54 protein-coding genes (1 of these 54 running past the window's edge) are annotated in these 57,671 nt (G+C 31.5%); 18 read left to right on the top strand and 36 right to left on the bottom strand.

Going from position 1 to position 57,671, the window contains the following annotated elements; genetic code table 11:
* Both LPB87_RS05665 and clpB read right to left on the bottom strand, forming a co-directional pair.
* Positions 1-751: the 5' portion of a DUF808 domain-containing protein gene (locus tag LPB87_RS05665; protein ID WP_230605235.1), read on the bottom strand. Its footprint begins 131 nt before the window's first position; 751 of the gene's 882 nt are visible here — the first part of the coding sequence; the start codon lies at positions 749-751; the stop codon falls past the left edge of the window.
* Between the two features lie 471 nt (positions 752-1,222).
* Positions 1,223-3,829, bottom strand: a complete 2,607-nt coding sequence (clpB, locus tag LPB87_RS05660) for an ATP-dependent chaperone ClpB (protein ID WP_129538022.1) — start codon at positions 3,827-3,829, stop codon at positions 1,223-1,225.
* A gap of 157 nt (positions 3,830-3,986) precedes the next feature.
* Between clpB and ytxJ the strand changes: the two genes are divergently transcribed.
* Positions 3,987-4,376, top strand: a complete 390-nt coding sequence (gene ytxJ, locus LPB87_RS05655; RefSeq protein WP_129538021.1) for a bacillithiol system redox-active protein YtxJ — start codon at positions 3,987-3,989, stop codon at positions 4,374-4,376.
* 17 nt (positions 4,377-4,393) lie between these two features.
* Positions 4,394-4,936 carry an HD domain-containing protein gene (locus tag LPB87_RS05650; protein ID WP_230605234.1) on the top strand — a complete coding sequence of 181 codons (543 nt, stop codon included), beginning with the start codon at positions 4,394-4,396 and terminating at the stop codon, positions 4,934-4,936.
* Positions 4,937-4,991: 55 nt separating this feature from the next.
* Here the strand turns inward: LPB87_RS05650 and LPB87_RS05645 are convergent, their stop codons facing one another.
* The 14 genes from LPB87_RS05645 to LPB87_RS05580 all read right to left on the bottom strand — a co-directional run bounded on the left by LPB87_RS05645 (position 4,992) and on the right by LPB87_RS05580 (position 22,225).
* Positions 4,992-6,185: a hypothetical protein gene (locus tag LPB87_RS05645; RefSeq protein WP_230605233.1), complete on the bottom strand. Its 1,194-nt coding sequence runs from the start codon at positions 6,183-6,185 to the stop codon at positions 4,992-4,994.
* Positions 6,169-7,167 carry a DUF2157 domain-containing protein gene (locus LPB87_RS05640; protein ID WP_230605232.1) on the bottom strand — a complete coding sequence of 333 codons (999 nt, stop codon included), beginning with the start codon at positions 7,165-7,167 and terminating at the stop codon, positions 6,169-6,171. The genes LPB87_RS05645 and LPB87_RS05640 overlap by 17 nt, the downstream gene beginning before the upstream one ends.
* Positions 7,168-7,288: 121 nt before the next feature.
* Positions 7,289-8,569, bottom strand: coding sequence for an argininosuccinate lyase (gene argH / locus LPB87_RS05635; protein ID WP_230605231.1), 1,281 nt, complete (start codon positions 8,567-8,569; stop codon positions 7,289-7,291).
* 70 nt (positions 8,570-8,639) lie between these two features.
* Complete coding sequence (locus tag LPB87_RS05630; protein ID WP_230605230.1) at positions 8,640-9,635, bottom strand: virulence RhuM family protein; 996 nt, start codon at positions 9,633-9,635, stop codon at positions 8,640-8,642.
* Positions 9,636-9,831: 196 nt separating this feature from the next.
* Positions 9,832-10,902, bottom strand: a complete 1,071-nt coding sequence (locus tag LPB87_RS05625) for a M20 family metallo-hydrolase (RefSeq protein ID WP_230605229.1) — start codon at positions 10,900-10,902, stop codon at positions 9,832-9,834.
* A gap of 87 nt (positions 10,903-10,989) precedes the next feature.
* Positions 10,990-11,766: an acetylglutamate kinase gene (argB, locus tag LPB87_RS05620; RefSeq protein WP_230605228.1), complete on the bottom strand. Its 777-nt coding sequence runs from the start codon at positions 11,764-11,766 to the stop codon at positions 10,990-10,992.
* A 96-nt stretch (positions 11,767-11,862) separates the two neighbouring features.
* On the bottom strand, positions 11,863-12,810 hold the full coding sequence (locus tag LPB87_RS05615) for an N-acetylornithine carbamoyltransferase (protein ID WP_129538016.1): 948 nt from the start codon (positions 12,808-12,810) through the stop codon (positions 11,863-11,865).
* 268 nt (positions 12,811-13,078) lie between these two features.
* A complete protein-coding gene (proB, locus tag LPB87_RS05610) occupies positions 13,079-13,840 on the bottom strand; it encodes a glutamate 5-kinase (protein ID WP_230605227.1) in 762 nt (253 codons plus the stop codon).
* Positions 13,841-14,070: 230 nt separating this feature from the next.
* Positions 14,071-15,267: a glutamate-5-semialdehyde dehydrogenase gene (locus LPB87_RS05605; protein ID WP_230605226.1), complete on the bottom strand. Its 1,197-nt coding sequence runs from the start codon at positions 15,265-15,267 to the stop codon at positions 14,071-14,073.
* A 53-nt stretch (positions 15,268-15,320) separates the two neighbouring features.
* Positions 15,321-16,460 carry an aminotransferase class III-fold pyridoxal phosphate-dependent enzyme gene (locus LPB87_RS05600; protein ID WP_129538013.1) on the bottom strand — a complete coding sequence of 380 codons (1,140 nt, stop codon included), beginning with the start codon at positions 16,458-16,460 and terminating at the stop codon, positions 15,321-15,323.
* A 148-nt stretch (positions 16,461-16,608) separates the two neighbouring features.
* Entirely contained in the window at positions 16,609-17,586 is a 978-nt protein-coding gene (argC, locus tag LPB87_RS05595; protein WP_129538012.1) for an N-acetyl-gamma-glutamyl-phosphate reductase, read from the bottom strand.
* On the bottom strand, positions 17,579-18,772 hold the full coding sequence (locus tag LPB87_RS05590; protein WP_195736327.1) for an argininosuccinate synthase domain-containing protein: 1,194 nt from the start codon (positions 18,770-18,772) through the stop codon (positions 17,579-17,581). The genes argC and LPB87_RS05590 overlap by 8 nt, the downstream gene beginning before the upstream one ends.
* Positions 18,773-18,776: 4 nt before the next feature.
* Positions 18,777-19,394, bottom strand: a complete 618-nt coding sequence (locus LPB87_RS05585) for a GNAT family N-acetyltransferase (RefSeq protein WP_229990998.1) — start codon at positions 19,392-19,394, stop codon at positions 18,777-18,779.
* Between the two features lie 566 nt (positions 19,395-19,960).
* Positions 19,961-22,225 carry a M1 family metallopeptidase gene (locus LPB87_RS05580; RefSeq protein WP_129538011.1) on the bottom strand — a complete coding sequence of 755 codons (2,265 nt, stop codon included), beginning with the start codon at positions 22,223-22,225 and terminating at the stop codon, positions 19,961-19,963.
* A gap of 183 nt (positions 22,226-22,408) precedes the next feature.
* On the opposite strand from LPB87_RS05580, the gene LPB87_RS05575 reads away from it, so the two are divergent.
* The 3 genes from LPB87_RS05575 to LPB87_RS05565 all read left to right on the top strand — a co-directional run bounded on the left by LPB87_RS05575 (position 22,409) and on the right by LPB87_RS05565 (position 24,656).
* A complete protein-coding gene (locus LPB87_RS05575) occupies positions 22,409-23,260 on the top strand; it encodes an aldose 1-epimerase family protein (RefSeq protein ID WP_230605225.1) in 852 nt (283 codons plus the stop codon).
* A 21-nt stretch (positions 23,261-23,281) separates the two neighbouring features.
* Positions 23,282-23,830, top strand: a complete 549-nt coding sequence (locus tag LPB87_RS05570) for a GNAT family N-acetyltransferase (protein WP_129538009.1) — start codon at positions 23,282-23,284, stop codon at positions 23,828-23,830.
* Positions 23,831-24,098: 268 nt separating this feature from the next.
* Positions 24,099-24,656 (top strand): DUF3575 domain-containing protein, encoded by a 558-nt coding sequence (locus tag LPB87_RS05565; protein ID WP_230605224.1) that lies wholly within the window; start codon positions 24,099-24,101, stop codon positions 24,654-24,656.
* A 1-nt stretch (position 24,657) separates the two neighbouring features.
* Here LPB87_RS05565 and LPB87_RS05560 read toward each other — a convergent pair whose 3' ends face one another.
* Positions 24,658-24,885, bottom strand: coding sequence for a VF530 family protein (locus LPB87_RS05560; protein WP_129538008.1), 228 nt, complete (start codon positions 24,883-24,885; stop codon positions 24,658-24,660).
* Between the two features lie 103 nt (positions 24,886-24,988).
* Positions 24,989-25,618: an outer membrane beta-barrel protein gene (locus LPB87_RS05555; RefSeq protein ID WP_230605223.1), complete on the bottom strand. Its 630-nt coding sequence runs from the start codon at positions 25,616-25,618 to the stop codon at positions 24,989-24,991.
* 145 nt (positions 25,619-25,763) lie between these two features.
* Here LPB87_RS05555 and smpB point away from each other — a divergent pair, with 145 nt between their 5' ends.
* The 3 genes from smpB (at position 25,764) to LPB87_RS05540 (ending at position 28,053) form a co-directional block, all read left to right on the top strand.
* Positions 25,764-26,216: an SsrA-binding protein SmpB gene (smpB, locus tag LPB87_RS05550; RefSeq protein WP_230605222.1), complete on the top strand. Its 453-nt coding sequence runs from the start codon at positions 25,764-25,766 to the stop codon at positions 26,214-26,216.
* A gap of 88 nt (positions 26,217-26,304) precedes the next feature.
* The gene (locus LPB87_RS05545; RefSeq protein WP_230605221.1) at positions 26,305-26,934 is read left to right on the top strand and encodes a hypothetical protein; all 630 of its coding nucleotides are present in this window, start codon (positions 26,305-26,307) and stop codon (positions 26,932-26,934) included.
* Positions 26,935-27,045: 111 nt separating this feature from the next.
* Entirely contained in the window at positions 27,046-28,053 is a 1,008-nt protein-coding gene (locus tag LPB87_RS05540; RefSeq protein ID WP_230605220.1) for a helix-turn-helix domain-containing protein, read from the top strand.
* 25 nt (positions 28,054-28,078) lie between these two features.
* Here LPB87_RS05540 and LPB87_RS05535 read toward each other — a convergent pair whose 3' ends face one another.
* The gene (locus LPB87_RS05535) at positions 28,079-28,720 is read right to left on the bottom strand and encodes a protein-L-isoaspartate(D-aspartate) O-methyltransferase (RefSeq protein WP_129538005.1); all 642 of its coding nucleotides are present in this window, start codon (positions 28,718-28,720) and stop codon (positions 28,079-28,081) included.
* A gap of 143 nt (positions 28,721-28,863) precedes the next feature.
* Here LPB87_RS05535 and LPB87_RS05530 point away from each other — a divergent pair, with 143 nt between their 5' ends.
* The 8 genes from LPB87_RS05530 (at position 28,864) to LPB87_RS05495 (ending at position 36,006) form a co-directional block, all read left to right on the top strand.
* Positions 28,864-29,829, top strand: a complete 966-nt coding sequence (locus LPB87_RS05530) for a Gfo/Idh/MocA family oxidoreductase (protein ID WP_129538004.1) — start codon at positions 28,864-28,866, stop codon at positions 29,827-29,829.
* An 86-nt stretch (positions 29,830-29,915) separates the two neighbouring features.
* On the top strand, positions 29,916-30,809 hold the full coding sequence (locus LPB87_RS05525) for a 3-hydroxyacyl-CoA dehydrogenase NAD-binding domain-containing protein (RefSeq protein ID WP_129538003.1): 894 nt from the start codon (positions 29,916-29,918) through the stop codon (positions 30,807-30,809).
* 12 nt (positions 30,810-30,821) lie between these two features.
* Entirely contained in the window at positions 30,822-31,481 is a 660-nt protein-coding gene (locus tag LPB87_RS05520; protein WP_230605219.1) for a YggS family pyridoxal phosphate-dependent enzyme, read from the top strand.
* Between the two features lie 40 nt (positions 31,482-31,521).
* A complete protein-coding gene (locus LPB87_RS05515; RefSeq protein ID WP_230605218.1) occupies positions 31,522-31,779 on the top strand; it encodes a four helix bundle protein in 258 nt (85 codons plus the stop codon).
* Between the two features lie 171 nt (positions 31,780-31,950).
* On the top strand, positions 31,951-33,312 hold the full coding sequence (locus LPB87_RS05510) for an exonuclease domain-containing protein (RefSeq protein WP_230605217.1): 1,362 nt from the start codon (positions 31,951-31,953) through the stop codon (positions 33,310-33,312).
* Between the two features lie 29 nt (positions 33,313-33,341).
* Entirely contained in the window at positions 33,342-34,181 is an 840-nt protein-coding gene (locus LPB87_RS05505) for an ion transporter (RefSeq protein WP_129538000.1), read from the top strand.
* A 154-nt stretch (positions 34,182-34,335) separates the two neighbouring features.
* Positions 34,336-35,256 (top strand): tRNA (adenosine(37)-N6)-dimethylallyltransferase MiaA, encoded by a 921-nt coding sequence (miaA, locus tag LPB87_RS05500; RefSeq protein ID WP_230605216.1) that lies wholly within the window; start codon positions 34,336-34,338, stop codon positions 35,254-35,256.
* Between the two features lie 6 nt (positions 35,257-35,262).
* A complete protein-coding gene (locus tag LPB87_RS05495) occupies positions 35,263-36,006 on the top strand; it encodes an acyl-ACP thioesterase domain-containing protein (protein WP_129537998.1) in 744 nt (247 codons plus the stop codon).
* 252 nt (positions 36,007-36,258) lie between these two features.
* Here the strand turns inward: LPB87_RS05495 and LPB87_RS05490 are convergent, their stop codons facing one another.
* The 12 genes from LPB87_RS05490 to LPB87_RS05435 form a co-directional block, all read right to left on the bottom strand.
* Positions 36,259-36,975, bottom strand: coding sequence for a response regulator transcription factor (locus LPB87_RS05490; protein ID WP_129537997.1), 717 nt, complete (start codon positions 36,973-36,975; stop codon positions 36,259-36,261).
* Positions 36,976-36,978: 3 nt separating this feature from the next.
* Positions 36,979-38,562, bottom strand: coding sequence for a HAMP domain-containing sensor histidine kinase (locus LPB87_RS05485; protein ID WP_129537996.1), 1,584 nt, complete (start codon positions 38,560-38,562; stop codon positions 36,979-36,981).
* A gap of 59 nt (positions 38,563-38,621) precedes the next feature.
* On the bottom strand, positions 38,622-39,218 hold the full coding sequence (coaE, locus tag LPB87_RS05480; RefSeq protein ID WP_129537995.1) for a dephospho-CoA kinase: 597 nt from the start codon (positions 39,216-39,218) through the stop codon (positions 38,622-38,624).
* Position 39,219: 1 nt separating this feature from the next.
* A complete protein-coding gene (locus LPB87_RS05475) occupies positions 39,220-40,218 on the bottom strand; it encodes a glycosyltransferase (RefSeq protein WP_129537994.1) in 999 nt (332 codons plus the stop codon).
* Positions 40,219-40,346: 128 nt separating this feature from the next.
* Positions 40,347-41,537 (bottom strand): enoyl-ACP reductase FabV, encoded by a 1,191-nt coding sequence (gene fabV, locus LPB87_RS05470; protein WP_230605215.1) that lies wholly within the window; start codon positions 41,535-41,537, stop codon positions 40,347-40,349.
* Positions 41,538-41,644: 107 nt separating this feature from the next.
* Positions 41,645-43,297: a DNA repair protein RecN gene (gene recN, locus LPB87_RS05465; RefSeq protein ID WP_230605214.1), complete on the bottom strand. Its 1,653-nt coding sequence runs from the start codon at positions 43,295-43,297 to the stop codon at positions 41,645-41,647.
* 53 nt (positions 43,298-43,350) lie between these two features.
* A complete protein-coding gene (locus tag LPB87_RS05460) occupies positions 43,351-44,235 on the bottom strand; it encodes a DUF4835 family protein (RefSeq protein ID WP_230605213.1) in 885 nt (294 codons plus the stop codon).
* On the bottom strand, positions 44,228-45,439 hold the full coding sequence (gene coaBC / locus LPB87_RS05455; protein ID WP_230605212.1) for a bifunctional phosphopantothenoylcysteine decarboxylase/phosphopantothenate--cysteine ligase CoaBC: 1,212 nt from the start codon (positions 45,437-45,439) through the stop codon (positions 44,228-44,230). The genes LPB87_RS05460 and coaBC overlap by 8 nt, the downstream gene beginning before the upstream one ends.
* A 9-nt stretch (positions 45,440-45,448) precedes the next feature.
* Positions 45,449-45,766 carry a DNA-directed RNA polymerase subunit omega gene (locus LPB87_RS05450; RefSeq protein WP_129537989.1) on the bottom strand — a complete coding sequence of 106 codons (318 nt, stop codon included), beginning with the start codon at positions 45,764-45,766 and terminating at the stop codon, positions 45,449-45,451.
* Between the two features lie 9 nt (positions 45,767-45,775).
* A complete protein-coding gene (bamD, locus tag LPB87_RS05445; protein ID WP_129537988.1) occupies positions 45,776-46,570 on the bottom strand; it encodes an outer membrane protein assembly factor BamD in 795 nt (264 codons plus the stop codon).
* A 136-nt stretch (positions 46,571-46,706) separates the two neighbouring features.
* Positions 46,707-47,588, bottom strand: a complete 882-nt coding sequence (gene dapA, locus LPB87_RS05440; RefSeq protein WP_129537987.1) for a 4-hydroxy-tetrahydrodipicolinate synthase — start codon at positions 47,586-47,588, stop codon at positions 46,707-46,709.
* 1 nt (position 47,589) lies between these two features.
* Positions 47,590-48,114, bottom strand: coding sequence for a hypothetical protein (locus tag LPB87_RS05435; protein WP_230605211.1), 525 nt, complete (start codon positions 48,112-48,114; stop codon positions 47,590-47,592).
* A 47-nt stretch (positions 48,115-48,161) separates the two neighbouring features.
* Between LPB87_RS05435 and LPB87_RS05430 the strand changes: the two genes are divergently transcribed.
* Positions 48,162-48,941: a 5'-nucleotidase gene (locus LPB87_RS05430; protein WP_129537985.1), complete on the top strand. Its 780-nt coding sequence runs from the start codon at positions 48,162-48,164 to the stop codon at positions 48,939-48,941.
* A 62-nt stretch (positions 48,942-49,003) separates the two neighbouring features.
* Positions 49,004-49,915 (top strand): metallophosphatase, encoded by a 912-nt coding sequence (locus LPB87_RS05425; RefSeq protein ID WP_129537984.1) that lies wholly within the window; start codon positions 49,004-49,006, stop codon positions 49,913-49,915.
* On the opposite strand, the gene LPB87_RS05420 is transcribed toward LPB87_RS05425, so the two are convergent.
* The 5 genes from LPB87_RS05420 to LPB87_RS05400 form a co-directional block, all read right to left on the bottom strand.
* Complete coding sequence (locus LPB87_RS05420) at positions 49,912-50,601, bottom strand: lysoplasmalogenase family protein (protein WP_129537983.1); 690 nt, start codon at positions 50,599-50,601, stop codon at positions 49,912-49,914. The genes LPB87_RS05425 and LPB87_RS05420 overlap by 4 nt on opposite strands.
* Positions 50,591-52,594 (bottom strand): NAD-dependent DNA ligase LigA, encoded by a 2,004-nt coding sequence (ligA, locus tag LPB87_RS05415; RefSeq protein WP_230605210.1) that lies wholly within the window; start codon positions 52,592-52,594, stop codon positions 50,591-50,593. Before ligA ends, LPB87_RS05420 begins: the two co-directional genes overlap by 11 nt.
* 127 nt (positions 52,595-52,721) lie before the next feature.
* Complete coding sequence (locus tag LPB87_RS05410) at positions 52,722-54,656, bottom strand: OmpA family protein (RefSeq protein ID WP_230605209.1); 1,935 nt, start codon at positions 54,654-54,656, stop codon at positions 52,722-52,724.
* An 11-nt stretch (positions 54,657-54,667) separates the two neighbouring features.
* Positions 54,668-55,600 carry a type IX secretion system membrane protein PorP/SprF gene (locus LPB87_RS05405; protein ID WP_129537981.1) on the bottom strand — a complete coding sequence of 311 codons (933 nt, stop codon included), beginning with the start codon at positions 55,598-55,600 and terminating at the stop codon, positions 54,668-54,670.
* A 53-nt stretch (positions 55,601-55,653) separates the two neighbouring features.
* A partial coding sequence (locus tag LPB87_RS05400) for a gliding motility-associated C-terminal domain-containing protein (RefSeq protein WP_230605208.1) occupies positions 55,654-57,671 on the bottom strand: 2,018 nt, incomplete at its 5' end.

The raw sequence follows: 57,671 nt of genomic DNA, 5'->3' as shown, positions 1-57,671 counted from the left end.
AAAATTCGATATTATGTACAAATATTCCGCCAGCAACTAATAGCAAAGCTATAGTACCGATTACGGATAAACTCTGAATCACTTTTGGGAGTGCTTGCACTAATAAATTCCCTATAGTTTTTGATAAACTACGTTCTTTTTTACTATATTGAATAAGTTTTAAACCAAATTCATCCATTCTTACAATAAGCGCTACAAGTCCATAGACTCCAATTGTAGCAACTATCGCAATGATAGAAACAACTAGAATTTGTGATAAAATAGGTTTTCCGATTACAGTTCCTAATGCTATAATTACAATTTCTACTGATAATATAAAATCGGTTACAATTGCCGATTTCACTTTTTCTTTTTCAACTGCTAAAGCTTCTTCTTCAGAAAAAGCACCTGCTGTTACTTCAACTTTTTCATGCTTGCGTGGAAAGAAAAACTCAAATATTTTCTCAGCTCCTTCATAAGCTAAAAAAAGACCTCCTAATACTAAGATTACTATGATTGCTACAGGAAAAAAAGCACTGAGTAAAAATGCTATTGGTAAGATGATTAATTTATTAATAAACGAACCTTTACCAATGGCCCATAATACAGGAAGTTCTCTTGAAGAGGCAAAGCCTGAAGCTTTTTCGGCATTAACAGCCAAATCATCTCCTAGGATACCTGCTGTCTTTTTTACTGCAACTTTACTCATTACTGCAACATCGTCCATAATTGCTGCAATATCATCTAATATAACGAAAAAACCTGATGCCATATAATTGTTTTAGAACTGCATTGATTTTTGATACAATCTACCAAATTCAATCAACACACATTTATTATTTCATGCGAATCTAATACTTTTTGTTTGAATTTTTTCTTCTATTTCTTCCGATTTAATCAAATATTTTCAATCAGACTTCTAAAAAATATCTTCAACTGCATTGACCTAAAAGCAACCAGATAATCACAAAAACAAAAACAGTCCCAAAACAGCCACTTCCAAGCTTTTTCGCACCATAACCCGCTATTAATCCTTTAAATATATTGTTCATCCTATTATTTTTTTAAGTTTTTATATACAACTAATCCTAGCTTAGCTTTACCTAAGTAAAGATGAGAACTTAATTAGATTTTTTATTATACTAATTTAAAAAAAAGTTTCATTATTTACTGATTTTCAAACTTATATATAAAAAAAACACCAGCCTCACGACTGGTGTTTTCAAATTAATAAAAATCAAAATTATTGGGCCACTTCTTGTGTTTGGTTTCTAAAAACCAATTTACCATCAAATGCATCTAATAAAATAATACTATCTGTAGTTATTTTACCTGCCAAAATTTCTTTTGACAATTGATTTAACACATCTCTTTGTATAACACGTTTTACTGGTCTTGCACCGAATTGCGGATCAAATCCTTTATCCGATAAATAAGCAATTGCTTCTGGAGTTGCATCCATTGTAATTCCTTGCAAAGCCAACATTTTTGTAACGCTCTTTAATTGTAAACCAACAATATGTTTAATGTTATCAACTGTTAAAGGTGGGAATAACACAATCTCATCAATACGGTTAATAAACTCTGGACGAACCGTTTGTTTCAATAACCCAAGTACTTCTACTTTTGCTGCTTCTGTTGTAGCTTCAATTCCACCTTTTAGGTTTTCAAATTTTTCTTGTATAATCTGACTTCCCATATTAGAAGTCATGATAATAATTGTATTTTTAAAATCGGCCAAACGTCCTTTATTGTCTGTTAATCGACCTTCATCTAATACTTGTAATAAAATATTAAACGTATCTGGGTGCGCTTTTTCAATCTCATCTAACAGAACTACTGAATACGGTTTTCTTCGTACAGCTTCTGTTAATTGTCCACCCTCATCGTATCCTACATATCCTGGAGGCGCACCAACTAATCTACTTACGCTATGTCTTTCTTGATATTCACTCATATCAATTCTGGTCATCGCATTTTCGTCATCAAAAAGATATTCTGCTAATGCTTTAGCTAGCTCTGTTTTACCAACTCCCGTAGTTCCTAAGAAAAGGAATGTACCTACAGGTTTTTTCATATCTTGTAAACCAGCTCTGCTTCGTCTTACAGCATCACTTACTGCTTCAATAGCTTCTTCCTGACCAACAACACGTTTGTGCAATTCATCTTCCAGATGTAAGAGTTTTTCTCTTTCTGTTTGAAGCATTTTTGTAACTGGAACTCCTGTCCATTTTGCAACTACTTCGGCAATATCTTCTCTTGTAACTTCTTCTTTTATCAAAGAGTTACCTGATTGATACTCTTGCAATTGTTTCAATAAAACATCCAGTCTTTCTTGAGCTTCTTTTATTTTTCCGTAACGAATTTCAGCTACTTTACCGTAATCTCCATTACGTTCTGCTCGTTCTGCTTCGTGTTTAAAATCTTCTATTTCTAATTTTACAGCTTGAACTCCATCTACTACATCTTTTTCAGATTTCCATTTGGCGTAGATTTCATTTCGCTCTTCTTTTAGATTAGCCAATTCCATATGCAGCACTTTCAGCTTGCTTTCTTCTTTTTCACGTTTTATGGCCTCAATCTCAATTTCTAACTGCATTATTTTTCGATCCAAAACATCTAATTCCTCTGGTTTTGAATTGATCTCCATACGCAATTTAGAAGCTGCCTCATCCATTAAGTCAATCGCCTTATCTGGTAAGAAACGATTGGTAATATAACGTTGAGAAAGCTCGACAGCCGCAATAATTGCTTCGTCTTTTATCTGAACTTTATGATGCGTTTCATATTTTTCTTTAATTCCACGTAAAATCGAAATAGCACTTTCTGTATCTGGCTCGTCAATTAGAATTTTTTGGAAACGACGTTCCAGCGCTTTGTCTTTCTCAAAATATTTTTGATATTCATCTAAAGTCGTAGCACCAATGGCTCTTAATTCTCCACGCGCCAAAGCTGGTTTTAGGATATTAGCCGCATCCATAGCTCCTTCACCTCCACCTGCTCCTACAAGTGTATGAATCTCATCTATAAATAAAACGATATCACCTTCGGCTGCTGTAACTTCTTTAACTACCGATTTCAATCGTTCTTCAAACTCACCTTTGTATTTTGCACCGGCAATTAAAGCTCCCATATCTAATGAGAAAACAATTTTATCTTTTAGGTTTTCAGGTACGTCACCATCAACAATTCGGTGTGCTAAACCTTCGGCAATAGCTGTTTTACCAACTCCAGGCTCACCAATTAACATTGGATTGTTTTTGGTTCTACGAGTTAAGATCTGTAATACACGTCGGATTTCTTCATCACGACCAATAACAGGGTCTAACTTACCTGTACGTGCTAATTCATTTAAGTTTTTAGCATATTTATTTAATGAGTTATATGTCTCTTCTGCTGATGCTGAAGTTACACGTTCTCCTTTACGTAATTCTTCTATAGCGGCTTTTAAGCCTTTACCTGTTACTCCTTGATCTTTTAAGATCTGAGCAACCTTACTTTTTGAGTCAAAAATTGCAAGAATTAAATGTTCGATTGAAACATATTCATCGTTCATTTTTTGTGCAATAATCTCTGCTTCATTTAATGCTTTATTAGCATCTCTTGAAAGTAATATGTCTCCTCCCGAAACTTTCGGAAAGCTTTGAATTGTACTATCTAGAATTTGAAGAAATAAAGGCACATTAACATTGAGTTTTTTCAAGATAAATGGCGCTACATTTTCATCAACTTCAAAGATAGCCTTGAAGATATGCTCATTCTCAATTTGCTGTTGACCGTTTTGTTGTGCCAACTGCTGAGAAAGCTGAATAGCTTCTTGCGATTTGATTGTAAATTTATTTATGTTCATCTTTATATTGATTTATGATTTATGATTCTATTTTAATAAGTAACTTTGTTTATTATTTCTCAAAATATATTCCACAATAAAAAAACAGACAAAATGACGCTTATAATTTGATTTTTATCATTTTTAAATGTCAAAAAGTCATAAATAACGACAAAATATGAGTTTTCTATCATCATTATTTGGAAATTCTGATCAAAATGAATCATCAGAAACCAAAATAAACTGGATCCCTTTAACAAGTGTAGACCAATTAGACGAAATCGTAACTGAGTCTAAAGATAAGCAAATTCTTATATTTAAACACAGTACAAGATGTAGTATTAGCAGAATGGCCCTAAAACAATTTGAAAAAGAGTTTGATTTAGACAATAAAGTTAAGGCTTATTTTCTTGATTTAATAGCACATCGTGATGTTTCTAATGAAATAGCATCTCGTTTTAATGTCGTTCATCAATCTCCTCAATTATTACTTATTAAAGACGGAAAATCAATATATGATGTTTCTCATAGTGATATTGACGCTGAAACTTTAAAAACTAAAGTGTAATTTTTGAATAAAACTAAATGGATATTCAATCAATTTATCAAAAAACAATAATTTTTGCTGCCCTTAAACATTCAGAAAGCAATCAGCTTATTCCTGATTCTCAACTACCGTATATTGTTCATTTAAGCAATGTGGCAATGGAAATTTTAATTGCCGCAAGTAATACTAAGGAATTTGATTTAAATTTTGCTACTCAGATTGCATTATTACATGACACTTTAGAAGATACAGCTACAACATTTGATGAATTAGAACTTGAATTTGGAATTGAAATAGCCAAAGGTGTTTCTGCCCTCACAAAGAATGGTAATTTACCAAAAGAAGAAAGAATGCTTGATAGTTTGAACCGAATTTCATCTCAAAGAAAAGAAGTTTGGGCTGTAAAATTAGCAGATAGGATAACTAACTTACAGAAACCTCCTAAAACATGGAATAGTCTTAAAAAAAGAAAATACAAAAATGAAGCTGAGTCTATTTTAGAAAAATTAAAAGGAGCAAATCAATATTTGGAAAATCGTTTGCAAGTAAAAATACAAGAATATGAATTTTATATTGATTAAAATATTCCTGCCTTAGCAAGAATATTTTAATCTTCAATTCGGTATTTGCTTTTAATTAAAAACTTCCTCCTGAGCCTCCTCCACTAAAATCTCCTCCTCCAAACTCCATTGGTGATTCCTCAGGCTTAACTTCTGGCTTCATTCCAAATGTGGATGCTATAATTAAAGCTTCGGCATTTAATAATGAATTTGAGTTATCAAATCGGTCCGATTTAAATGTTACTCCTTTTTCATTCTCTCTTATTTTTCTTATTGCAAAGTAAGTAAATGCAAATAGCAATAATCCCCCAAAAGTTAACGCTACTTCTGTCGGTAAAACATGATGATAGGTTCTAAAAGTAAAAATTGAAAAACAAAAGGATAGAAAACCAATCCAAAGCAAAACTCTATCTTTGTTACGTAATCCAAAAAACAAATAAAGTACGGGAACTATAAACGTAAAAATCCAAAAGAACATGCTAAATGGAATTTCCGGACTTATTTCATAATAACCACCAGATAAGCTTGCAGAAAACTCTCTTACAACAAAATAATTCCCCGAAAGATAGAATAATACCTTACTAAAATTTTTCATTAGTAAAATTCCATTATAATAAAAAGGTTCTTTCAAATTTTTAAGAAGCACTTTACTGCTACAATACATTCCAATTGCATAAAGCATAAATACAAATGGCAGAATAACACTCCCCAGCTCAATATAATTAAAGAAGACAAATCCTAATGTTGTAGTTGATGCCAAACAAAAAATCAGTGCAGAAGACAAATGTAAATAACGCAAATACATAAAAAAAGAAACAACCGTTACTGTAATCATACTTGATAATACATCTGCATTACTTATTCGTAATATACTTGTAGTAAAAGTCATTGCCACAGCTATTGCCAAGGTTAATTGTGCTCCCAATACAAAAGCATCATCTAAACCATACCTATAATATTTTTGCTGCGCTAAAAGCTCAGTCCCAACAAACCCAACTATTGCGAAAAGGTAAATTAAAGCAATAAAAAAATCATTCGAAGAAGCACCTATTCCTAATAAAGAAATTGTACCACATATAGATGAATATAAAAAAACTCCTAATAGAAAGAAACCGATACGAATTAATATATTGTCCTGACTTTTAAGCACTGGCAATTCTTTAGAAACAGTATCTAATTGCTCTTTGGTTATAAAATTAGCTTTCTGTAAGTTCTCTGCTTCATTAACCAAAAAAATATTCTTCAATAAATTCTTATCGTATACTATCATTTGCTTTTTGTTTATTGAAATTTTTAATTAATATGATAAATAAAACAATAGATCCTATTATGTAAAAAGGAGTTAAAACCATTATAAATTCAAAGAAATCATCGGCATTTATAAACTCTAAAAATTTAAAAACTATAATATTAATACCAATGTAGGCGTATATAATTGTAAACACAAATAATGAAATTGCTGGAATCTGATAGCTTACTTTGTAGAAATAATAAGCAGAAGCTCCTAAGACAATTGCAAAAATTAACCAATAACCTTGAAATAGGTTATTGATCGCTGCAATACTTATCAAATGCAAAGCATAAGTAAGGTAAATAAAATTGAAATGTATTTTTAAATTAATCTTTGCGCTATAAATAGTCCAAAGGATTAATAATCCTCCTAATATAATTGCCGAATAACTTAAGGTATCTGTTGTATAAAAATCATTGCTAAGTAAGGTTTGCGGACTTACCGAAAGACCTATATAAGCTGCTAAACCTGTTACAGCAATTGTTAATACACTTTTATTATCAAAATAATAAGCACAAAAAAAACTAATAATTGTAGGAACTAATGTTGCCAAACCATAATGAGTCCCGAATAGCTCGTATTGAAATTGAATGTACCCTACAAAAATACAGCTAAGAATTGTAGCCGTAAGGACTAAATATTGTAATACTGGATTTTCAAAACTAGAATCTTCTTTTTGAAATCCTTTTGAATTTTTAAAGCAAAAATAAAAACAGATTACTGTTACAATTAGAAGCAAAGATAAAATAGCGACATGACCTATTGTATCTATATTTTGATAAATCAAGATTCCGATTCCTGTTGTAAATAACAAAACCGATAGGTATAGGAATAACTTTAATTCGTTATGTAGCGAAAAAATCCCTAAACTGCGATAGGCTTTTACCTGCACAAATTGTTCTTCGGTAATTAAGTTCTTCTCAAAAAGTTTTTGAGTTGCCTGTTCATCAAATTGTGTCATACTATTACTTTAAGATAACTATGTATCAAATATATGTATTTAGTATGAATTTTCTGTTTTCAATAAAAAAGGATTTACCAAAAAAAAAATGCGCTATGAAATCATAGCGCATTTTCGTGAATTAATAAGAACTCTTCATCTTATCCTTTATAGCATCTAAACACAAATTATTAATACTTCCTTCGTGTGTATGTTTTGTTTCTTTAGGAGACTTAAATGTACCATTTTCTAATTGCTCAGCAACTTCTTTATATGCATCTCTAAACGGCATTCCTGCTACAACCATTTCATTTAATGTATCTACTGTAAACAAGTAATCGTATTTTTTATCTTCTAAAATATGGTCTTTTACCGCAATGTCTTTTATGGAGAAAATTGCAATGTCTAAACAAGCTTTAAGATTTTGAATTGCTGGAAACAGTCCTTCTTTTAAAAGCTGTAAATCTCTATGATAGCCACTGGGTAAGTTATTTGTAATTAAAGTGATTTCATATGGTAATGCTTGTATTTTGTTACATTTACCACGAATTAATTCAAATACATCAGGGTTCTTTTTATGCGGCATGATGCTCGAACCTGTTGTAAGATGCGATGGTAAGCTGATAAAATCAAAATTCTGACTCATATACAAACAAACGTCCATTGCAAATTTAGACAGTGTTGCTGCAACACTACTCATTGCAAAAGCAACTGTTTTTTCTGCTTTACCACGACTCATTTGCGCAGCTACTGCATTGTACTTTAAAGTTTCGAATCCTAGCTCTTTTGTTGTAAATGTTCTATTTATAGGAAATGAACTTCCATAACCTGCCGCTGATCCTAATGGATTTTGATCTACAATTTTGGCAGTAGCATTAAGCATTGTAATATCATCAATAAGACTCTCTGCATAAGCAGAAAACCACATTCCGAATGATGACGGCATTGCTATTTGTAAATGTGTGTATCCTGGCAATAATACATTTTGATGTTTCTCGGCTGATTCCATCAACAAGTCAAAAAGGCTTTTTACTTGTTCTTTTAATGCTTTTACTTCATCTTTAAGGTATAAATGCACATCAACCAAAACTTGATCGTTACGAGAACGTGCTGTGTGGATTTTCTTCCCTGCATCGCCTAATTTCACTGTTAGTAAATATTCGATTTTGGAATGTACATCTTCAAAACTATCTTCGATTACAAAATTTCCTTTTTCGGCATCGGCAATGATTTCATTTAATGCATCCACTAACGAATTGGTTTCATCTGCAGTTAAAAGCCCTATTTGACCCAACATTTTTGCATGTGCTATTGACCCCAATGCATCGTATTTAGCCAGAACCAAATCAAGCTCTCTATCATTCCCAACAGTAAATTGTTCGATTTGTTTATCAGTTGGTATTCCTTTTTCCCAAAGTTTCATAACTTAGATTTTTTTGATTTATTAGACTAATTAGATAATCAAATCTCCTCAGTTTATATTATTCCTTAAATTATCTGATTTCTTTAATTTTTAAAATTTCTTTATCAAAATCAGAAATATAATCTCGATCTTGAATTATTCTAAATTTATCAAATTCAGATTCTGCCTTTATTTTTGCTTCAAATTGTGAAATTTTTCCATTATCTAATAAAATTGGATAATTTGAAAGTTGAAGAAAATTATTCAAAAATTTACTCCAATCCTCCATATTCATCAATAATTGCCTTTTTGCATTATTCTCGGCTAAATCTAAATAAGCTGAAACAATTCTGTTTAATTCCTGAATATGATTTTCACTCAAATAGTTTTTAGCAATTACAACATCTGTTTTTTGAATTTTACCATCCGGAGCATCTTTCCATGTTGATAAGCCCATATGCATTTTTGTAGCATCTGCTTCTGTGTAAATGATTTCAGCAGCCGTTTTTCCTGAAATTGCCCAATGCAATTTGTTTTGTACTGATGCGAAAAATTTTTTTGTTTCTAAAGCAGTACTTTCATAATCTGCAGAAAGTGCATAAATATCTGTTATTTTTTGATAAAACCTTCTTTCAGAAGACCTTATTTCTCTGATTTTACCTAATAACTCTTCAAAATAATCTTTACCAAATGATGAACCATTTTTTAACATTTCATCATTTAATACAAATCCTTTTATGATAAATTCTTTTAAAGTTTTGGTTGCCCAAATTCTAAATTGAGTTGCTTGTTTTGAATTTACACGATATCCGACAGCGATAATTAAGTCAAGATTATAAAAATCTAGTTCTCGATTTACTTGACGATTCCCTTCTTTTTGAACTACTCTAATTTTTCGAGTAGTTGAAATTTCTTCTAGTTCCTGACTCTTAAAAATTTCCTTTATGTGATAATTTACAGTATTAGATTCTACTCCAAACAATTCAGCAATAGCCTTTTGAGTTAACCAAAAGCTTTCATCAATATAAGTTACTTCAACTTTTATATTGGTGTTTGCAGTTTGGTATAGTAAAATTGGTTTTTGCATATTTATTTTTTTAGTAGCTCGTTATGTTAATCAAATAAAAATTCTTTTATCTATATATTATTTCTAGCCCCGATAGCAGTGAAAATCCTTTTTCTGGTTTCTTTAGCCAGGAAAAGATTGAAACGAATAGCGGGAAAGAGCTCCTAATTATCCTTCGACTCCGCTCTGGATGACAAAAAATAACAAGAAGATAATATTATAATTTAAAGAAATCAGTTAGTATTTTAATATACAATTCGATTCCTTCTTCGATTTCATTGATAAAAATAAATTCGTCTGCCGAGTGTGAACGTAATGTTTCTCCTGGTCCTAACTTTAATGACTGGCAGCTTAAAACGGATTGATCCGAAAGCGTTGGCGAACCATAAGTTGTTCTTCCTAGAGCAATTCCTGCTTGAACCAAAGCATGTGCTACTGGTATTGAGGATGCATTAAGATACATAGAACGCGGTGTTACTTCAGCTTTTACATTGGTTTTTACCACTTCTAAAATCTCGGTATTTGAATAACAATCATTTACACGAATATCTACTACCAAATCACATTCTGATGGCACTACGTTATGCTGTTTTCCTGCATTTATTTGAGTTACAGTCATTTTTACTGGCCCTAAAACATCGGATATTTTATCGTATTTATAGTTTCTAAACCATTCCATTACCGGAATAGCATTATATAATGAATTATCTTCATTTTGATGTGCAGCATGGCTTGCTGTACCTTTTACCTTAACATCTAGCACTAATAATCCTTTTTCGGCTACAGCCAATTGCATCAATGTAGGCTCCCCTACAATTGCGCAATCCAACTCTGGTAAATGTTGTAAAACACTATTTAATCCATTTTTCCCACTGCTCTCTTCTTCTGCAGAAGCTACGATTACCAAATTATATGGTAACTTTTCGTTGTTATAAAAATGTACAAACGTTGCCAATAGCGAAACCAAACAACCTCCTGCGTCATTACTTCCTAATCCAAATAATTTGCCGTCTTTTACAATAGCTTTAAAAGGATCATTAGTATATGCTTGGTTTGGTTTTACTGTATCGTGATGTGAATTAAGTAAAAGTGTTGGTTTCTTTTCATCAAAATACTTGTTGAAAGCCCACACATTATTGTTTTCTCTCTTAAAAGGAATTCCGTTTTGATTGAACCAATTTTCGATTAAAAGTGCCGTTTGATCTTCCTCACTTGAAAAAGAAGGGGTTTCGATTAAACTTTTCAATAATGCTATTGCTTCTTGCTGGAGCGTTTCTATATTTTTCATTTTTAAATAGGTACTGAGGTACTAAGATTCTGTATTTCTAAGATTGCAAAAATCATGGTTTCTTAGAAACTTAGCAACTTTTTTCTTTTATAATTTAATCGTTGTGTGCAATATATTAGAATTTTGCAACATGCTATGGTGTCCAATTTTTATTGTTTGAACTCCTTTAGACAAGCTGTTAAAACAATTATCTAGCTTAGGAATCATCCCGGAATGAATCACCTTTTCGGCTTTTAACTGTGCATATAAAGCTTCGTTTATTTCTGTGATTACCGATGAATCATCTTCTGAATCTGACAAAACACCTTGTTTTTCAAAACAATATGTAAGTGTAACTTCAAAGACTTCAGATAAAGCAATCGCTAATTCACTTGCAATCGTATCAGCATTTGTGTTTAGCAATTGTCCCTTTTTATCATGTGTAATTGCACAAAAAACTGGTACAATTTCATTTTCTAATAATGTAGCCAGTAAATTTGTATTAACTTGTTTTACATCACCCACAAAACCATAATCGATTGTTGGATGATTTCTTTTTGTTGATTGGATTAAATTTCCATCAGCTCCCGAAAATCCAATTGCATTATTATTTTTAGACTGTAATTGCGCTACAATATTTTTATTAATCTGACCTGCGTAAATCATCACCACAACATCTAGCATTGCAGCATCTGTTATACGACGGCCATCAATCATTTGCGGAACCAAACCAATACTTTCTGCCATTTTAGTAGCCGATTTTCCTCCTCCATGAACTAATACTTTCTGACCTTCTATTTTAGAAAAATCAGTTAAAAACTGTTCTAATTCTGATGGATTATCAATTATGTTTCCGCCTATTTTTATTACTGTAACTTTTTTCATGAGGTTCAAAGGTTCAAAGGAACAAAGAAACAAAGCTTAGATTCAGTTTGTAAAATCGCTGAACCTTCCCAACTTTGTGCCTTTGCACCTATAAAATTATAATTTCTTTAGAATCTTCTGTAACACTAATTGTGCTGAATATGTTCTGTTATTTGCTTGCTCGATTACGATTGAATTTTCGCCATCCAAAACTTCGTCACTCACAATTACATTACGACGAACTGGAAGACAATGCATAAATTTTCCGTTGTTTGTTAAAGCCATTTTTTCGGCAGTAACTGTCCACGTTGGATCTAAATTTGTTACTTTACCATAGTCATTAAAGTTACTCCAGTTTTTCACATATACAAAATCAGCATTTTCGAATGCTTTATCTTGATCATATTCAATTTTGCAGTCTTTTGTTATTTCTGGACTTAATTCATATCCTTCTGGATGCGTAATTACAAAGTCCATATTCTTTTGCATTTGCATCATTTCTACAAATGAATTTGCAACTGCCTGAGGTAAAGCCTTAGGATGTGGCGCCCAAGAAAGGACTACTTTTGGTCTATGTTTGGTTTTATACTCTTCCATTGTAATTGCATCTGCCAAAGATTGCATTGGGTGACGAACTGCACTTTCCATATTTACAATAGGTACTGTTGCGTGTTTTATAAATCCTGAAATAACAGTTTCAGCATAATCCTTTTCTTTACTTTCTAAACCTGCAAAGGCACGAATCGCAATTATGTCACAATACTGTGAAACTACTTCTGCAGCTTCTTTTATATGCTCTGAAGCACCAGAATTCATAATTGCTCCATCTTCAAACTCTAATGTCCAACCTTCATTAGTAAAATTCATTACCATGACATTCATCCCTAAGTTTAAAGCTGCTTTTTGAGTACTCAAACGCGTTCTTAAACTCGGATTAAAAAATAACATCCCTAAGGTTTTGTTCTTACCTAAGTGTTGATTTTTTAGTGGCTTTTTCTTGATTTTTAACGCCCCTTTAACCCATTTTGATAATGAGTTGATATCTTGAATTGAAATATAGTTCATAATATATTGTTTAATTGTTATTTGTTTAACTGTTTAACCGAATAGTCGATTAACCGAATCAACATTTTTAAGAATAGTATCTGTTTTTATTTGTGTCTTTACATTAGTAAATCCGCACTATCCGTGTTCTTCTTTTGACAATCATCATAATTTGAATTAAAAATATAGTTTATGTTTTCTTTTTTATTCTCATTTCTAAAAACCTTTATCATCCGTGTTCTTATTCAATAATCATTATTCGAATTAACGATTAACCAAATCAACATCTTTACACAATCTTGGTAAAAGGAATTTCATTTTTTAATGCTTTTAAAATAAAATTATCATCTAATCCATTTACAATCCAGGTTTCAATATTTGCTGCTTTGGCAATTGCTGCAGCTTCAATTTTTGATTGCATTCCTCCTGTTCCGTGTGACGACTTAGATTCTCCAATTTCTTTTTCTAAAAGCTGTAGATCATTCACTAAAGCTATCGTTTCTGGTACTTCATTATGGATAGATGCTTTCGTATAAATTCCGCTTGTATTCGTAGCAATTATCAAAATATCTACATTTAATAAAACAGCCGTTAATGCAGCTAGTTTATCGTTATCTCCAAACTGAATTTCATCGGTTGCTACAGTATCATTTTCATTAATAATAGGAATGTAATTGTTCTCTACTAAAACATTTATTGTATTTACAATATTGATTTTGGATTGTTCTTTTTCAAAATCAGAATAGGACAACAAACATTGTGAGGTCAACAAACCTAAATCGCTAAAGTTCTCATGGAAAATCCGCATTAAATGAGGCTGACCAATCGATGCTAAAGCTTGTTTTACAATAATTTCCTTCCCTTTGCTCTCTAGTTTCACAAATTGTTTCGCTGCGGCAATAGCTCCAGAACTTACAATCACAAATTCGTACTTATCATTTAAAGCAGCAATTTGCATTCCAATATCCTCAATCTTTCCTCTCGAAATATGATTGGTTTCTTTGGTTAACGTATTACTTCCAATTTTTAATAAAATCCTTTTTTTAGTCATTTTTTTTAAGTGGCTAAGGTTCTGAGTTTTTATATTGTAAATTTTCTTTTAACTGTATATTTTTTTAACCGCAATCCCAATAACTATTGGGAGTGCTAGACTCTTTTATATTGTTTGTGTTTACAAACGCTAAGTTCGCAAAGCTATGTCTATTACTAAATTTTAAAATCAAAAATCGTTAATCATCAATCTAAAATTCTAAGATAGTCTAACAATCCAAGAAGTCTAAATTACCTAATTTGCCCTTCTCCATAAATATACCACTTATTGGTAACTAGATGTTGCAATCCGATTGGTCCCCGTTGGTGCAGTTTATCTGTGCTAATAGCTAATTCTCCACCTAAACCAAGTTGCCCTCCATCAGTAAATCGAGTTGATGCATTATGATAAACCGCCGCAACATCAATCGATTCCATAAATTCCTGAGCAACAGCTTTATTTCTTGTAATAATTGCAGCTGAATGCCCTCCACAATATTTATTAATTTTTGCAATGGCCTCCTCTTCTGAAGCGATTGCCCCTAATACAATTTTATAATCCAAAAATTCTTCATACCAGATATCTTCATTTTTCAAAACGCTTGTATTTGCAAAAGATTCTAATGTTTTATCTACAATAATCTCTACTTTTGATTCATCTAGCTCCTCTATTAGAATAGCCAAAAACCCTTCAAAATTTGGCAATCGAGAATCTATTAAGACCTTATCTATTGCATTACAAGCTGAGATTTTAGATGTTTTTGCATTCAAAATTACTTTCAATGCAATGTCTGTATCTGCTTCTTTATGAACGTAAACAAAATTATTGCCACGGCCACTTACAATTACTGGACAAGTAGCATGCGCTTTTACAAATTCAATTAACTTCTCTCCACCACGTGGCACAATTAAATCTACTTTTTGTGTTGGTTTTTCTAAAAAAGCCTGTGTTTCTTGTCTATTAAAATTTAAATACTCAACCCACTCTGTCGAAACATTATTCTCTGCTAAAGCTTTATGCCATAAACTTACAATCTTTAGATTAGATTTTAATGCTTCTTTTCCTCCCTTAAGTAAAATTTTATTTCCTGATTTAAAGGCAATTCCACCAGCTTCAATTGTTACATCGGGTCTTGATTCATAAATAATCAATATCGTACCAAAAGCTGCCGTTTTATTACTGACTTTAATCCCATTTTCATGTATAAAATGAAACCTTTCTACACCAACAGGATCTTCCTGAGATGCTAACTGATTCAATGACAAAATCATTTCATCAATCTTCTTATTATCGACTTTTAAACGTTCTTCCATCGCTAAATCTGTGCCATTGTAAGCGGCTAGATCAGCTTGATTCGTCAGAATTATTTGGTTTCTTTCTTCTTCGACAAGCTTTGCCATCGAGAGCAAAACCAAATTTCGCTTTTCAATTGATAATTGGTGGTTCATAATTTTTATAGTTGGTTGTTTGGTAGTTGTTGTATGTAGTTAGCAATGAAAAACTAATGTCCTAATTCGGCTAAACTTTCTTTCAATGCAACAATAAATACATCTATATCTGATTTTTTTACTGTTAATGAAGGTAAAATTCTTAATAGATTTTTGTTGTTGGCGCTTCCTGTAAAAATATGTTTCTCTACAATTAATTTTTTACGAAGTGCTCCAATTTCAAAATCAAATTCCACACCAAGCATCAATCCTCTTCCTTTTACTTTTATAATTTGAGGCACTTGCTTGATTTGCTCAAAAAAGTAAGCAGAAACTTCATTTACATTATCCTGTAATTTTAATTTTTCCATTACATCCAAAACTGCAATTCCTGCTGCACAAGATAAATGACTTCCTCCAAAAGTAGTTCCTAACAATCCGAAACTAGCTTCAAATTCTGGAGAAATTAAAATTGCTCCAACCGGAAAACCATTCCCCATTCCTTTTGCCACCGAAATAATGTCGGCTTTGATATTATGATGTTGGTATGCAAAAAACTTTCCGCTTCTCCCATACCCTGATTGTACTTCATCTAAAATTAAAACTACACCATGTTTTTTACAAGCTTTTTCTAAAGCCTGAAAAAATTCAGTTGTCCCCTCATCCAAACCACCTACTCCTTGAATTCCTTCAATAATTACACTCGAAACATCTCCTTTTTCAAGTTCTGCTTCTACTAATTCGATATTATTAAGAGGCAAGAAAGTAACTACTTGCTGTGCATTTATTGGAGCTACGATTTTTTTGTTATCTGTAACTGCAACTGCAGCTGAAGTTCTTCCGTGAAAAGAATTATCAAAAGCAACAACTCTTGATTTTCCGTTATGAAAAGAAGCTAATTTCAATGCATTTTCATTTGCTTCTGCTCCTGAACTGCATAAAAACAACTCATAATCTTCTAATCCTGAAAGCTTTCCTAATTTCTCTGCTAATTCTACCTGCAAAGGATTCTGAATTGCATTAGAATAAAAACCTAAATTATCTAATTGATTTTTAAGTTTCGATACATAATCTGGTTGTGTATGACCAATAGAAATTACTCCATGACCACCATATAAATCTAAATACTCTACTCCGTTATCATCTGTAATTGTGCAATCTATTGCTTTTACAGGAGTTATGTCATAAAGTGGGTATACGTTAAATAAATTCATGTCTTCTTTTTGTTTATTTTGTTTCAGGTTTAAAGTTTCAAGTTATATTTAGAACGTGAAACTTCAAACTCGAAACTAGTTTAAGTTTCAGCATTGATATTTCAAGTTATGCACTGAACGCAGAACTTGAATCCTGAAACAAATTTTTCTAAAATCCGCTTGGTTTCAAATGTAAACCTGTCGTTTCTGGTAATCCAAACATTAAATTCATGTTTTGAATTGCTTGCCCAGAAGCTCCTTTGGTTAAGTTGTCGATTATTGAAGTAATCAATATCCGATTTCCTTTTTTAGTTAAACTAATAATACATTTGTTTGTTTGTACAACCTGTTTCATATTGATATTGGTTGTAGTTACTGTTACAAACGGTTCATTTTTATAAAAATCTTCATATTTTGCTACGATTTCATCTAAGCTCTCTTCTGCAGTAGTATATAATGTTGCAAAAATTCCTCTTGCAAAATCTCCTCTATTTGGAATAAAAAGTAACTCATTTGAATAAGTTGCCTGCAGTTGGTTTACACTTTGATTTATCTCTCCTAAATGTTGATGATCAAATGCTTTATAATGCGACATATTATTTGATCTCCAACTAAAATGTGTAGTTTCTGAAGGACTTACGCCTGCTCCAGTACTTCCTGTTGTAGCGTTAATATGTATGTCATTTTCTAAAAGCTGATTTTTTGCCAAGGGTAACAATGCTAATTGAATTGCGGTAGCAAAACAACCTGGATTGGCAATATAATTTGCTTTTTTAATAGCCGTTTTATTCAATTCTGGCAATCCATAAACAAATTGTTTTCCATCAAAAATTGAATCTTTAGTCAATCTAAAATCATTTCCTAAATCAATAATTTTAGTATGACCTGCAAATTTATTTTCTTGTAAAAATGAAATAGACTTTCCATGACCTAAACATAAGAACAATACATTTACATCTGGGTTAATTGCATCGGTAAAATCCATTTCAATATCTCCTAATAAATCGTGATGTGCTACAGATAATGGCTTACCCGCATTAGTGGTACTGTACACAAAATCGATATTCACATTAGGGTGATACATTAATATTCTTATCAATTCCCCAGCTGTATAGCCTGAACCGCCTATTATTCCAACATTAATCATAGTCTAAGTGATTTACGGATGAAAATATATTTTGGGCATTTCCTAAAATCTTAATAAATCCTTTGGCATCATCAGATGTCCAAGCGTTGTTCATTTCTCCGTATTGACCAAATCCTGTATTCATTAAATCATTATCTGATTCAATTCCGTCAAGCGAAAAGTGATATGGTTTTAATGAAACAATTACAGTTCCATTTACAGTTTTTTGAGTATCCTCAAGGAAAGCTTCAATATTACGCATTACAGGATCCAAAAACTGACCTTCATGGAATAACATTCCGTACCAGTTTCCTAACTGTTCTTTCCAATATTGCTGCCATTTACCTAATGTATGTTTCTCTAATAAATGATGTGCTTTTATAATTATTAAAGGTGCTGCTGCTTCAAAACCTACTCTTCCTTTAATACCGATAATCGTATCTCCTACGTGAATATCTCTACCAATTGCATACGCATTAGCTAGTTTTTCTAAGATAACAATATTTTTTGTTGGTGTATTTTTAATGTTATTCACACCTACTAATTCTCCTTTTTCAAATTGTAAAGTTACCTTCTCTTCACCATCTTTTTCTAATTGCGATGGATATGCTTCACTTGGTAAAGCCTGATTAGAAGTTAAAGTTTCTTTTCCTCCTACACTCGTTCCCCAAAGTCCTTTATTGATCGAATATTGTGCTTTTTCCCAAGAATAATGAACTCCATTTTTTTGCAAATAGTCAACTTCTTCTTGTCTTGACAATTTTAAATCTCTAATTGGAGTAATGATTTCAATTTCGGGAGCGATAGTTTGAAAAATTAAATCAAATCTAATTTGATCATTTCCCGCTCCTGTACTTCCATGTGCAATTGCCTCTGCTCCAACTTTTTTAGCATATTTTATTGCTTCAATAGCTTGAAAAACACGTTCTGCACTTACAGATAATGGATAGGTATTATTTTTTAGTACATTTCCATAAATCAAATATTTTATAGCTTTATCATAGTATTTATCTACGATTGTAAGATTTGCATGTTGTGCACTTCCTAATTCGTAAGCTCTTTCTTCAATAGCATTTAGTTCTTCTTCATCGAAACCTCCTGTATTAATAAGTACAGTGTGGACTTCATATCCTTTTTCATTTTTTAAATATTTAAGGCAGTACGAAGTATCTAATCCTCCGCTATAAGCTAATACAACTTTTTTCATAATTTTATTTTTTTAAGAAAAGGGCTTGTTTAATTGATTTTAATCTATTGAGTACTTTTACGTTAAATGGATGTTTTGGCGGATCTTTTTGTTTTTCTTTTGGATCGTACAACATTCCTGTGCATAAGCACATTTTATTTTCTTTACTTTTTAATATTTCATAATTTGTACAAGTTTTACAACCTGCCCAAAAGCTTGGATCACTTGTAAGTTCTGAAAAGGGAACTGGCTTATATCCCAAATCTGAATTGATTTTCATAACAGCCAAACCAGTTGTTATACCAAATATTTTGGCATCAGGGTATTTTTCTAATGAGTAGTCAAAAACTTTTGATTTGATTTTTTTGGCTAAACCTAAATTTCTATAATCGGGATGTACTATTAATCCAGAATGAGCCACAAACTTGCCATGTTGCCAGCTTTCGATATAACAAAACCCTGCAAATTTACCATCAGCCAATGCGATCAATGCGTCTCTGTTCTCCATTTTTTTCTGAATGTACTCTGGAGTTCTTTTAGCAATTCCGGTACCTCTCAATAAGGCAGACGACTCTATGGTATCGCAAATTTCTTGCGCATATTTATAATGTTCTTCTTGTGTTACAACAATAGAGATCTTCATTTCAATAGTTGAAGTTAGGGTTAAAAAATAAAACATGATTTTTTTTCTGAAACCCAAGAGTTGCTTCAGCAAAGCTAAATAAAATATACGTAAAACCCTTAATATCAAAAAGATGATACTGAGAAATTTTTAAATAAAATGTACTTCTAGGATGTGTTTGTCCAAAGGACAACTTAGGTAATTTCAAGACAAAAAAATGAATATAAATAAATACAACGAAAAACTCTTTTGAATACTATATAGATAGTATCCGTACTTCGGGAGAAGTAGCAACTGAGTTTGTCCGTGACAAAGAAGTTATATGTAAACTTATTTTATTCATCGATGCAAATTTACATCTTTTTTTTAATTACAACACGTTAATCAAAAATTGTAACATTTTTTTAATAAAATGTTGTTTCTGCAGATTTATCGCATCATAACAGCTAATTTCTGAGTGAAAATTAAATTTTTAATAAAAAAAATCGACTATTTGAGTCTAACTCAAACAGCCGATTTCATTAATTAAAACCTCATAAAGGTCTATAAAAAAGCTTATAAGCTCTATTTCATAATTAAATTTTTAATTACTCTTTTGTAAATTCCATTACTTGTGAGTTCTCTAAAATTGTCATTTTCAATCCTGTTTTACTAAATGCAAATTTTAATCCAGCTCGTTTTGATTCAAAAGTATCAACTGCATCAGCAACAGGCTGAAGTGAAAATTTAGGATAGTTTGGCAACTCTACTGTTAAAGCTCCATTTTTTTCTGTGAATATAATTTTTAGAGGTGAGATTTTACTAGAATATGTACCTAGATAAGAATCTAAAACAACATCTTTTTCAATTTTACCACTTCCGGCTGTCCATACATTATTACTTACATTGCTATCTGGAAAAACATGATCAGGGTCAATTGAAACACTTTCAATTTCTTCTGTAGAATCAAATTTAAAAGACCATTCTACATTTCTCTGCCAGATTTCAACTGGTAATTTTACTCTAGAAACTTTACCACTTTTAGTTTTTACATCTATTATAACAGGCATTGCCATTTTTTCAAAGTTCTCAATAGTGATAATAATTCCATTTTTAGGATCATTTTTCACATATTTGATAGCGTTAATACCTTGATCAAAACGCCAGTTATTTACAAACCAACTTCTCCAGAACCAACTTAAATCTTCTCCAGCAACATTTTCCATTGTTCTGAAGAAGTCATCTGGTGTTGGATGTTTGTAAGCCCAACGCTCAATATAGGTACGGAATGCGATATCGAAACGCTCTTTTCCTAATACTTGTTCTCTTAGAATTACCAAAGCAGAACTTGGTTTATAGTAGCACAACAATCCAATGTTTGCTTCCTTCATATTATCTGGAGAACTCATCACAGTTTCTAGCTTTGGACTAGTAAACATCTCAGCCATTTTATGCATATCTCTTGGCGCTTCTTTGTACTCCCCTTTATTAAATTCAGCAGTACTTAATGAGTTGATAAAAGTATTGAATCCTTCATCCATCCACCCAAATAATCTTTCATTTGAACCTACAATCATTGGAAACCAAATATGTCCAAATTCGTGATCTGTAACTCCCCATAAATCTTCTCCTTTAGACTCCCAACTACAAAATACAATACCAGGATATTCCATTCCTCCTTCATTACCTGCTACGTTTGTTGCAACTGGATAAGGATATTCAAACCATTTATTAGAATAATTTTCGATTGCTCCTTTAGTATATTCTGTAGAACGCCCCCAAGCAGCATCTCCTGCGCTTTCTACTGGATAAGCTGAAAGAGCTAATGACTTTTTACCACTAGGTAAATTAATCTTTGCACCATCTAAAATAAATGCTGCCGAAGATGCCCAAGAAACATCACGTGCATTTTTCATTTGATAATGCCATGTTTTTTCTCCATTTACTGGAGCAGCCACAGCAGATGCAACCTCTTCAGCAGATCGAATCATAACAGTCTTATCACTTTGAGCGGCTTCTTTTAAACGTTTTTGTTGTTCGGCAGTATAAACCTCAGAAGCATTTACTAATTCACCTGAAGAAACTACAAAATGATTAGCAGGAACAGTTAATTTCAAGTCAAAATCACCATATTCCAAATAAAACTCTGATGCTCCTAAATATGGATGTGTGTTCCAGCCTCTTACATCATCATACACACACATACGTGGATACCACTGTGCTATAGTAAAAATTTTCCCATTTTTAGTTTCAAGAACTCCTGTTCTATCTGATCCTTCATTTGGAGCTATGTAAGAGAACTCAATTTTAATTTTAACACTGCTTCCTTTTGCTGCTAATTCTTCTGGAAGAAAAATCTGCATTCTTGTATCAGTAACAATATATTTTGCATCAGTTTCAACAGATTTTTTCTTATTAAAAACAGTTACTTTTACTGATTTAATTTTATTTCCACCATCAAAAACCTGACCTTGAGCTCCGTTACGACTTCCTGTTAAAGGTACTACAGCATTTCCTCGTGAATCTTCCTTAAATAAGTTTTGATCTAAATTAAGCCAAACAAAAGACATCTTATCTGGACTATTGTTGGTATAAGTGATTTCATCTGTACCAATAATTTCATTCGTAACTCCATTTAATCTTGCAGTAATCTTATAATCTGCCCTATTTTGCCAATATTCAGCACCCGGCTGACCACTTGCTGAACGGGTTGTGGTTCCGTTTTTTGAATAGAACAATGGAGAGAATGCTTCATAATAATCGTATTTAGAAATAGGATTAGTATTTGCAGAAGGAACTTGTTGTGCCCATGTGGCCGAAATTCCAAACAATAAAGCCATAGACAATATGGCTCTCAAAGAGAGTTTTTTCATTTTTGTTGGTGTTTATCTAGCAAATTAATGAAAAAAAAAGGTATTTATGAATTAAATCTAAATAGATTAATACTATTTAAACTAAATTTTATTAGAAAATATTTCACCCGCTTTTTTGTCTATAAATTAATTTTATAAATATATTTACAATACCTAATTTTTTAATCTCACAAAACCTAAATTTTGATTACAGTTATTTCAAATTCTAAACTTACTGCTTCAATTAAACATGCTGGAGCCGAATTATTTTCATTAAAAAACATACAAAACAAAGAATATATTTGGGAAGGAAATCTCGCTTTTTGGGGCAAACACTCTCCTATATTGTTTCCAATCGTAGGCACATTAAAAAACAACACCTACTCTATTAACAACATTTCATATCACTTACCACGACATGGTTTCGCTAGAGATATGGAATTTAATCTAGTTTCTAAAACTGATGAAAGCGCAGTATTTTCTATTCAATCAAATGATGAGACACTAAAAATATATCCTTTTAAATTTGAGCTTCAAATAATTCACACCTTAATAGATTCACAACTGGATATCCAATATAAAGTGATCAATAAAACCAATTCTAAAATGCCTTTTTCTATTGGAGCTCATCCTGCTATAGCACTACCAGAAAATTTCAAAGATTATGTTTTAGAATTTGAAAGAAAAGAAATTCTAGAATATTCTTTACTTGAAAATGATTTGATTTCTAATAAAACCAAACAATTAGAAACAAAAGAAGGTCAAATTCATTTAGATTATTCACTATTTGAAAATGACGCATTAATATTTAAGTCATTAGAATCTCACTCACTAACCATATCAGAAAACAATACACCATATGTAAAAGTTGATTTTTCAGATTTTCCTAGTTTAGGTATTTGGACAAAAGAAAATGCTCCTTTTATTTGTATTGAGCCTTGGTTTGGCTATTCAGATACTCCCGAGAATTCAGGAAATCTTTTCGAAAAAGAAGGAATCTTGACTTTAGAAGCAAATCAAACATTTAATTCGAAATTTAGTATCGAAATTATATAACTCAATCTTATTACATACCCTATGTTAAATTTTAATTTTTCTCCATTTCCTGTACTCGAAACTGAACGCTTACTCCTTAAAAGAATAACGAATGAGGATACTAGCGAAATCATAGCACTACGTTCTAATCCAGAAACTATGAAATACATTCCAAGACCACTCATAACAACTAATGAGCAAGCATTGGAACATATTTCTCAACTTAACAGCATTATAGAAACAAATGAAGGAATCAATTGGGGAATTACTTTAAAAGACAGTCCTAAAATAATTGGATTTATTGGTTATTTTAGAGTTCAACCCGGAAACTTTCGTGCAGAAATAGGCTATATGTTATTACCTGAATTTCACGGAAAAGGAATTATTCCTGAGGCTGCAAAAAAAGTAATCGATTATGGATTTAATGAAATGAAACTACACTCTATCGAAGCTGTTATTGATCCTGATAATTTAGCTTCAGAAAGAGTTTTACAAAAAATGGACTTTGTAAAGGAAGGTCATTTTAAAGAATCGGAATATTATGAAGGACGTTTCTTAGACAATGTAATTTATTCATTATTGAACAAATAAAGCATTTAAATTATTAAAAGCAGTGAAGTATATAAAAGAATATAAAGTACAAACTACTCGCACAATTCAATAGTTTAATGCTAAAGAGCAATACAACATTATTACAAGAGAAGCGTTTAAAATTTATATATTTCTGAATAACTTACAGAATTTCAATGTATTCTTGTTAAATTTTAAATTTACAACAATACAACATAATGCATTGCGTTATATTTGCACACTAAACTAGCAATCAAAACTAACTTATTGCTAGTAATTACTAGATTTTATGAAAAAATTATTTGCCTTAACCATTCTTTTATTCACAATTCAATCTCATAGCCAAACTTACATAAAAGCAAATGCACTTACAGCTTTAGTCTCCGTTCCTGATGTTGCCGTAGAAACAAGTATTGGAAAAAAACTAACCCTTAACATTGACTTAATGGCTTCCTTTTGGGAATCATTTGATGGAAAAAGCCCAATGAAGTTTGTCACTTTTACTCCTGAAGTTCGCTACCATTTTAATGAGAAATACAATGGTTTGTATTTTGGTGGTCATATAGGAGGAGATATATATAAAATCCAAAAATGGAATTACTGGGATACAAACAAATATGAAGATGGACATGGATATAGACTTGGCGCCACACTTGGATATCAAAAGAAATTAAATGATAAATTTATGCTCGATTTTTTCGTTAGCGGAGGATGGCACCAAGGTTTTTACAAAGGCTTTTACAATGATGGCACACCGGGACGTTACGAAAAAGCAAAACACTATAACAAAAGTGGTGAATGGCTTCCTTATGGAGGTGGCGTAATGATTTCATATAAATTAAATTAATCTATACTGGAAATTTAGGAATTGATTTAATGTATAAATCCTCTACTTTTTTCCTAGCCCAATCTGTTTTTCTTAAGAAAGTTAAACTAGATTTTATACTAGGATTTGAAGTAAAACATTTAATCGGTATTAATTCACCTAAAGTATCAAACCCATAGTAACCAACTAATTTTTCGAGTATTGCTTGAAGTGTTATTCCGTGTAAAGGATTTTTATCTTGATTTTGCATTTTATATTTTTTTAAATAATAACAAAAAGACCGTACTACAAAAAGTACGGTCTTTCTTTTTTACAAAATTACTAAATTGAAATTAAAATAATCCTTCTATAATTTAGAATATGAATTTAAATCCAACAGCAAGCGGTGTTGTTAAGTTTGCACCACCAACAGAATAAGCTGAATCAACATTTGCCATATGTGCTAATCCAAAATTAGTTACAGTCGTTTTAGAACCATCTTTTGGATCTATAGTTGTAGATGTAAAATTCGCTAAATTATAAGAAAACTCAACTGAGAAGTATTTTGTTACGAAGTAATCAAATCCACCTGATAGAGTTAAACCAAATTGGTTTATTTTTGTATCTTTTTCTTTTTCCTTCCCTGTAATAATTGGTGCTGCCAATTGACCAAAGAAATATAGAGAAGACCCCCCAATATTCCAATATTTTCTTGCTAATGGTTGAATAACTATCAAATCTGTTTTTACGTCAGTACCTTTATCTGTCTCTGACTTCATATTAATGTATCCAAGCCCTGCTCCAACAGCTACAGATGGCGTGATAAAAGTACCTACAATCGGAATTACTGATAAATTTGTATGTTTTACATCATCAGTTTTAGTTTGTTGGTAGCCAAATTGTGATGTTACAAACCATGCTCCTTTTAAGCCTTGATCTGCTTCCTGAGCCTTTACAGTTAACCCCATTAAAACAATACTAGCTAATGTTAAAATCTTTTTCATGTCTTTAAGTTTTTATTTTAAATTATTTAACAAACTTAGGCGTAAGTTTTTTCCTGAAAAATGATTAAAATCATAGTTTAAAAATTATCTTTAATTATCTTTGATTTCACTAAAGTTTTTCTTTTTTATTTTACATTTGTACCCTATGTTAAAAACAGTCAATATACTCAACAAAAGAGCCCGCTTCGATTACGAAATAATAGATACCTACACTGCTGGAATTGTTTTAACCGGAACTGAAATCAAATCAATACGCCTTGGTAAAGCAAACATTACCGAAAGCTTTTGCGAATTTAGTGGTGATGAACTTTTTGCTATTAATACCTATATTGAAGAATATACCTTTGGAAATCAATTCAATCATAAATCAAGAAGTGAGCGTAAATTACTTTTGAACAAAAAAGAATTGAAAAACCTTCAAAAAAGTGTACAAGCAAAAGGATTAACAATTATTCCTTTAAAGCTGTTTACCAATGAAAAAGGACTCGCTAAATTACAAATAGGACTTTGTAAAGGGAAGAAAAACTACGATAAACGTGAATCTCTAAAAGAACAAGATACTAAGCGTGATCTTGATCGAATTAAAAAAGCATTTTAATTTAGTCTCTTTTTTAAAATAAAAATTCCAAAGTGATATCTCGATATTTATACTTATTTTTACTACAATAAACTCTAAATTTCTAGCTATGAAAAGAATATTTGTTTTATTAACTGTAATCTTATTATATGGATGTGGTACTAATTCTTCTATCATTACTAGTTGGAGGGATCCGCAAATAACAATTAGTTCAGAAAATTTCAAAAAAGTATTAGTTGTAGCTTTAATAAAAAATGAAGGGACACGAAGAGTTATTGAAAACAGAATTGCTGCAAGTAACCCTATTTTTCATGCTTCTTATCCGTTCTTGAATCAAATTAGTAATGGCCTTACAGATGACCAAAAACTAAAAATACTAAACGATGAAAATTTTGACGGTGTAGTTACTATGCGATTAGTAAGCAAAGAAAAACAAACCGAATATGTTCCTGGAATAGATAATAGCATCTATTATGGAGGCTATAATGGTTTATTATATGGAGGCCCGTTTGGTGGCTGGTACGGAATGTATGCAAACGATTTTTACACTCCAGGTTATTACGTAGAAAACACTTATTATATAGTAGAAACCAATGTTTTTTCTTTGAAAGAAAAAAAATTAATCTGGACTGGCACAACAAAATCCTCTGATGTTACTGATATTGGCACAACAATAGATGATATCATGAGAACTATAATATACGAAATGAAGAAAGACGGAACGTTACCAAAGAAATAGCACTTATCACAAAAAAAATCACAAATAGCATTGAATTCATTTTTAATGCTATTTTTTTACCAATAAAACAATGACTAAATTTGTCTTGACAATTAAAACCATGCTTCTAAAATGAAAACGATACTTAAAAATGCTCGGGAACAAAAAGGTTTTAAAACTCGAGAAGTAGCACAATTACTTGAAATTGATCAAGCCTTAATCAGTAAATTTGAAAGTGGCGCCCGAAAACCTACAAGAGAACAAATTGTAAAACTTGCTTCATTGCTCGAAATTGATTTTGAGAATCTATTAATACTTTGGTTAAAAGAAAAAATAATACATGAAATCGGACATGAAGAAATGGCACTTAAAGCATTACATCTCGCCGAAATCGAAATTCAAAACATTAAAAAGAGAGATACTTCGATTATCTTGTCAACATTGCAAAACGTTCTAAATGAAATTGAAGTCTTAAAAACAAAAATACAATCATTCCAACAATTTGATTTGCATCGAATTTCTAAAATTTTAGAGCTCGAATATACATACGAAAGCAATAGAATTAATAACAACTCATTGACGTTACAAGAGACTAAAGCAGTAATTAATGAAGGACTAACAATTGGAGGCAAAACCATGCAGGAGCATTTAGAAGCGGTAAACCATCATGAAACTATTTCTTACATTAAAGATTTAACTCAAAAAAACAGTGCTGTCAATGAAAAAGAATTACTGAGTATTCACCATCAGATTTTAAGAGGAATAAAACCCGCTCATGCAGGAAAATATAAAAATGACGCATTGATTATTCGCGAAATGAGCTCTTTTTTCAGTTGGTATGAAACCAATAAAAACACACTTCACCCTATATTATTAGCTTCTGAAGCACATTTAAAGATCATAACAATTAGCCCTTTTGAGAGCGAAAATATTCAAATAGCTCTTTTATTAATGAACTGGATATTAATTCAAAACGGTTATGTTTTTGCAACTATTCAAGGTGATGACGAGCATAAGAATAAATATCTTTCGATTTTAGCAGAAAGTCAGAATCAAAATGACAAATCAATTTTTATAAATTATATCGCTCAAGTAGAAAAGGAAAATTTACAGCGTGCAATTGAATTAGTTACTCAATAAAAAAGCCCATCGAAATGGGCTTTTACTAATTTTTATCTTCTAATAAAGGAACGAATCTAAATTCTCCAAACTCATGTTTTTCAAATTGTGTTTCGTTTTTACGAATTAACAACGTCATAACCTGAACATCTTCTCCTAGCGGGATAACTAATCTTCCTCCTATCTTTAATTGTGCCATTAACGGCTGAGGAATAAATGGTGCTCCAGCAGTCACAATAATACTATCAAATGGCGCATAACCAGGTAATCCTTTATAACCATCTCCAAAAGAAAGATGCTTAGGTCGAATCCCTAATTTAGGAAACAAGATAGATGTTGTTTTAAATAACTCATTTTGTCTTTCAATACTATATACTTTGGCTCCCAACATATATAATACTGCGGTTTGATACCCAGACCCAGTACCAATTTCTAATACTTTATGGTCTTTTTTAACTTCTAACAGTTGCGATTGAAACGCAACAGTGTAAGGTTGAGAAATAGTTTGCCCAGCACCAATCGGGAAAGCTTTGTCCTGATAAGCATAATCTTCAAAGCTAGAGTTCAAAAAAAGATGTCTTGGAATTTTTTTAATCGCTTCCAAAACAGCCTTATCGGTAATTCCCTTTTGTTGCAAAGTGCTTACTAATTGATTCCGAAGTCCTTGATGTTTGGCAGTGTCTTTCAATGTTTGTTCTTTTTATTTTAGCAAAAATAAGAAAGTAAATAGGAATTCAAATATTGATTCTTAAATATTAAATTACTAAAACTTTAAAGCATTCACTTTCACTTTCAACAAATAAATTATATTTTTGTTAAAAATACATTCTCATGTTAAAAGTAGGAGTTTTAGGTGCTGGTCACTTAGGTAAAATACATTTACGTTTATTACAACAATCTGATAAATATGAATTAGTTGGTTTTTATGACCAAAATCAAGAAAACGCCGAGAAAATTTCTAAAGAATTCGGTTATAAAAATTTCAATACAATTGCAAAGCTAATTCATGCTGTTGATGTAATTGATATTGTAACTCCAACATTATCACACTACAAATGTGCTAAAGTTGCCATAAAATCAGGAAAACATATTTTTATCGAAAAACCAATTTCGAATACTGTTGAAGAAGCCGAAGAAATAATTGCTTTGGCAAAAGAATATAACGTAAAAGGTCAAGTTGGTCATGTTGAACGCTTTAATCCAGCATTCATAGCAACAAAAGACATGATTGAAAATCCGATGTTTATAGAAACACATCGTTTAGCCGAATTTAATCCTCGTGGTACTGACGTTCCTGTAGTTTTAGATTTGATGATTCATGATATTGATGCTATTTTAAGTGTAGTAAAATCAAAAGTAAAAAGTATCAATGCAAGTGGAGTTTCAGTAATTAGTGATACTCCAGACATTGCCAATGCTAGAATTGAATTTGAAAATGGTTGTGTTGCAAACTTAACAGCAAGCAGAATTTCGATGAAAAACATGCGTAAAACGCGTTTTTTCCAAAGGGATGCCTATATTTCAGTTGACTTTTTAGAAAAAAAATGTGAAGTTGTTCGTATGAAAGATGCACCCGAAATACCAGGTGATTTTGATATGATTTTGCAAAATGCAGAAGGAGTAAAAAAGCAAATCTATTTTACAAATCCAGATGTGGAGCAAAACAATGCAATTTTAGATGAGTTAGAATCTTTCGCAAATGCAATAAACACTGATACTGATCCAGTTGTAACTCTAGAACAAGCAACAGATGCATTAAAAGTGGCTTACCAAATTATTGACTGTTTCGATAAATAAAAATAACCTCAAAAAAGTTAGCCATAAATTCATGAATTAATTCGTGAATTTATGGCTAAAATTATAAAATATAGTACTTAAATAATATGAAAACAATAGCTGTAATCGGTGCTGGAACAATGGGTAACGGAATTGCTCATACATTTGCTCAAAGTGGTTTTGTAGTAAAACTAATTGATGTTTCTGAAAAATCTTTAGATAAAGGAATGGCAACCATTGCCGCTAACTTAGACAGAATGCTTGCAAAAGGAAGTATTACTGCAGAAGAAAAAGCCAAAACAATAACAAATATTATTACCTATACTGATATTAAAGATGGTGTTGTAGGCGTAGATTTAGTTGTAGAGGCAGCTACCGAAAACATTGATTTAAAGCTTAATATTTTCAAACAATTAAACGAAGCTTGTTCGCATAACACAATTTTAGCAACAAATACTTCATCCATCTCTATAACACAAATTGGAGCTGTTGTAGCACATCCTGAACGTGTTATTGGGATGCACTTTATGAATCCAGTGCCAATCATGAAATTGGTAGAAATTATTCGCGGATACAACACCAGCGATGAAGTTACTAAAATCATCATGGACTTATCCGTAAAATTGGGTAAAACTCCTGTTGAAGTAAACGATTATCCAGGTTTTGTAGCAAACAGAATTTTAATGCCTATGCTAAATGAAGCTATCGAAACATTATACAACAAAGTAGCTGGTGTTTACGAAATAGATACCGTAATGAAACTAGGAATGGGACACCCAATGGGACCATTACAACTAGCAGATTTTATTGGACTTGATGTGTGTTTAGCTATTTTAAATGTAATGTACGACGGTTTCAAAAACCCTAAATATGCACCATGTCCACTATTAGTAAATATGGTACGTGCTGGAAAATTAGGAGTGAAATCTGGCGAAGGATTCTATGATTATAGTGAAAGTAAAAAAGCGGAGAAAATCTCAAAGCAATTTATCATTTCATAAAAAAGAAAAAACATGTCAATAGCATCAAATTTAAACACCATAAAAGCTTCCCTGCCAAAACATGTGACTCTTGTTGCGGTTTCTAAAACCAAACCCATTACTGATTTAATGGAGGCTTATGAAGCTGGTCAGCGTATTTTTGGAGAAAACAAAATCCAGGAAATGACAGACAAATGGGAAGAAATGCCAAAAGACATCCAATGGCACATGATTGGTCACGTACAAACAAATAAAGTAAAATTTATGGCACCGTTTGTAAGTTTGATTCATGGAGTCGATAGCTTAAAACTATTACAGGAAATCAATAAACAAGCATTAAAAAACAACCGTGTTATTGATTGTCTGCTTCAAATACATATTGCCGAAGAAGAAACTAAATTTGGTCTTGACGAAAAAGAACTTGCATCGCTCCTAGCCTCTGCTGATTTTCATAATTTAAAAAACATTCAAATTATAGGTTTAATGGGAATGGCAACTTTTACCGAAAATCAAAACCAAATAAAGAAAGAATTCACGCATTTAAAATCAATCTTCGACTCTTTGCAAGCTACAGAAACCGTAAACTGTAAATTAAATACTGTTTCTATGGGAATGTCAGGAGACTACCAACTTGCAATAGAATGTGGCAGTACTATGGTTCGCATTGGAAGTAGTATATTTGGAGGAAGATAAATTACAAAAACCAATATCAATTCCAAAAAACAATAACTTAATGGAAAAAATATTCAATTTTGAAGATAGATTAGTTCGTTTTGCTGGAGAATGTATTTTCTTTACAAGGCAATTAGAAAGATTATTTGAAAATGAATATTATAAAAATCAATTAATTCGATCATCTGGTAGTGCTTGCTTAAATTTTAGAGAAGCACAAGGCACGATTACTAATAAAGATTTTATTTTTAAAGTTTCCTCTAGTTGCAAAAGAGTTAAAAGAATCAAGGAACTCATTAAAAATTCTCAATTATATTAAAGAAGGAGATAGCGATAAAAGAAACAAACTTCTAATTGAAGTAGAACAACTTATTGCAATTTCATCAAAAATGATACTAAATAAAAACAATCAATAACAATGACAATAACAGTAGTAATTTTCAGGAATTGTTATTGATATTGAAATTGTTTTTTGAAATTGACATTGATAATGTACGCAATACTAGACATAGAAACAACTGGAGGACAGTTTAATGAAGAAGGGATTACCGAAATTGCTATCTATAGATTTGATGGCCATGAAGTAGTTGACCAATTTATTAGTTTGGTTAATCCTGAAATTCCAATTCAGCCGTTTGTTGTAAAACTTACTGGTATCAACAATGCTATGTTGCGTTCAGCACCAAAATTTTTTGAAATTGCCAAACGAATTATTGAAATCACCTCTGATTGTGTTATTGTAGCACACAATGCGTCTTTTGATTACAGAATCTTACGCACCGAATTTAGACGTTTAGGCTACGATTTTGAAGCTAAAACCCTTTGTACAGTCGAACTTGCCAAAAAATTAATTCCAGAACAACCTTCTTATAGCTTAGGCAAACTAGTTCGAGCACTTGGAATCCCAATGGCCGACAGACATCGTGCCAATGGTGACGCAATGGCAACTGTTAAGTTGTTTAAAATGCTTTTAGAAAAAGATACAGAAAAAACAATCATAAAGGATTTTATAAAACTTGAAATCGAAAAAGGTATTGCTCCAAAATTACTGGACATCATAGCGCAAGCACCAACAAAAACAGGTGTATATTACATACATAACCAAAATGGAACCATTATTTATATTGGTAAAAGTCGAAATATAAAAAAACGTATTAATCAGCATTTTACAGGAACTAATATCAAAAGCAAGAAAATTCAAGCTGAGGTATTCACGGTTACTTATGATGAAACAGGAAGTGAACTGATTGCACTTTTAAAAGAAAGTGATGAAATAAAAATCAACAAACCAAAATACAATCGCTCTAAGAAAAAAACAGCATTCCCACTATCTATATATATTGAAAAAGACAAAAATGGGTATCTAAACTTAAAACTTCAGAAAACTGACGGAAGAAAAAAAGAAATTACATCTTACGGAAGCCTACAAGAAGGAAAAAATGCTTTGTTTTTTTTTACTGATAAATACAAACTATGTCAAAAGCTTACTGGTTTATATGCTACTAAAAAAGAATGCTTTCAATATAAAATAAAGGAATGTGATGGAGCTTGTATCGGAGAAATTTCTCCTGAGGAGTATAACACAAGAGTTCAAAACTTTATTACAGATTACAGCTTCGAAAATAAAAATATGATTTTAATAGACCGTGGACGAACGATAAACGAACGTAGCGCCATATTGATAGAAGATGGTGTTTACAAAGGCTATGCATTTTACGATTTAAACTACCAGATTACCAACATCGAAATTCTCAAAAACATACTTATACCAATGCAAAACAATCGTGATGCTAAAAGTATAATTCAAAATTATATGAGAAAAAACAAATCATTGAAAGTAATTCATTTTTAATAATAGTAACATTCAGTATCTTCGTAGATATGAAAAGAATTAAATCAAAATACGAGCTTTTCAGACAAAAAACCCAAATCATCCTATATGGTACAAATACCTTTTTAGGACGTATGTTCGATTTGGTACTTTTGGGACTTATTTTATTGAGCGTACTTTTAGTAATGCTAGATACAGTAGAAGGTATCAATCATAAATACCACACACAGCTACTTATTTGCGAATGGGTAATAACATCATTTTTTACCATCGAATTTATCTTACGTATCATTTCGATACAGAAACCTGTAAGATATATATTTAGTTTTTACGGAATCATTGATTTAATGGCAATACTACCTATGTATTTGTCAATATTTTTCCCAGCCACAAATGTTTTAACCATTGTAAGAGTCTTACGTTTCTTCCGATTGTTCAAGATTTTGCATATTCCACAAATATCACAACAATCGATACAACTTCGTGAAGCAATGGAAGCTAGCAAAGAGAAAATCCTAGTTTTTATTTACTTTGTTATTATTAGTGCTGTAATTATTGGCTCATTAATGTATGTCGTCGAGGGTAAAGAAAGCGGTTTTACAAGTATCCCTGTTGGTATCTATTGGGCTATTGTAACCCTAACTACCGTAGGTTACGGCGATATTTCACCAGCATCACCATTAGGACAATTTTTAGCTTCATTGGTAATGATAATGGGATATGGAATCATTGCAGTCCCTACCGGAATTGTAACAGCCGAGTTTGCAAAAAGTAGCCTTAAAAGTAATGCTGTTAGTAGCAAAAAAACATGCACAAATTGCAACTCACAAGTTCATTTTGACAATGCAAAATACTGCTACGAATGTGGCAAAACATTAGCAGATAAATAATTTAAAAAGCCATTCCAGCTATACATTACAACTCCTCCTTATATTCGTAATTTTTTTAAGGTATAATAAGGAGCTTCATAAAGTCGCTCTTATATACCCAAAAAAATAAACAAATCTAAGTCTGGGGTTTACATTCCTATCTGGGCTAAAAAATATGAAATACTTAATCACAATAGTAGGACCAACAGCAATAGGCAAAACTGCCTTGAGTATCACATTGGCACAGCATTTCAAGTGCGAAATAATCTCTTGCGATAGCCGTCAGTTTTTTAAAGAAATGACAATTGGTACAGCTGTACCTAATCCTGACGAATTACAAGCTGCCAAACACCATTTTATACAGAACATCTCTATTTTTGATAATTATACTGTAGGTGATTACGAAAAAGAAGCACTAAATAAGTTAGAAGAATTGTTTAAACATAATGATTATGCAATTCTCATAGGGGGTTCGGGTTTATATGTTGATGCAGTTTTAAAAGGATTCGATGAGTTTCCCGAAATAGATACTACAATACGAGAAAAAATAGCACAGGAATACGAACAAAAAGGAATTACGTATTTACAGGAGCAATTAAAAAAATTAGACAGTAGTTACTACAATAAACTTACTATCGAAAACCCGCAGACATTACAAAATCCACAACGAATGATGCGCTTTGTAGAAGTTTGTTTAGGCACCGAAAAGCCATATTCATCATTTCTAAACCAAAAAAAGAATAATCGAAACTTCACCCCTATCCTTATAGGTTTAGAAGCAGACAGAGCCGTAATTTACGATAGAATAAACCAACGTGTTGATATAATGCTAAACAATGGTTTACTTGAAGAAGCACAGCGTCTTCATCCTAATAAAGCGTTAAATGCCTTGCAAACGGTCGGATATCGAGAATTATTTAGTTATTTTGATGGCGAATTCACCTTGCCATTTGCAATCGAAGAAATCAAGAAAAACACTCGCCGTTTTTCAAAACGTCAACTAACTTGGTTTAAGCGAAACGAAAATACAAAATGGTTTGATTATCTAACACCAAAAAGTGAGATAATAAACTTTATCAATAAAAATATAAAATAATTTACAATGCCCATATCACCAAATTTCACTTCTGTTTTAAGCAAAGACTGGGAGATCAATTTTACACAATGCACGCCAAGTGGCTATTTAAAATATACCGATATGTGTAATCTTTTGCAACTCACCGCAGCTGCCCATTCAGAAGTTGGAGGAATTAGCTTTACAGATATGCAGGAATTTGATCAAGCTTGGGTTTTAAGCCGAATGCGTGTAGAAATTACAGCTTTACCTAAGTGGCAAGATGTAGTAACTGTAAAAACATGGATTAACAGTTTAGAAAATTCTCGCTCAGTTCGTGCATTAGAAATGTATTTAAATGGTGAAAAAATAATTGGAAGTGAAACATTCTGGGCTGTTTTTAACACTAAAGCACGACGTCCTGAAGGCTTGGCTTTACCATACGAACATTTTGAATTATTTCCTGATAAAAGGGCAACTACTGATGGTTTCTCTAAAATAAGCATCAATCCTGATAAAGAATCTGTTTTTGAAAAAACTGTTTATTTATCTGATTTAGACATTGTGAACCATGTAAATAATGTAAAATATCTTGAATGGTGCTTAGACCACGTAGACTCAAACAAAATATTGAATCAAGAAATAGATAGTTTCGAAATGAATTTCATGAAAGAACTATCCTTGAATGACAATGTTGTAATTCATGAAAGCGAAACTGATGCTAATAGCACTTTTAGCATTACTAAAGAAGATAAAACATGTTTTGCATTACAGCTTAATTGGAATAAATAGCAATCCTTTAAAAACAAATTATAAACTTATTGCTATCTAAGCCGATCAACTTCTTTGCTATTACACTGTCATTCCATTGAACAAGAAATTACAATATAATAGAAAAAAAGTCTGTAATTGACCTGAATCCAAAAATAAGTACCTAACCGTTTATTTAAACCTGTTAGGTACTTATTTTTTTTATGACAACCCTTGTAACATAAAGCAGAATTAGTTACAAAAAAAAAGCTCCGATTTCTCGAAGCTTCCTATTTATGCATTTTCTTTATTTTTAACAACTAGTCTAAAACCTTCACCGTGTATGTTAAGAATTTCAACATTTTCGTCTGGTTTAAGATACTTTCTAAGTTTGGCGATATATACGTCCATACTTCTTGAAGTAAAGTAATTATCATCTCTCCAGATTTTTGTTAAAGCCAATTCTCTTGGCATTAAGTCATTTTCGTGAAGGATTAACATTTTCAATAATTCGTTTTCTTTTGGAGATAACTTTATTGGCTCTTCATTTTCAAAAGTTAAAAATCTAAGTTTTGAATTTAAATGAAATTTACCAATGTTAAACTCAAATTGAACTTGCTCTGCTTTTGTATCAGAAGATTTTCTTTGAATAATTGCCTTAATTTTCATAAGCAATACTTCTGAATCAAACGGCTTGTTTAAATAATCATCTGCACCTGCTTTATACCCTTTTAACACATCCTCTTTCATTGATTTTGCAGTTAAAAAGATAATAGGCACTTCGCTATTTTTCTCTCTGATTTCTTTTGCTAATGTATATCCGTCCTTATATGGCATCATGACATCAAGAATACACAAATCGTATACGTCTTTCTTGAATTTCTCGAAGCCTTCCATACCATTTTTTGCTAATGTAACTTCAAAGTCATTTAACATTAAATAGTCTTTAAGAACTGCACCAAAATTAAGGTCATCTTCTACTAAAAGAATTCTTTTATTGATATTTTCCATATTTTAATTTATTAGTGGTATTTTAATTATGAAGGTACTACCTTTCCCTTTTTCACTTTCAACGTAGACTTGACCGTTATGATCCTCTACGATTCTCTTTACATAAGATAAGCCCAACCCATGACCTTTAACATTATGTAAATCTCCTGTATGTTCTCTGTAAAATTTCTCAAAAACTCTTTTCTGAGCCACTTTACTCATTCCTAAACCATTGTCTTTTACTTTTATAAGAATCATATCTTTAATGTTCTCTGTAAAAATTTCTATTTTAGGAATACCTGGTGAATACTTTATAGCATTCTCCAATATATTAACCAAGACATTAGTAAAATGTACTTCATTAATTAATGCTGTTGTTCTAGCAGCATTATAATGATTTGTAACTGTTCCACCTCTATCTTCAAGAATCAAACTTACGTGCTCTATTGCATCATCGATAATCCCATGGATTTCGGTTGGTTCTTTATTTATGTCTAATTCTCTTTTCTCTAATTTAGAGATTCGTAATACATTCTCAACTTGAGCATGCATTCTTTTATTCTCGTCACGTATCATTTGAAGGTACCTAAACACCTTCTCTTTATCTTCTATTATTTTAGGATTTTTTATGGCATCCAAAGCCAAATTTATTGTTGCAATTGGAGTTTTAAACTCATGTGTCATATTATTTATAAAATCTGTCTTGATTTCAGATATATGTTTCTGACGAATCAACTGATTTAAAGCACTTGTATATGCAATAATAATAATAAGCGTAAATATGATTGATAATATTGTTATACTTACCAATTCTGACAGTAAAAACTTCTTTTTATGAGGAAATGTTACTGATAATTCATACTTATTATTCCCTTCATTGTCTGCAAAAATTGGTATTGAATAAGTCGATTCCTTATCATATTTAAATCCATCTGATTTAATTTTGGTTGCAATACCGCTACTATAAATTCCAAACTCGAATTTCGTTTTTACACCATATTCTTCTAATTCCTTTTTTAAGAGCTTTTGCAACTTCTCTTTACTAATTCTTTCATTAATAGGCATTGCCGAAGCAATATCTTTAAAGAATATTTCAAATTGTGCATTATCTAAAATATCAAGATTTCCAGATTTCTCAATCTTTACATCTGGAATTATACTTTGTTGTAACGACGAATTATCTATATTGTTATTATTATAAATTTCGGTTGTACGCTTAGAATTAAAATTCTTAAATCTTTCGTTATTAAATTTCTTATCAAAGAACGATCCATTGATATTATAATCTTCTGATATAATACTATTTGAATATACAATCGTTTTATTCGTTCTAGGATTTTTCTGAACGTAATAAAATTCTAATAAATCATTTTTTTGTGGAACTTTACCCGTACTATCTTTATAATGATTGTATTTATCATAAAAACTATACGCTTCTTGTTGTTGTAGTTTATCGGCTACGTTCCCAATAACTTGCTTAACATGAAACTTAAACTGCTCATCATTATTTTTAAATGAAGAAGTAAACCAATACACTTGAACAAGAATTATCCCAATTAAGGACAAACTCATTAACAAAACAAGAATTCTAAAAAACATTTTATTCATCGAAACAAAATTAATATTTTAACAATATACTAAATAATACATTAACCAAATATTAACATTTAAGAGTGATTTTGTTTAATATTTAAAATTTTAAGAATTTTAACAACTTCCTGCTTTGCACTTTTAAGATTCAAATTATGAATAACGTAATTACTATTCGCTAAACGTTGCTCATCGTTCCATTGCATATCCATTCGTTTTAAAACATGTTCGCGAGTAGTTTTATCGCGATTCATTACTCTCTCAATTCTGGTTTCCTGAGGGGCAGTAACCGTAATTATAATATCACATTCTTTATAACGACCACTCTCAAATAAAATTGCAGCTTCGTATATTATATAGGGGTCATTTTTATGTTTTAGCAACCAATTCTCAAAATCTTTTTTTACAGCAGGATGAACAATCGCATTAAGCAATGCTAATTTATCTGCATTATTAAAAACAATATCTGCTAATTTGGCTCTATTTAATGTATTATCCTCAAAAACTTCAGTCCCAAATACCGCTTTTATAGCTTCAATTATTTCATTAGACTGCATTACTTTTTTGGCCTCATCATCGGCAATATAGACAGGGATCCCCATTGCTGCAAAAAAGCCTGCTATGGTTGTTTTACCACTTCCAATACCTCCTGTTAAGCCTATTATTTTTGTCATACTAAATCTTAAAAAATAATCCTGGGAATGCTTCTTGAGGTTTTTTCTTCAAAATAATTATCTTAACAAACGATTCTAAAAAACCAATTCCGTATCCATAAAACTGTTTCCAAACCGCAATAACAGACAAAAACCCAATTTTCAAATTCTTATTTTGAATCGATGCCACAATAAAAATCATAAAAAAGTAAATAAAATACAATTGCAGAAAGATGTCAATATTAAAAATTAGCAATATAACTGCAAAAATAAGCCCCAAAATAAAAAATGTTGGGAAGAAAAATGTAAGTTTATTATACTGCGGATACCAACTGTTAAGTATTGGTCTTGCTTTTCCAAATTTATTAACCTGAATCGAAAATTTATCCCAATCGATTCTTCGTTTATGATACACATATGCTTTAGAAAAAAGCCTCGTTTCGAAACCTAAATTCCATAAGCGTATAGACAAATCTGGATCTTCTCCTGGGTGAATGTTTCCAAATCCTTTTGATGCTTCAAATCCTTTACGAGATAATCCCATATTAAAGCTTCGTGGCTGAAACTTTCCTATTTTCTCTGACCCTCCTCTTATTCCTCCTGTAGTTAGAAATGATGTCATAGCAAAATTAATTGCCTTTTGAATATCCGAAAAGCTATCTAAGGCTTTGTCTGGACCTCCAAAACAATCTACATAATCCTCTTTTAAAGCTTTATCAACTTCTACCAAATAATTTGATGGAATTATACAATCTGAGTCAAAAATAATAAAATAATCACCCAACGCTTTTCGCATTCCAAAGTTCCTAGAGTCACCAGGACCAGAATTCTCTTTAAAGTAATAAGATATATTTAATTTTTCTTGATATTTTCGAACTATGTCATCACATGGTAATGTTGAACCGTCTTCTACAAGCACGACTTCAAAAGGCTCTTTATATTCAGATAACAGTAAGCTTTCTAATAGCTCATCAACTTCGTCAGGACGATTATACACAGGTATAATTAAAGAAAACACCATAATTAGGTATGCGGTATTAAGGTAGTATTTGTTTTAACTGTAAAATTTTAACAAAGATAAGTTATATCCATAAAAAAACCATCAACTTTGGGTTGATGGTTTTAAATAATTATATCTTTTTTGCTGGTTTAAGCTATACTTTCTATTCCAACTACTTCATTTGTGTCTGCCTTGTAATCTACTCCTTCAAATTCGAATCCGAATAAATTTAAGAAATCGTTTCTATAACCAGCCAAATCACCAATTGCTGGCAATGTTTCTGTAGTTGCTTCCAACCATAATTTAGCTACTTTTTCTTGAACATCCTCACGCATTTCCCAATCATCTATACGGATTCTTCCTTTTTCATCTGTAGGAATTGGTTTCCCTGTATATAATCTATCTTGGAACAAACGTTGAATCTGTTCAATACATCCTTCATGAATGCCTTCAGCTTTCATAATTTTATACAATAATGAAATATATAACGGAATAACCGGAATAGCTGAACTCGCTTGTGTAACTAGTGCTTTATTAACTGAAACATATGCTTTTCCGCCTAGATCTTTCAAACTATCTGTAATAGCAAATGCTGTAGCTTCTAAATCGTCTTTAGCACGTCCAATTGTTCCTTTACGATAAACAGCCTCTGTTAAAGATGGCCCTATGTATGAGTAAGCAACTGTAGTAGCTCCAGGAGCCAATAAGTTTTCTTTTTTCAATGCATCCATCCACATTGACCAATCTTCACCACCCATTACCGCAATAGTATTGGCAATTTCTTCTTCTGTACATGGCTCAATAGAAACTTCTGTTACATTTCCTGTATGAAAATCAACTGTTTTATTAGTAAACGTACTTCCAATTGGTTTCAAAACTGAACGATGCAATACTCCTGTTACAGGGTGCAAACGAACTGGAGAAGCTAAACTATAAATAATTAAATCAATCTGACCTAAATCAGCTTTAATTAAATCTATTGTTTGCTGTTTAATTTCATTAGAAAAAGCATCACCATTGATACTTTTAGCATACAAACCAGCTTTATGAGCCTCACTTTCAAAAGCTGCTGAATTATACCATCCTGGAGAAGCTGTTTTTCCTTCAACTGGTGGTTTTTCAAAAAATACTCCAATTGTAGCTGCATTAGATCCAAATGCACTTGTAATTCTAGAAGCCAATCCAAAACCTGTTGAAGCTCCAATTACTAATACTTTTTTAGCTCCTTCAATCGGCCCTTTAGATTTTATGTATTCTATTTGATTTTTTACATTTTGCTCGCATCCTTTTGGGTGAGATGTCAAACAAATAAATCCTCTCATTCTTGGTTCTATAATCATAATTTTGGAACTGTTTTTTATTTTTATTTTATATAAATGATAGCAGTTAACTACCTATTTCATTTCGTAAGACGGAATAATTTAATTCACAAATATAACTCATTTTTTTAGTTGAGCAAGGCTTTAGCATGATTTAAAGCCGAATCAGAAACCACTGACCCTGACAACATTTGAGCAATTTCTACAATACGTTCTTCCTGAGATAAAAGCTTCAATTCTGACTGTGTATCATCATCAATTGTGGACTTAAATACTTTAAAATGAGAATCTCCTTTAGCCGCGATCTGTGGTAAATGCGTTATTGCAAAAATTTGCATCTGCTTACTCATCTCTTTCATAATCTCTCCCATTCTAATAGCAATTTCTCCTGAAACTCCCGTATCAATTTCATCAAATATTAAAGTCGGTAGTTTTGAATATTGTGCTAAAATTGCTTTTACAGCAAGCATAATACGTGACATTTCACCTCCAGAAGCAACTTTTTTAAGTATTCCAAAATCTGTTCCTTTGTTTGCAGAGAATAAAAACTGAAGTTCATCTTTTCCATTCTGAAAATAAGTTTCTCCATAATTAATATCAATTTTAAAACGAACATTTGGCATTCCTAATGTTTCTAATATTGCAATTAGCTTATCTGACAATAATGGAACTGCAGTTATTCTATTTTCATGAATTTTATTAGCAAAAACATCTAATTCTGCTGTTTTTTGATCAATAGAAGTAGTCAGTTTTGCTATTTCTTCTTCAATATTCCCTAATTCAAGAACTGAATTTTCAAGTTTAGTCTGAATCTCAATTAAATCATCAACTGTAGCAACTTGATGCTTTTTTTGTAAATTATAAATAACCTGCAATTTCTGACTAATGAAATCTAGCCTTGCTGGATCATTTAATAATTTTTCTGATGCCTTTTGCAACTCATTCGATACATCATCAAATTCAATCGCCAAACTTGTCAATCGTTCAAACAATGTTTGATATCCTGGTGAGAAAGTAACAATTTTATGCAAAGATGCTTTAATCTCATTTAGATTTTGAATCACTCCAAATTGTTCTTCATTAGCTATAGCTAATGACCTATCTATCGATTCCTTGATAATCTCGACATTGTTAAGTTTTTCAAATTCTTCTTCTAATTCTTCTTGTTCCCCAGATTTTAATTGTGCTACAACCAATTCATTCAAAAGAAACGTATTATATTCCTGTTCTTTAGCTGATTCGTTTTGTTTTTTAAGAAGTGAATTCAGTTTTGTTTTATCCGATTTATACTTCTTTAAAACATTCTGATATTCACAAATAACACCAAGATTGTCTGCAATCGCATCAATAATTTGAAACTGAACGCTTTCTTCCGACAACTCCTGAGTTTGTTGTTGCGAGTGAATATCTATTAAATACAAACTCAACTCTTGCAACTCCTGAAGATTTACTGGACTATCATTTATAAAAGCACGCGATTTACCTGACGGCAAAATTTCTCGTCTTATTATAGTATCATCTTCATAATCTAGGTCATTAGCCTCAAAAAAAGTCTGAAGATTGTATTTCGAAATCTTAAAATGCGCTTCAATAATACATTTTTCTTCTTTATTTTTCAATGAAGTCAAATCAGCTCTTTTACCTAAAACTAAGCCTAATGCACCCAATATTATAGACTTTCCTGCTCCTGTTTCACCAGTAATTATAGAAAATCCTTTTGAAAAATCAATAGTTAATTTTTCAATTAGTGCATAATTTTTTATTGACAATGAAGTAATCATATCTCTTTTTTGTAATATTAAGTTTTGGAAATAAGCAATCTATACTTGAATGCTTAATATTTAATCTGTCCCCATTTAGTAGAGTTCATAGGCGAAACTCTGTTTAAATTCTCCACTAAATCTGTTATAGAAACACTAGGTCCTCCTGAAAATATAGATACAATCTCATCTGATTTAGCATCAAAAAATACTCTTGTTAAAAAAGCATTTGGCTTTATTGCATTTAATTTCCCTAAAAGCATTAACGAAGCTTTAATTTTTTCTTTAGCCGCTTTTAAATCTTGATTCATCACATCTAAACCTACATGATATCCATAAACACATTGTCTTAAATCACTGTATGTTGGCGCAAGCATATCATTAATCAAGAAATAACGATTTTGTACTCCATCTGCTTGACTCCATCCTTTAAAACCACCTTGTTGAGCAACATTTGCTATATTTTGAGCTGTTTCAAAAAATGGGGTCCCTAAGGCTGGCATAAAAGTATCTGCATCCATTCCTAAGATCATATAACTATAAAATGTCATTATAGATACTAGATTCGACTCAAAAACATTTGGATTGTACAATAAATTTTCAAATTCGGTATATCTAAAACTCAAATCTTTATCGTTAAAATTAAAAACTGGAGATGAGTAAGTCGAATTATAAATTAATCGCGAAGACTGTATTTGTATGGTACCTGAAAACTGATCTGAAGTATTAGACGTAATAGTTAAATACATCGAACAGTTAATTTTTTCATTTTGTTTTAGTGAACTCCCTGTCCAATCAGTATTATTAACAAATTCACTCAACGCTGTCTGTAACGTTTTAAAAACTTGTTGATTTGCATTTGGAAGCATTTGTGAATTTACTGTTACAGTACAATTTAACTGTTGTGCCTGTATAAGACCAAAAGATAAAAATAACAAAAAGGTAAGTATTTTATTCATGAAAATGCTTTATCACTTTATTTAAAATATCAGTTGCAACTGCTTCTTTAGACTTTAATTCCATTGGTTCAATAGTAAAAAGCTTATCAATAAAGGTTACTTTATTAGTCTGCCCACCAAAACCAGCTCCTTTATCCTGTAAAGAATTTAGAACTATCAAATCTAAGTTTTTTTTCTGAATTTTCAGCTTTGCATTATCAATTTCATTTTCAGTCTCTAAAGCAAAACCAATTAAAAACTGTTTTTTCTTTATTTCACCCAACGAAAACAAGATGTCTTTTGTTTTCTCTAGCTCAATCGTGAAATTTTCTGGAGCTTTTTTTATTTTTTGAGACGCTACCGTTTTAGGCCTGTAATCTGCAACCGCGGCTGCCGCAATTGCCACATCAACATCTGAATAATACATATGACATGCATCATACATTTCTTGTGCCGATGTTACCGAAACTACTTTTACAGATGCGTTTGTTACTTTACAATTTGTAGGTCCAGCAACAAGTATTACCGAAGCTCCTAAGTTTGCAGCCTCTGAGGCAATATCAAATCCCATTTTACCAGAAGAATGATTCCCTATAAAACGAACAGGATCTATTGCTTCATAAGTAGGACCAGCTGTAATTAAAAACTTTTTACCCTTAAGTGGTAATTTACTTTCTAAATCAGCTTCTAAAAACGCAACGATATTTTCTGGTTCTGCCATACGACCTTCACCTGTCAACCCACTGGCTAACTCCCCGCTCTCAGCAGGAATAATAGTATTACCAAACTGCTTTAACAACGAAAAACTCGATAAAGTAGAAGGATGTATATACATATCCAAGTCCATTGCTGGTGCAAAGTAAACTGGACACTTAGCCGATAAATAAGTCGCAATCAATAGATTATCACAAGTACCATTTACCATTTTGGACATTGTATTTGCGGTAGCTGGAGCAATTACCATCAAATCGGCCCAAAGACCTAATTCGACATGATTGTTCCATTTTTCATTCTCATCTTCTTGATTAAAAAAAGTTGAATGTACAGGATTTTTTGACAAGGTCGATAACGTAAGTGGCGTTACAAAATCCTTAGAAGCAGGTGTCATGATTACTTGAATCTCGGCACCTGCTTTTATAAAGAGTCGTACTAATGATGCTGTTTTATAGGCTGCAATTCCACCAGAGACTCCTAGTAAAATTTTCTTACCGTTTAAAACTGACATGGTACTATATTATTTATTTGAATTTCTGTGGTATGTTTTACCGTCTAACCATTCTTGAACTGCTAAAGCGTGTGGCTTAGGCAATTTTTCGTAAAACTTAGAAACCTCAATTTGTTCTTTGTTTTCAAAAACCTCTTCAAGACTATCATTATACGTAGCAAATTCTTCTAACTTTTCAGTCAATTCCTTTTTAATTTCAGAATTAATTTGATTAGCTCTTTTTGCCATAATAGTTATCGCTTCATACACATTACCTGTAGGCTCTTCAATAGTAGTTTTATTGTAGGTAATTGTATTTACTGGAGCATTCGTCTTTTTTAAATCCATGACTTTATTTTATTTAGTAAAATTTTGTAACTCTTTCTCAACTCTCTCATTCATCTCGTCAGCTTTCACCTTGTAATGAGTATCACTTTTGTATTTCATTAAATTCATATAAGCAGTTTTAGCTACTTTTAAACGGTCTTCCATTTTTGCAGAAACACTATTTACTGCCAACTGATATGCAGAATCGAATTTATAATACAATGCATCTTCTTTGAATTCTGTTCCTGGATAATCTCCAATAAAGTTATCAAATGCTACTATTGCCGATTTAAAATCTGAAATAGTATTATATCCTTTTGCATTTTCATATGCTTTTTTCTCCAATTTATTAGTTAGCACCTTAAGACTTGCATTTGCCTCTGCTAAATATTCTGAATTTGGATAATTATCTATAAAAGCTTGTAATTTATCTATTGCTTTATTAGTATCTGTTTGATCTAAACTATAAACAGGCGACAACATCGAATAACTTTTTGCCCCCAAAAAAGCTGCCTCTTCTACTTTTTCACTTCTTGGATAACCAGAAGCAAAACTTTCAAATTGGTAGCCCGCCAAATAATACTGTTTTGTTTTATAATATGATTGTGAAAACATATAAAACAATTTCTCTGCCTGAGGTTTTCCTCTGTATGATGTTGCTAGTTGCTCAAACAAACGAATTGCTTTAGCATACTTTCCAGCTTCATACATTTTTGTTGCCACTTCGAATTTTGCTGCTACATCTTCATTTTTTAGTGCTTTTTGATAATCACTACATGAACAAAAAAGAACAACGACAAACAATACAGATATTATTTTTTTCATTTTTTTACTTTTATTATGATTCCCAGGATGCTTATGTCCAAGTAAAACCACACCGAAGTTTCGGTGGCAAATTTAGTTATTAATTTAGCTTCTACAAAATATTTTTTAGTATAATAAAATACCTTCCTTTTTATTTTTATTTAATGCTTTTTTTAACAAAATCATCAATACGATTTGCAAGCGACTCATCGGCTGGTACAAGCGGTAATCTTACTACATTCTCAGCAATACCAAGCGATTTGAATACCTGTTTTATTCCAGCTGGATTACCTTGTTCAAAAATCATATCAATACAATCTGATAAAAAGTATTGTGTTTTGAATGCTTCATTTACTTTTCTATTCAATCCCAAACGAATCATTTCAGAAAATTCTTTAGGAAAACCTTGCCCAATAACTGATATTACGCCTGAACCTCCAGCCAAAATTATAGGCAATGCAATCATATCATCTCCTGATATAACGAGAAAATCAGTTGGTTTATTTTTAAGCAACTGCATTGCTTGAACCAAATCACCTGCTGCTTCTTTTATAGCAACTACATTTGAAAAATCATTTGCCAAACGTATTACTGTTGCTGGTAACATATTACTTGATGTTCTTCCTGGAACATTATATAGAATTACTGGTATCGGAGAGGCTTCTGCAACGGCTTTAAAATGTTGATAAATTCCCTCTTGTGTAGGTCTATTATAATAAGGTGACACTGACAATATAGCCTCAAATGCTGATAAATCTCTTGTTTTTAATTCTTGCACAACTTGCATTGTGTTATTTCCTCCAACTCCCAACACTAAAGGTAATCTTCCTTTATTTGTAGTAACAACTGTCGAAATAACAAGCTCCTTTTCAGCTTCAGTTAATGTTGCATTCTCGGCAGTCGTTCCCATAACTACAAGATATTCAACTCCTCCATCTACAGAAAAATTAACTATTCTTTGCAACGCTTCTATATCAATTGAAAAATCTTCTTTAAAAGGAGTTACTAGTGCAACGCCTGTACCTATTAATGATTGCATATCAGATTATATTTGGTTTAATGTTTTTTAAATATTTAAATAATTCATTCACGAAAACTTTATGTTCCCGAAGATTGGTATTAATCATCACTCGATTTAACCTTTTATCAATTGATGCAAAACCAACTTTAAACTTGGCTTTAGAATTTTGTGTGATGAGCATCAACATTGCTTTTTCGATATCATAATAACTTATTAGTAAATCGAATTCTTCTTTTATAAAGTCTTTCAATAAATCCTCAGTAATTTCTCCATTCCAATTAAGATGTTTTATCCCAAAAGTTGGACAAGTATACGCTTCTTTTTTATCGATTTTATCTTTATAAACAACAATCTTAATGTTCTTTTCAACAATTCCTTTTGACACCAAATCAGCTAGCAAAGCTTTTTTTTCTAAAAAATTACTCTCATCTATAAGCAAACCAACTGTTTGTATATCGGTAGTAAATACACCGTTTTTTACATTATCAAGATTTTTATTTAATGATTTTTTTACAAAAAAAACCTTTATATAATTTAAAAACATAGTACTTTTACTTGATTACAAAATTAATTATTTAAGTCGCATTTAAGATGGTAAAACTAAAAAAGTATAACGGATTTTTAAAACTTTTTGTTATATTCTTAACATTTTTTATAGGAGTTTCTTGTAGCAAACAAACTTACCAAGTTTCTAAAATTGAAGGTAAGCTAATTCCTATTACAAGTACTGAAAATCAAACTCCTGAAATAGAGAATTTCATTAAACCTTACAGGGAGCACATTAACAAAAACCTGGATAGTGTTCTTTCTTATTGTCCTGAAACATTGGACAAAAGCTCTGGGAAATTACAAACAACTATTGGTAGCTTAATGGCTGACGCTTGTTTACAAAGAGGTAATTTAATTTTTAAAACCAGAGAGAAAAAAGATATTGACATTTGTTTCCTAAATCATGGTGGTATACGAGCAATACTTCCTAAAGGGGATGTCACTTCTAGAACTGCTTTTGAAATTATGCCTTTTGAAAATAGCCTTGTTGTTATGGCTTTAAAAGGAGAACAAATTTTAGAATTAGCTAATTATTTTATTGCTGAGAAAAAGCCACATCCTATTTCTGGAATGACTTTTACAATTACTAAAAATAACACTCCAGCAAACATTTTGATTCAGGGAAAACCAATCGAAAAAGATAAAATCTATTATGTTGCTACAAATGATTATTTAGCAAATGGTGGAGATAGTATGAACTTCTTTAAAAAAGGTGTTCAGAAATATGATTTAAATTATAAATTACGAGACATCCTTATTGATTATTTTAAATCTGTTAATCCAATTCCGGTACCTAGAGATATCCGAGTTACACAAGAATAAAATTACAATTAAAAATATTTAAGAACTTCGAGTTCAAGCGTTATACCGCAAAATAAATTAAAATGAAAAGAAGAGATTTTATTGAAAAAACCGCTGCCAGCACAGCATTATTGAGTTTGGGTTTATCTATGAGTAGCTTTACTTCTCCTGATGTTAAGCATATAACTATATTACACACCAATGATGTACATAGCCATATTGACCCTTTTCCTGCCGATGATCCTCGCAATGCTAATATGGGTGGAGTATCAAGACGTGCCGCTTTAATTGATTCAATCCGTAAAGAAAATCCAAATGTTCTTTTATTGGACGCTGGTGATATTTTTCAAGGAACTCCTTACTTTAACTATTATGGTGGAGAATTAGAGTTTAAACTGATGAGCATGATGAAATATGACGCTTCTACAATTGGTAATCATGATTTTGATAACGGTGTAGATGGTTTATATGCACAAATGCCTCATGCCAAATTTGAATTTATCTCTTCTAACTACGATTTTAAAAACACTGCAATGGACGGTCTTGTAAAACCGTACAAAATTTTCAACAAAGACGGTATTAAAATAGGTGTTTTTGGTCTTGGAATACAACTTGAAGGTTTAGTAGATAAACTTATGTATAAAGAAACTGTTTATAATGACCCTGTCGAAACTGCACACGACATGGTTAGAATCCTTAAAAAAGAACAGAAATGTGATTTAGTAATTTGCTTATCGCATTTGGGATACAAATACCGTGATGACGCTACTAGAATGTGTGATTTAAAATTGGCGGAGCAAACTCAAGATATTGATTTAATTATTGGTGGACACACACATACTTTTCTTGATAAACCAACTATTGTAAAAAATAAATCCGGTGAGGATGTTTTAGTTAATCAAGTTGGATGTTATGGAATTAACGTAGGTAGAATCGACTTTTACCTAGATAAGAATAAAACAAAATCATCACAAGGAAAATCAATTACAGTCTAAATTCTAACTCGAATGTTTTCTATTCTTTTTTGAATAAAATATCTTACCATAAAATAATAAGCTAACATTTGAGTTACATCTCTTATTAGTACTAACACTATTGAATGATCAAAAGATTGATTAAAAATAAAAAAAATATCAGAGAAGATAAAGCAGGCTGTCATTAACGTTAGTAAAAGAGTTAAAAAAGTCCCTTTAGATATATAACTAATAAATGAAATACATCCCAACATACTCAATACAACACCATATAGAGTATAAATAAAATGATTCTCATTTACTTTCTCATATTGTAAGCCTAAAACTGAAACTAATAAATATAAAATAAAAATAACGACTATTGCTACTGGCAATATGTCGTTTTTTCTTAGTTTTATTTTTCTATAATCATCAAAAATAAGCTTCAAAAACAACAAATAGACTAATAAGAAACAAAAAAGAGAACCTAACTCTGTTGCATCAACCTCCATTAAATTAAATACTTCTCCTGTAAAACATAAAGCAAAAATAAGTCCCTGAATTATATTTATCTTAAAATTAGTCGTTATAAGATAATATATAAATATCGAAGGTACCACAATTGCCTTTGCGTACATACTTATAAAATCTTCTTTTAAGAAATCAAAGATAATCGCAAATGTTAATGCAAGAAAGTAAAGAATTAATGACGGTGTATTAGTTTTCATTTAATTTTGTTATAAAATCATCTTCTGAAATTATAGGTATATTTAACTTATTTGCTTTCTCTAATTTAGCAGGCCCCATGTTTTCACCAGCAACAACAAAATCAGTTTTAGCAGAAATTGAACTACCTACTTTACCTCCATTATCCTCAATCGTTTTTTTGATATCGTCTCTTGAGAATTTAGAGAACACTCCTGAAACGACAAAAGTCTTTCCTTCAAATTTAGTCGTTGCATTAGGATTTACTTTTTCTAGTATTTCAAATTGAACTCCATAACCTTTTAAGCGTTCAATAATTATTTTATTCTCGTCATTCTCAAAAAATTCTATAACGCTTTTTGCAATACGTTCGCCTATTTCGTCTACTAGAACTAAATCCATTAAAGTAGCCTGACTCAATGCATCAATATTTTTGTAATGTTTCGCTAATTTTTTAGCTACAGTTTCACCCACAAATCGAATTCCAAGAGCAAACAAAACGCTCTCAAAAGGGATTTTTTTAGAATTCTCAACTCCTTTTACTAGATTTTCTGCCGACTTTTGCGCCATTCTTTCCAATGGCAAAATTTGCTCTACTGTTAACTCATATAAATCTGCATAATTATGAACCAGTCCATTATTAAAAAGCAAAGCAACCGTTTCTCCTCCAAGCCCTTCAATATCCATTGCTTTTCTTGAAATATAATGCTGGATTCTACCTATAATCTGTGGTGGGCATCCATAAAAATTAGGACAGTAATGATTTGCTTCTCCTTCTGATCTTACTAATTCAGTATTACATTCTGGGCAATGCGTAATGTATTTTGTAGGTTCTGCATCTGTTTGTCTTTGAGTTAAATCGACTGCAATTATTTTAGGAATAATCTCTCCTCCCTTTTCTACAAAAACAGTATCATTTATTCTAATATCTAATTTTTCTATTTGATCTGCATTATGCAAAGATGCTCTTTTTACAATAGTTCCTGCCAATTGTACGGGCTCTAAGTTTGCTACTGGTGTAATTGCTCCAGTCCTTCCCACTTGGTAAGAAATTGAATTTAATTTGGTAGAAACCCTCTCTGATTTAAATTTATATGCAATTGCCCAACGTGGTGATTTTGCTGTATAACCTAATTCTTCTTGATGTTGAATACTATTTACTTTTACAACTACCCCATCTGTTTCATAAGGTAGCTCATGACGATGGATGTCCCAATAATCTATAAAATCAAATACTTCTTGTAAATTGTTTGCCAATTTTGCTTCAACTGGTACTTTAAACCCCCATTTTCTTGCCAATTCTAAACCATCAAATTGGGTTTTGAATGGCAAATTATTTCCTGTTACAAAATAGAGTAAACACTCTAATGGTCTTTTAGCTACCTCCGCGCTATCTTGCAATTTTAAACTTCCCGAGGCTGTATTTCTTGGATTCGAATAAGGAGTTTCTCCTATTTCTATTAAATCCTGATTCATTTTTTCGAATCCTGCAAAAGGCAAAATTATTTCTCCTCGAATTGCAAAAACGGGCGGATAATTTCCTTTTAATTGTAAAGGAATCGATTTTATTGTTTTGATATTATTTGTTACGTCATCCCCTTGAAATCCATCTCCTCGGGTAACTGCTCGTTTCAACTTTCCATCTTCGTATGTAATACTTATCGAAGCTCCATCATATTTTAATTCGCAGGTATATTGCAAATCAACATTACCTAAAACTTTTTGAATTCTGGTTTCCCAATCGATCAAATCTTCTTTTGAATATGAATTATCTAAGGAATACATACGATATTCATGAGCAACCGTCTGAAAATTTTTTGTAATCATGCCTCCTACACGCTGTGTTGGTGAATTTTCATCAAAAAACTCTGGATGCTGTTCCTCTAATTCCTGAAGTTGCTTTAATTTTATATCAAAATCATAATCTGATATTGTAGCATTATCAAGCACATAATAATTATAATTATGCGCATTTAATTCGTCCCTTAAAGCTTGTATAGAATCCTGAATATTCATATTTTTTTGTAATTCGATTATCTTTTATTATCCTAAAAAATTTTGTCTAAAATAAGTAATCAAAAGTATAATTAAAAACAAAAAAACCACTCTTTTTAAAAGTGGTTTTCGCAAAATATTTTAAGTTTTATTTCTCTGTTACAATAAAATCTGAACGTCTATTGGCAAAATGCTCTTCTTCAGTACACTTAACTCCATTACTACATTTATTCACTAATCTTGTTTCTCCATAGCCTATAGCACTTACGATTCTTGAAGCTTCAATACCTTTTGAAAGGATATAATCTTGTGTCGACTTGGCTCTCTCATCTGATAGCTTCAAATTATATGCATCTTTACCTCTGGAATCAGTATGTGATTCAATTTTAATTTTAATCTTAGGGAATTTTTGCATCACAAATACAACTTTATCCAGTTCTGTTGCTGCTTGTGGATTAATATTGAACTTATCGTAGTCAAAGAAAATAGGATTGATATCAATTTTTTCTACACCTTCTTTTTTAACTACTAAATCATCATAATTACTAAGATAAAAATTAACGTCTTTTAATTCCGCATTATTTTCTTTTGTTGTTTCAACATATTTTTCATCTCCACTATAATTTGGTTTATTAGCTGTTATTTTTATCCTCTTACTGCATGGAACTTCTAATTTATAATTCCCATCTGCATCTGTTTTAGTTTCGGTTATGACTGCATCATATACATCATATGCCATAATAAATGTATCACTTATCCCAGTTTTAGTTTTTATATTTATTGCTTTTCCTGAAATGAGTTGATTACAAATAGGTTTTCCTTTAGTAAAATAATAAATATCATCATCTCCTTTTCCTTGTGCACGATTTGATGATATATAACCATAATTATCTTTTGAATCTATGATAAACGAGAAATCATCTTTATTGCTATTTATTGGAGCTCCTAAATTTCTAGGAACTGAAAAATTCAATCCTTCAAAAAGTTTACTTTCATATATATCTAAATCACCTAATCCATAATGTCCGTCTGAAGAAAAATAAAGTATTCCATTTCTATAAAAAGGAAAAACATCATTACCTATTGTATTTATTGTTGGTCCTAAATTTTGCGGTGAACTCATCGTACCATCATCAGCAATTCGTACTACGTACAAATCAGTCTCTCCGTAACCTCCTGGCATATCTGAAGCGAAAAACAGCATTTTTCCATCATCACTTAAACATGGATGCCCAACTGAATACTTATCACTATCAAAGAATACTTTTTCAGTTTTGACTAATTTGTTATCTTCTATAATTCCTTTTATAATTTGAAAATTATTTATTCTGGATTCATCTATTACCAATTTATTTTTATTTAGAATATTGGTTGTATAATACATTGTTTTCCAATCGGAACTAAATGTTACTGTGGCCTCATGATATTTGGTCATTATATTAGGTATAAAGATTGTTTCATTGAACAAATTACCATCAACTGCGTTCCTTTCGGCAACATATAAGCTCAAGAATGGCTGTTTGTTCCAATTATATAACTTTTTATCAAAATTAGTAGTATCTCTTGCTGATGTAAATACTACTTTATCATTATAAAAAGTAGCTCCAAAATCAGACTTATTCGTATTGATATTACTATTTGATATCGTATAAAGTGATTTAACTTTTGATAAACTATCTAATAATTTCTTTTGACAAACATACTTATCAATTTCCTTTTGGTCGCCTTTTTTATTTAAATATTCTTTGGTTATGTTATCAGCATTTTCATAATCCATAACTCCTTTCATTGACTGAATATACCTTAGATAATAAATATCAGGTAAATTATCTCCTTGTATATCATATAGTCTTTGATACCACTTTAAAGCATTTCGATTATCTGAAATAAAATAATAGGAGTCCGCAGCATTTTTTAGAGTTTGAACTGACGGCTTTTTAATTTTTTCTAAACACTCTTCATATGCTTTTGCTGCATCTACATAGGAATAGTTTCTAAATAAGGCATCTGCTTTTTTTAAATTTGTTTGCGCTAAAACAGATACAAAGCTGAATAGAAGACTAAGTATATAATATTTTTTCATATGTAAGGTATTTAAAAGAATCTAGGAGATTTAATTTTTCTTGGATCTTTATTAAATTGATATCGCAATATAAATTCATGCGAACCATCATTGTATTTATTCAATTTGGTTACTGTATAATCATATGAATATCCGATGTAAAAGCTTGGTGATATTTGAAATCCTGCCAATGCACTAACTGAATCATCAAAGCGGTAAGAGGCTCCTAGTACAACTTTTTCCTGAAGCATAAAATTAGCCGAAAGATCAACTGAAATTGGCGCTCCGTTTACTACTTTAGCTAAAACTGCTGGTTTGAACTTCAAGCTTCTATTTAAATCAAATACATAACCTCCCATGAAAAAATAATGCAATCTATCATAGTTTATTGATTCTTGTATGTCATTGTAATAATCACTTCTTATGAAGCTTGGAACCGATGCGCCTACATACCACCTATCTGTATAATAATATACCCCTGCTCCTATTGATGGTTTTACTACATTATTAATATTATTATTTAATAGTGCATCGTTAGCATCATAATATCGTCCTTTAGTCCAATCAATATTCATCATTCTCATTCCTGCTCTTAATCCAAATGCTAATCTTTTTTCATAACCTAAAGCCAATGAATATGAAAAATTACCATCTAAGTATAATTCATTTGATGGCCCTAACTTATCATTAACCACGCTTAAACCTAACCCTATTTTTTCATTTCTCAAGGGGGCTTGTACTGAGAGTGATTGTGTTTGTGGTGCACCATCTATTCCAACCCATTGTGATCGATGCAATAATACTGCTTCTAGATAACCTGTAGAACCAGCATAAGCTGGATTGATGACCATTGTGTTGTACATATACTGTGTATATTGCGGGTCTTGTTGTGCATTTGCAAAGAATGATGCAAACCCGCAAAATATCAAAAGATAGTTCTCTATAAATTTTACACTTAGTTTCATATTATAACTATTTAGTCAGTTAATTTAATTTGATGATTTATGGTTACAGGAGGTTATCTAATAATAGATAACCAACCTGTTTTAACTACTCCATCTGCACCAATATCCAGAACATAATAATATGTGCCCGCTGGTAATTTATCTCCTTTATTAATTGCGCCTGATACATTTGCTATCCCATCCCAATCATTATTATAATGATTTTGTTTATAAACTAACGCTCCGTATCTGTTATAAACATTTAAACTATTATTCGGATAATTTTCAATACAATCTATTTTGAAAACATCATTTGCACCATCATTGTTAGGAGTAAATTCATTATAAACTATCAAACATACAGGGCTTACAGAAGCTTCTCCATGATTATTTGTTGTATCCGAATCTATTGGATTTGAAACCACGATCGAAGCTACATTTAAATAATTTCCTGTTGGTAATACTTGAACCACTACAGTAAGCACTGCACTTTCATTGGCGTTTAATACTGGAATATTCCACGCTCCAGTTATATTGCTATATGTTCCAGTAGTAGTTTGTGCACTAACAAAATCATATCCTGTTGGCAAAATTTCACTAACTATTGTATCTATAAAGTTTCCTGATCCTACATTATTTACTGTTACAGTAAAAGTTACTTTATCATTAATATTAGGAGTTGGATTATCTACTGTCTTACTCATTGTTATATCTGAACAAGTTGCAACATCAAGCGTTAATAATTTACTATTTGTCTCATTACATAGATTAGTATAGGAAACATTTACACTTGCAGGCCCTATCGCTGGCCATGAAACTGTTACAAAATTATCGGTAGCAAGACCTCCTGCCGTAATAGTACCTCCTCCAGTAATTGTCCAATCATAATTTGACATTCCGCTTACAGTTGTATAAGTAATCTCATCAAAAACACACGGAACTGCTTTACTTGAGGCTATTGTTGGTAACTCGCTTCCTCTAAAAGTAATCGGAATGGCCAATCTTAATTTACTTTCACAACCTGTTATTAGATTTTTTAAAGAGCCATAATATGTTCCAGCTACTAGTAATGAACTTGGAGCTAATGCAATCCCTCCTGTTTCTACATTATACCAAACAACCCCAATTTCATTTACTTGTAAATCTGAAATTTTCGGCAGAGCTGTTAAACAAAAATCTTGCGTAGCTCTTGTTGTAGTTGGTATTGCACCGTCATTAATAATCACTTTAACTAATAATCTAACTGAACTTGCACAACCAGTTACTGGATCTAGGATTGCTCCGTAATAAGATCCGTTAGCTAAAACAGTCGTTGGATCTAAAGCTGTTCCTCCTGTTGCTGTTGTATACCAAACTACACCAGTCTCATTTACCTGAAGACTCGCCACTGTTGGTGCATTTACCAAACAGAAATCCTGTGTATCATCAGTTGTTGTTGGTTTAACTGGATCAGTTACTGTTACCGTTACTAGTAATCTTACTGAACTCACACAACCCGCTACTGGATCTAGGATTGCTCCGTAATAAGGTCCATTTGCTAAAGCTGTGGTTGGATCTAATGGCGTTACACTTACTAGTGAACTATACCAAACCACTCCCGTTTCATTTACCTGAAGATTAGCAACTGTTGGGTTATTTGCCAAACAGAAATCCTGCGTATCATCATTCGTTGTTGGTTTAGCTGGATCTGTTACTGTTACCGTTACTACTAATCGAACGGAACTCACACAACCCGTTACTGGATCTAGGATTGCTCCGTAGTATTCTCCATTAGCCAAAGCTGTGGTTGGATCTAATGGCGTTACACTTACTAGTGAACTATACCAAACCACTCCTGTTTCATTTACCTGAAGATTAGCAACTGTTGGGTTATTAGCCAAACAGAAATCCTGTGTATCATCAGTTGTTGTTGGTTTAGCCGGATCTGTTACTGTTACCGTTACTAGTAATCTTACTGAACTCACACAACCCGTTACTGGATCTAGGATTGCTCCGTAGTATTCTCCATTAGCCAAAGCTGTGGTTGAATCTAATGGCGTTACACTTACTAGTGAATTGTACCAAACCACTCCTGTCTCGTTTACCTGAAGAT

It is taken from the genome of Flavobacterium sp. EDS (assembly GCF_020991525.1).
Taxonomy (GTDB): domain Bacteria; phylum Bacteroidota; class Bacteroidia; order Flavobacteriales; family Flavobacteriaceae; genus Flavobacterium.
The sequence above is the reverse complement of the archived record's forward strand: the minus strand, read 5'-3'. Positions and strand labels throughout refer to the sequence as shown.

What these genes read in the sequence shown, in the direction of transcription:
- miaA (WP_230605216.1), top strand. Translation starts at nt 34,336, where the DNA reads ATGAAATACTTAATCACAATAGTAGGACCAACAGCAATAGGCAAAACT.
- LPB87_RS05590 (WP_195736327.1), bottom strand. Translation starts at nt 18,772, where the DNA reads ATGAAAAAAGTTGTATTAGCTTATAGCGGAGGATTAGATACTTCGTAC.
- LPB87_RS05515 (WP_230605218.1), top strand. Translation starts at nt 31,522, where the DNA reads ATGGAAAAAATATTCAATTTTGAAGATAGATTAGTTCGTTTTGCTGGA.
- LPB87_RS05530 (WP_129538004.1), top strand. Translation starts at nt 28,864, where the DNA reads ATGTTAAAAGTAGGAGTTTTAGGTGCTGGTCACTTAGGTAAAATACAT.
- LPB87_RS05405 (WP_129537981.1), bottom strand. Translation starts at nt 55,600, where the DNA reads ATGAAACTAAGTGTAAAATTTATAGAGAACTATCTTTTGATATTTTGC.
- proB (WP_230605227.1), bottom strand. Translation starts at nt 13,840, where the DNA reads ATGACTAAAAAAAGGATTTTATTAAAAATTGGAAGTAATACGTTAACC.
- LPB87_RS05645 (WP_230605233.1), bottom strand. Translation starts at nt 6,185, where the DNA reads ATGATAGTATACGATAAGAATTTATTGAAGAATATTTTTTTGGTTAAT.
- fabV (WP_230605215.1), bottom strand. Translation starts at nt 41,537, where the DNA reads ATGATTATAGAACCAAGAATGAGAGGATTTATTTGTTTGACATCTCAC.
- LPB87_RS05615 (WP_129538016.1), bottom strand. Translation starts at nt 12,810, where the DNA reads ATGAACTATATTTCAATTCAAGATATCAACTCATTATCAAAATGGGTT.
- LPB87_RS05510 (WP_230605217.1), top strand. Translation starts at nt 31,951, where the DNA reads ATGTACGCAATACTAGACATAGAAACAACTGGAGGACAGTTTAATGAA.
- LPB87_RS05490 (WP_129537997.1), bottom strand. Translation starts at nt 36,975, where the DNA reads ATGGAAAATATCAATAAAAGAATTCTTTTAGTAGAAGATGACCTTAAT.
- recN (WP_230605214.1), bottom strand. Translation starts at nt 43,297, where the DNA reads ATGATTACTTCATTGTCAATAAAAAATTATGCACTAATTGAAAAATTA.
- argC (WP_129538012.1), bottom strand. Translation starts at nt 17,586, where the DNA reads ATGATTAATGTTGGAATAATAGGCGGTTCAGGCTATACAGCTGGGGAA.
- clpB (WP_129538022.1), bottom strand. Translation starts at nt 3,829, where the DNA reads ATGAACATAAATAAATTTACAATCAAATCGCAAGAAGCTATTCAGCTT.
- LPB87_RS05570 (WP_129538009.1), top strand. Translation starts at nt 23,282, where the DNA reads ATGTTAAATTTTAATTTTTCTCCATTTCCTGTACTCGAAACTGAACGC.
- LPB87_RS05585 (WP_229990998.1), bottom strand. Translation starts at nt 19,394, where the DNA reads ATGAAGATCTCTATTGTTGTAACACAAGAAGAACATTATAAATATGCG.
- LPB87_RS05430 (WP_129537985.1), top strand. Translation starts at nt 48,162, where the DNA reads ATGGTAAAACTAAAAAAGTATAACGGATTTTTAAAACTTTTTGTTATA.
- LPB87_RS05560 (WP_129538008.1), bottom strand. Translation starts at nt 24,885, where the DNA reads ATGCAAAATCAAGATAAAAATCCTTTACACGGAATAACACTTCAAGCA.
- LPB87_RS05555 (WP_230605223.1), bottom strand. Translation starts at nt 25,618, where the DNA reads ATGAAAAAGATTTTAACATTAGCTAGTATTGTTTTAATGGGGTTAACT.
- bamD (WP_129537988.1), bottom strand. Translation starts at nt 46,570, where the DNA reads ATGAAAAAAATAATATCTGTATTGTTTGTCGTTGTTCTTTTTTGTTCA.
- LPB87_RS05485 (WP_129537996.1), bottom strand. Translation starts at nt 38,562, where the DNA reads ATGAATAAAATGTTTTTTAGAATTCTTGTTTTGTTAATGAGTTTGTCC.
- LPB87_RS05565 (WP_230605224.1), top strand. Translation starts at nt 24,099, where the DNA reads ATGAAAAAATTATTTGCCTTAACCATTCTTTTATTCACAATTCAATCT.
- smpB (WP_230605222.1), top strand. Translation starts at nt 25,764, where the DNA reads ATGTTAAAAACAGTCAATATACTCAACAAAAGAGCCCGCTTCGATTAC.
- LPB87_RS05520 (WP_230605219.1), top strand. Translation starts at nt 30,822, where the DNA reads ATGTCAATAGCATCAAATTTAAACACCATAAAAGCTTCCCTGCCAAAA.
- LPB87_RS05475 (WP_129537994.1), bottom strand. Translation starts at nt 40,218, where the DNA reads ATGGTGTTTTCTTTAATTATACCTGTGTATAATCGTCCTGACGAAGTT.
- argH (WP_230605231.1), bottom strand. Translation starts at nt 8,569, where the DNA reads ATGAAACTTTGGGAAAAAGGAATACCAACTGATAAACAAATCGAACAA.
- coaBC (WP_230605212.1), bottom strand. Translation starts at nt 45,439, where the DNA reads ATGTCAGTTTTAAACGGTAAGAAAATTTTACTAGGAGTCTCTGGTGGA.
- LPB87_RS05625 (WP_230605229.1), bottom strand. Translation starts at nt 10,902, where the DNA reads ATGAAAAATATAGAAACGCTCCAGCAAGAAGCAATAGCATTATTGAAA.
- argB (WP_230605228.1), bottom strand. Translation starts at nt 11,766, where the DNA reads ATGAAAAAAGTTACAGTAATAAAAATAGGCGGAAACATAATTGATAAT.
- LPB87_RS05450 (WP_129537989.1), bottom strand. Translation starts at nt 45,766, where the DNA reads ATGGATTTAAAAAAGACGAATGCTCCAGTAAATACAATTACCTACAAT.
- LPB87_RS05410 (WP_230605209.1), bottom strand. Translation starts at nt 54,656, where the DNA reads ATGAAAAAATATTATATACTTAGTCTTCTATTCAGCTTTGTATCTGTT.
- LPB87_RS05505 (WP_129538000.1), top strand. Translation starts at nt 33,342, where the DNA reads ATGAAAAGAATTAAATCAAAATACGAGCTTTTCAGACAAAAAACCCAA.
- LPB87_RS05630 (WP_230605230.1), bottom strand. Translation starts at nt 9,635, where the DNA reads ATGCAAAAACCAATTTTACTATACCAAACTGCAAACACCAATATAAAA.
- LPB87_RS05420 (WP_129537983.1), bottom strand. Translation starts at nt 50,601, where the DNA reads ATGAAAACTAATACACCGTCATTAATTCTTTACTTTCTTGCATTAACA.
- LPB87_RS05460 (WP_230605213.1), bottom strand. Translation starts at nt 44,235, where the DNA reads ATGAATAAAATACTTACCTTTTTGTTATTTTTATCTTTTGGTCTTATA.
- LPB87_RS05525 (WP_129538003.1), top strand. Translation starts at nt 29,916, where the DNA reads ATGAAAACAATAGCTGTAATCGGTGCTGGAACAATGGGTAACGGAATT.
- ytxJ (WP_129538021.1), top strand. Translation starts at nt 3,987, where the DNA reads ATGAGTTTTCTATCATCATTATTTGGAAATTCTGATCAAAATGAATCA.
- LPB87_RS05580 (WP_129538011.1), bottom strand. Translation starts at nt 22,225, where the DNA reads ATGAAAAAACTCTCTTTGAGAGCCATATTGTCTATGGCTTTATTGTTT.
- LPB87_RS05495 (WP_129537998.1), top strand. Translation starts at nt 35,263, where the DNA reads ATGCCCATATCACCAAATTTCACTTCTGTTTTAAGCAAAGACTGGGAG.
- LPB87_RS05640 (WP_230605232.1), bottom strand. Translation starts at nt 7,167, where the DNA reads ATGACACAATTTGATGAACAGGCAACTCAAAAACTTTTTGAGAAGAAC.
- ligA (WP_230605210.1), bottom strand. Translation starts at nt 52,594, where the DNA reads ATGAATATTCAGGATTCTATACAAGCTTTAAGGGACGAATTAAATGCG.
- LPB87_RS05540 (WP_230605220.1), top strand. Translation starts at nt 27,046, where the DNA reads ATGAAAACGATACTTAAAAATGCTCGGGAACAAAAAGGTTTTAAAACT.
- LPB87_RS05605 (WP_230605226.1), bottom strand. Translation starts at nt 15,267, where the DNA reads ATGAACCACCAATTATCAATTGAAAAGCGAAATTTGGTTTTGCTCTCG.
- LPB87_RS05600 (WP_129538013.1), bottom strand. Translation starts at nt 16,460, where the DNA reads ATGAATTTATTTAACGTATACCCACTTTATGACATAACTCCTGTAAAA.
- LPB87_RS05650 (WP_230605234.1), top strand. Translation starts at nt 4,394, where the DNA reads ATGGATATTCAATCAATTTATCAAAAAACAATAATTTTTGCTGCCCTT.
- coaE (WP_129537995.1), bottom strand. Translation starts at nt 39,218, where the DNA reads ATGACAAAAATAATAGGCTTAACAGGAGGTATTGGAAGTGGTAAAACA.
- dapA (WP_129537987.1), bottom strand. Translation starts at nt 47,588, where the DNA reads ATGCAATCATTAATAGGTACAGGCGTTGCACTAGTAACTCCTTTTAAA.
- LPB87_RS05425 (WP_129537984.1), top strand. Translation starts at nt 49,004, where the DNA reads ATGAAAAGAAGAGATTTTATTGAAAAAACCGCTGCCAGCACAGCATTA.
- LPB87_RS05545 (WP_230605221.1), top strand. Translation starts at nt 26,305, where the DNA reads ATGAAAAGAATATTTGTTTTATTAACTGTAATCTTATTATATGGATGT.
- LPB87_RS05435 (WP_230605211.1), bottom strand. Translation starts at nt 48,114, where the DNA reads ATGTTTTTAAATTATATAAAGGTTTTTTTTGTAAAAAAATCATTAAAT.